55 protein-coding genes (2 of these 55 running past the window's edge) are annotated in these 56773 nt (G+C 67.0%); 20 read left to right on the plus strand and 35 right to left on the minus strand.

The genetic code is table 11. From position 1 onward, the window contains the following. The 9 genes in view from AC4ELH_RS16235 to AC4ELH_RS16275 are tightly spaced (at most 22 nt apart) and all read left to right on the plus strand, a layout consistent with a single transcriptional unit that may run on beyond the window. Window positions 1-1250, plus strand: the 3' portion of a protein-coding gene (locus AC4ELH_RS16235) for an MlaD family protein (protein WP_498885399.1). It extends 97 nt beyond the left edge of the window; the window shows 1250 of its 1347 coding nt (coding positions 98-1347); the start codon falls outside the window, past its left edge; it ends in the stop codon at window positions 1248-1250. After that, a complete protein-coding gene (locus tag AC4ELH_RS16240; RefSeq protein WP_448445823.1) occupies window positions 1247-2305 on the plus strand; it encodes an MlaD family protein in 1059 nt (352 codons plus the stop codon). Before AC4ELH_RS16235 ends, AC4ELH_RS16240 begins: the two co-directional genes overlap by 4 nt. 8 nt (window positions 2306-2313) lie before the next feature. After that, window positions 2314-3435 carry an MCE family protein gene (locus tag AC4ELH_RS16245; RefSeq protein WP_448445825.1) on the plus strand — a complete coding sequence of 374 codons (1122 nt, stop codon included), beginning with the start codon at window positions 2314-2316 and terminating at the stop codon, window positions 3433-3435. A 13-nt stretch (window positions 3436-3448) separates the two neighbouring features. After that, window positions 3449-4555 (plus strand): MlaD family protein, encoded by a 1107-nt coding sequence (locus AC4ELH_RS16250; protein ID WP_498885402.1) that lies wholly within the window; start codon window positions 3449-3451, stop codon window positions 4553-4555. Next, a complete protein-coding gene (locus AC4ELH_RS16255) occupies window positions 4552-5676 on the plus strand; it encodes an MlaD family protein (protein ID WP_448445829.1) in 1125 nt (374 codons plus the stop codon). Before AC4ELH_RS16250 ends, AC4ELH_RS16255 begins: the two co-directional genes overlap by 4 nt. Continuing rightward, window positions 5673-6962 (plus strand): MlaD family protein, encoded by a 1290-nt coding sequence (locus AC4ELH_RS16260; RefSeq protein WP_448445831.1) that lies wholly within the window; start codon window positions 5673-5675, stop codon window positions 6960-6962. Before AC4ELH_RS16255 ends, AC4ELH_RS16260 begins: the two co-directional genes overlap by 4 nt. 14 nt (window positions 6963-6976) lie before the next feature. Further along, window positions 6977-7567 carry an Rv1363c family protein gene (locus AC4ELH_RS16265; protein WP_491837937.1) on the plus strand — a complete coding sequence of 197 codons (591 nt, stop codon included), beginning with the start codon at window positions 6977-6979 and terminating at the stop codon, window positions 7565-7567. Further along, entirely contained in the window at window positions 7564-8268 is a 705-nt protein-coding gene (locus AC4ELH_RS16270; protein WP_498885405.1) for a hypothetical protein, read from the plus strand. The genes AC4ELH_RS16265 and AC4ELH_RS16270 overlap by 4 nt, the downstream gene beginning before the upstream one ends. A gap of 22 nt (window positions 8269-8290) precedes the next feature. Continuing rightward, window positions 8291-9748 carry a carotenoid oxygenase family protein gene (locus AC4ELH_RS16275; protein ID WP_448445837.1) on the plus strand — a complete coding sequence of 486 codons (1458 nt, stop codon included), beginning with the start codon at window positions 8291-8293 and terminating at the stop codon, window positions 9746-9748. Here the strand turns inward: AC4ELH_RS16275 and AC4ELH_RS16280 are convergent. After that, window positions 9738-10457 carry a DUF3298 domain-containing protein gene (locus AC4ELH_RS16280; RefSeq protein WP_448445839.1) on the minus strand — a complete coding sequence of 240 codons (720 nt, stop codon included), beginning with the start codon at window positions 10455-10457 and terminating at the stop codon, window positions 9738-9740. The genes AC4ELH_RS16275 and AC4ELH_RS16280 overlap by 11 nt on opposite strands. A 153-nt stretch (window positions 10458-10610) precedes the next feature. Between AC4ELH_RS16280 and AC4ELH_RS16285 the strand changes: the two genes are divergently transcribed. Then, window positions 10611-11651, plus strand: coding sequence for an LLM class F420-dependent oxidoreductase (locus AC4ELH_RS16285; protein WP_448445841.1), 1041 nt, complete (start codon window positions 10611-10613; stop codon window positions 11649-11651). Between the two features lie 84 nt (window positions 11652-11735). On the opposite strand, the gene AC4ELH_RS16290 is transcribed toward AC4ELH_RS16285, so the two are convergent. From AC4ELH_RS16290 to AC4ELH_RS16365, 16 genes are all read right to left on the minus strand, one after another. Beyond that, a complete protein-coding gene (locus AC4ELH_RS16290) occupies window positions 11736-12875 on the minus strand; it encodes a 3-ketosteroid-9-alpha-monooxygenase, oxygenase component (protein ID WP_498885407.1) in 1140 nt (379 codons plus the stop codon). Between the two features lie 122 nt (window positions 12876-12997). After that, window positions 12998-14422: a hypothetical protein gene (locus AC4ELH_RS16295; RefSeq protein WP_498885409.1), complete on the minus strand. Its 1425-nt coding sequence runs from the start codon at window positions 14420-14422 to the stop codon at window positions 12998-13000. A 3-nt stretch (window positions 14423-14425) separates the two neighbouring features. Beyond that, window positions 14426-14731 carry a type VII secretion target gene (locus tag AC4ELH_RS16300; RefSeq protein ID WP_064888038.1) on the minus strand — a complete coding sequence of 102 codons (306 nt, stop codon included), beginning with the start codon at window positions 14729-14731 and terminating at the stop codon, window positions 14426-14428. 68 nt (window positions 14732-14799) lie between these two features. Next, entirely contained in the window at window positions 14800-16140 is a 1341-nt protein-coding gene (gene glmM, locus AC4ELH_RS16305; protein ID WP_064888036.1) for a phosphoglucosamine mutase, read from the minus strand. 156 nt (window positions 16141-16296) lie between these two features. Next, window positions 16297-16725, minus strand: a complete 429-nt coding sequence (locus AC4ELH_RS16310; protein ID WP_131811732.1) for a hypothetical protein — start codon at window positions 16723-16725, stop codon at window positions 16297-16299. Window positions 16726-17068: 343 nt separating this feature from the next. Beyond that, window positions 17069-17506, minus strand: a complete 438-nt coding sequence (rpsI, locus tag AC4ELH_RS16315) for a 30S ribosomal protein S9 (RefSeq protein ID WP_498886184.1) — start codon at window positions 17504-17506, stop codon at window positions 17069-17071. A 32-nt stretch (window positions 17507-17538) separates the two neighbouring features. Continuing rightward, entirely contained in the window at window positions 17539-17982 is a 444-nt protein-coding gene (gene rplM / locus AC4ELH_RS16320; protein WP_055109823.1) for a 50S ribosomal protein L13, read from the minus strand. A gap of 242 nt (window positions 17983-18224) precedes the next feature. Continuing rightward, window positions 18225-19511, minus strand: a complete 1287-nt coding sequence (locus tag AC4ELH_RS16325; RefSeq protein ID WP_498885412.1) for an HAD family hydrolase — start codon at window positions 19509-19511, stop codon at window positions 18225-18227. Between the two features lie 13 nt (window positions 19512-19524). Continuing rightward, window positions 19525-20298 (minus strand): ethanolamine ammonia-lyase subunit EutC, encoded by a 774-nt coding sequence (eutC, locus tag AC4ELH_RS16330; protein WP_498885414.1) that lies wholly within the window; start codon window positions 20296-20298, stop codon window positions 19525-19527. After that, window positions 20295-21710, minus strand: coding sequence for an ethanolamine ammonia-lyase subunit EutB (locus tag AC4ELH_RS16335; protein ID WP_064960053.1), 1416 nt, complete (start codon window positions 21708-21710; stop codon window positions 20295-20297). The genes eutC and AC4ELH_RS16335 overlap by 4 nt, the downstream gene beginning before the upstream one ends. Beyond that, complete coding sequence (eat, locus tag AC4ELH_RS16340) at window positions 21707-23122, minus strand: ethanolamine permease (RefSeq protein WP_064888085.1); 1416 nt, start codon at window positions 23120-23122, stop codon at window positions 21707-21709. Before eat ends, AC4ELH_RS16335 begins: the two co-directional genes overlap by 4 nt. Before the next feature lie 221 nt (window positions 23123-23343). After that, window positions 23344-23664 (minus strand): glycerol dehydratase reactivase beta/small subunit family protein, encoded by a 321-nt coding sequence (locus AC4ELH_RS16345; protein ID WP_498885415.1) that lies wholly within the window; start codon window positions 23662-23664, stop codon window positions 23344-23346. 28 nt (window positions 23665-23692) lie between these two features. Beyond that, window positions 23693-25552: a diol dehydratase reactivase subunit alpha gene (locus tag AC4ELH_RS16350; protein WP_448445861.1), complete on the minus strand. Its 1860-nt coding sequence runs from the start codon at window positions 25550-25552 to the stop codon at window positions 23693-23695. Beyond that, the gene (locus AC4ELH_RS16355; protein ID WP_064888020.1) at window positions 25552-26148 is read right to left on the minus strand and encodes a propanediol/glycerol family dehydratase medium subunit; all 597 of its coding nucleotides are present in this window, start codon (window positions 26146-26148) and stop codon (window positions 25552-25554) included. Before AC4ELH_RS16355 ends, AC4ELH_RS16350 begins: the two co-directional genes overlap by 1 nt. A 1-nt stretch (window position 26149) precedes the next feature. Beyond that, the gene (locus AC4ELH_RS16360) at window positions 26150-27868 is read right to left on the minus strand and encodes a propanediol/glycerol family dehydratase large subunit (protein WP_498885418.1); all 1719 of its coding nucleotides are present in this window, start codon (window positions 27866-27868) and stop codon (window positions 26150-26152) included. Window positions 27869-27878: 10 nt separating this feature from the next. Then, entirely contained in the window at window positions 27879-28307 is a 429-nt protein-coding gene (locus tag AC4ELH_RS16365; RefSeq protein ID WP_064888016.1) for a diol dehydratase small subunit, read from the minus strand. A 125-nt stretch (window positions 28308-28432) separates the two neighbouring features. On the opposite strand from AC4ELH_RS16365, the gene AC4ELH_RS16370 reads away from it, so the two are divergent. Beyond that, the gene (locus AC4ELH_RS16370; protein WP_498885420.1) at window positions 28433-29143 is read left to right on the plus strand and encodes a (2Fe-2S)-binding protein; all 711 of its coding nucleotides are present in this window, start codon (window positions 28433-28435) and stop codon (window positions 29141-29143) included. A gap of 30 nt (window positions 29144-29173) precedes the next feature. Here AC4ELH_RS16370 and AC4ELH_RS16375 read toward each other — a convergent pair whose 3' ends face one another. The 3 genes from AC4ELH_RS16375 to AC4ELH_RS16385 all read right to left on the minus strand — a co-directional run bounded on the left by AC4ELH_RS16375 (window position 29174) and on the right by AC4ELH_RS16385 (window position 32582). Beyond that, window positions 29174-29572 (minus strand): GlcG/HbpS family heme-binding protein, encoded by a 399-nt coding sequence (locus AC4ELH_RS16375; RefSeq protein WP_064960046.1) that lies wholly within the window; start codon window positions 29570-29572, stop codon window positions 29174-29176. 87 nt (window positions 29573-29659) lie between these two features. Continuing rightward, window positions 29660-31183: an aldehyde dehydrogenase gene (adh, locus tag AC4ELH_RS16380; RefSeq protein ID WP_055111459.1), complete on the minus strand. Its 1524-nt coding sequence runs from the start codon at window positions 31181-31183 to the stop codon at window positions 29660-29662. 133 nt (window positions 31184-31316) lie between these two features. Next, window positions 31317-32582 carry a GAF domain-containing protein gene (locus tag AC4ELH_RS16385; RefSeq protein WP_498885423.1) on the minus strand — a complete coding sequence of 422 codons (1266 nt, stop codon included), beginning with the start codon at window positions 32580-32582 and terminating at the stop codon, window positions 31317-31319. Window positions 32583-32901: 319 nt separating this feature from the next. Here AC4ELH_RS16385 and AC4ELH_RS16390 point away from each other — a divergent pair, with 319 nt between their 5' ends. Then, window positions 32902-34299, plus strand: a complete 1398-nt coding sequence (locus AC4ELH_RS16390; RefSeq protein WP_448445876.1) for a DEAD/DEAH box helicase — start codon at window positions 32902-32904, stop codon at window positions 34297-34299. 82 nt (window positions 34300-34381) lie between these two features. Here the strand turns inward: AC4ELH_RS16390 and AC4ELH_RS16395 are convergent, their stop codons facing one another. The 4 genes from AC4ELH_RS16395 to eccCb form a co-directional block, all read right to left on the minus strand. Next, on the minus strand, window positions 34382-34678 hold the full coding sequence (locus AC4ELH_RS16395; RefSeq protein WP_064883162.1) for a WXG100 family type VII secretion target: 297 nt from the start codon (window positions 34676-34678) through the stop codon (window positions 34382-34384). Window positions 34679-34690: 12 nt separating this feature from the next. Beyond that, the gene (locus tag AC4ELH_RS16400) at window positions 34691-35014 is read right to left on the minus strand and encodes a WXG100 family type VII secretion target (protein WP_448445878.1); all 324 of its coding nucleotides are present in this window, start codon (window positions 35012-35014) and stop codon (window positions 34691-34693) included. A 77-nt stretch (window positions 35015-35091) separates the two neighbouring features. Beyond that, window positions 35092-36240, minus strand: coding sequence for a type VII secretion-associated protein (locus AC4ELH_RS16405; RefSeq protein WP_448445880.1), 1149 nt, complete (start codon window positions 36238-36240; stop codon window positions 35092-35094). After that, window positions 36237-39995, minus strand: a complete 3759-nt coding sequence (gene eccCb / locus AC4ELH_RS16410; protein WP_498886186.1) for a type VII secretion protein EccCb — start codon at window positions 39993-39995, stop codon at window positions 36237-36239. Before eccCb ends, AC4ELH_RS16405 begins: the two co-directional genes overlap by 4 nt. Window positions 39996-40116: 121 nt before the next feature. Here eccCb and eccD point away from each other — a divergent pair, with 121 nt between their 5' ends. Further along, on the plus strand, window positions 40117-41457 hold the full coding sequence (gene eccD / locus AC4ELH_RS16415; protein ID WP_498885426.1) for a type VII secretion integral membrane protein EccD: 1341 nt from the start codon (window positions 40117-40119) through the stop codon (window positions 41455-41457). Continuing rightward, on the plus strand, window positions 41454-42782 hold the full coding sequence (mycP, locus tag AC4ELH_RS16420) for a type VII secretion-associated serine protease mycosin (RefSeq protein WP_448445884.1): 1329 nt from the start codon (window positions 41454-41456) through the stop codon (window positions 42780-42782). The genes eccD and mycP overlap by 4 nt, the downstream gene beginning before the upstream one ends. Here the strand turns inward: mycP and eccB are convergent. From eccB to AC4ELH_RS16440, 4 genes are all read right to left on the minus strand, one after another. After that, on the minus strand, window positions 42735-44138 hold the full coding sequence (gene eccB / locus AC4ELH_RS16425; RefSeq protein WP_498885428.1) for a type VII secretion protein EccB: 1404 nt from the start codon (window positions 44136-44138) through the stop codon (window positions 42735-42737). The genes mycP and eccB overlap by 48 nt on opposite strands. 87 nt (window positions 44139-44225) lie before the next feature. Beyond that, window positions 44226-45326 (minus strand): saccharopine dehydrogenase NADP-binding domain-containing protein, encoded by a 1101-nt coding sequence (locus AC4ELH_RS16430; protein ID WP_448445888.1) that lies wholly within the window; start codon window positions 45324-45326, stop codon window positions 44226-44228. 9 nt (window positions 45327-45335) lie between these two features. After that, window positions 45336-46298 carry an enoyl-CoA hydratase/isomerase family protein gene (locus AC4ELH_RS16435; protein ID WP_448445890.1) on the minus strand — a complete coding sequence of 321 codons (963 nt, stop codon included), beginning with the start codon at window positions 46296-46298 and terminating at the stop codon, window positions 45336-45338. Further along, window positions 46295-47476 (minus strand): M28 family metallopeptidase, encoded by a 1182-nt coding sequence (locus AC4ELH_RS16440; RefSeq protein WP_448445892.1) that lies wholly within the window; start codon window positions 47474-47476, stop codon window positions 46295-46297. The genes AC4ELH_RS16435 and AC4ELH_RS16440 overlap by 4 nt, the downstream gene beginning before the upstream one ends. Before the next feature lie 73 nt (window positions 47477-47549). On the opposite strand from AC4ELH_RS16440, the gene AC4ELH_RS16445 reads away from it, so the two are divergent. Continuing rightward, window positions 47550-48164, plus strand: coding sequence for a TetR/AcrR family transcriptional regulator (locus AC4ELH_RS16445; RefSeq protein WP_064960035.1), 615 nt, complete (start codon window positions 47550-47552; stop codon window positions 48162-48164). 19 nt (window positions 48165-48183) lie between these two features. Here AC4ELH_RS16445 and AC4ELH_RS16450 read toward each other — a convergent pair whose 3' ends face one another. After that, window positions 48184-48735, minus strand: coding sequence for a CGNR zinc finger domain-containing protein (locus tag AC4ELH_RS16450; RefSeq protein ID WP_064960034.1), 552 nt, complete (start codon window positions 48733-48735; stop codon window positions 48184-48186). 91 nt (window positions 48736-48826) lie between these two features. Between AC4ELH_RS16450 and AC4ELH_RS16455 the strand changes: the two genes are divergently transcribed. The 5 genes from AC4ELH_RS16455 (at window position 48827) to AC4ELH_RS16475 (ending at window position 52723) form a co-directional block, all read left to right on the plus strand. Beyond that, window positions 48827-49864: an EamA family transporter gene (locus AC4ELH_RS16455; protein WP_448445895.1), complete on the plus strand. Its 1038-nt coding sequence runs from the start codon at window positions 48827-48829 to the stop codon at window positions 49862-49864. Window positions 49865-49889: 25 nt separating this feature from the next. Next, the gene (locus AC4ELH_RS16460; protein WP_174554289.1) at window positions 49890-50552 is read left to right on the plus strand and encodes a cutinase family protein; all 663 of its coding nucleotides are present in this window, start codon (window positions 49890-49892) and stop codon (window positions 50550-50552) included. A 24-nt stretch (window positions 50553-50576) separates the two neighbouring features. After that, window positions 50577-51257, plus strand: coding sequence for a cutinase family protein (locus AC4ELH_RS16465; protein WP_498885431.1), 681 nt, complete (start codon window positions 50577-50579; stop codon window positions 51255-51257). A 75-nt stretch (window positions 51258-51332) separates the two neighbouring features. Next, window positions 51333-51986: a cutinase family protein gene (locus AC4ELH_RS16470; protein WP_448446060.1), complete on the plus strand. Its 654-nt coding sequence runs from the start codon at window positions 51333-51335 to the stop codon at window positions 51984-51986. A 65-nt stretch (window positions 51987-52051) separates the two neighbouring features. Continuing rightward, on the plus strand, window positions 52052-52723 hold the full coding sequence (locus tag AC4ELH_RS16475) for a cutinase family protein (RefSeq protein ID WP_413784920.1): 672 nt from the start codon (window positions 52052-52054) through the stop codon (window positions 52721-52723). A gap of 15 nt (window positions 52724-52738) precedes the next feature. Here AC4ELH_RS16475 and truA read toward each other — a convergent pair whose 3' ends face one another. The 6 genes from truA to rpsM all read right to left on the minus strand — a co-directional run. After that, window positions 52739-53608: a tRNA pseudouridine(38-40) synthase TruA gene (truA, locus tag AC4ELH_RS16480; RefSeq protein WP_064960031.1), complete on the minus strand. Its 870-nt coding sequence runs from the start codon at window positions 53606-53608 to the stop codon at window positions 52739-52741. 16 nt (window positions 53609-53624) lie between these two features. Then, window positions 53625-54179: a 50S ribosomal protein L17 gene (rplQ, locus tag AC4ELH_RS16485; protein WP_064960030.1), complete on the minus strand. Its 555-nt coding sequence runs from the start codon at window positions 54177-54179 to the stop codon at window positions 53625-53627. 60 nt (window positions 54180-54239) lie between these two features. Continuing rightward, window positions 54240-55295, minus strand: coding sequence for a DNA-directed RNA polymerase subunit alpha (locus tag AC4ELH_RS16490; protein ID WP_019347690.1), 1056 nt, complete (start codon window positions 55293-55295; stop codon window positions 54240-54242). A gap of 74 nt (window positions 55296-55369) precedes the next feature. Continuing rightward, window positions 55370-55975, minus strand: a complete 606-nt coding sequence (gene rpsD / locus AC4ELH_RS16495) for a 30S ribosomal protein S4 (protein ID WP_055109864.1) — start codon at window positions 55973-55975, stop codon at window positions 55370-55372. 31 nt (window positions 55976-56006) lie between these two features. After that, a complete protein-coding gene (rpsK, locus tag AC4ELH_RS16500; RefSeq protein WP_448445900.1) occupies window positions 56007-56423 on the minus strand; it encodes a 30S ribosomal protein S11 in 417 nt (138 codons plus the stop codon). Between the two features lie 6 nt (window positions 56424-56429). Further along, on the minus strand, window positions 56430-56773 hold the 3' portion of the coding sequence (gene rpsM, locus AC4ELH_RS16505) for a 30S ribosomal protein S13 (protein WP_044519236.1). It continues 31 nt past the right edge of the window; only the last 344 of its 375 coding nucleotides appear in the window; its start codon lies off the right edge, out of view; its stop codon occupies window positions 56430-56432.

Here is a 56773-nt window from a genome sequence, read left to right on the forward strand (position 1 = left end):
CCCTGATGTTCGCCAAATCCACCGGATCACTGGATCGCCATGTCGAGATCATTGCGCGCCTGCCCAGCGTCGGTGACGGGCTGCCGCCCAAGTCCGACGTCAAGTACCGCGGTGTTCTCGTCGGCGCGGTGCGGTCTGTCACGCCCGCGCTGGGCGGCGGCGACAACATCGTCAACATCGACCTGCGCCCCGATCACGTTGCCAACATCGCCAATACCGTGACCGCCCGTATCGTTCCCGGCAATGCCTTCGCGGTGTCCACAGTCCAACTCGTGGACCAGGGCACCGGTGGCCGGCCGATCCGGGCCGGGGACATCATCGGGCAAGACACCACCCTCCCGACCCAGCTGTTCCAGACGACGCTGGCCAAGGTACGTGAGTTGGTCGACGCCGTCGGCCGCCCCGGCACCGACCACACGCTGGGCGTGATGCGTGCGATCGCAGATGCCACCGCGGGTAAGGGCCCTGAATTAACCTCGGCTGCACAGGGTCTCAACCGGATCGTGACCGAGATGAACGAGCTGCGCGCCGACGATACCGGGCCGCCGACCTTACAGACCTGGAACTCCGCACTGAGCGCCCTCGGGGACACCGCACCCGATCTGCTGGACTCACTGCAGCACGCGGTCAAGCCGATGCGGACCGTCGCCGAACAACGCGCAGCCCTGACCGATCTGCTCACCGGCGCCGGCCACACCGTCGGAACCGTACGCACCGCCATGGACAACCACGCCGACGAACTGGCGGGAATCACCACCAACCTCACCCCGGTGATCGGGGTGCTCGCCGACCGCTCGGGGAAGTTCCCCGCCGTCGCCGTCGGCCTGCACAACGTGGTCAACGGCTTCTTCGACGAAATGTGGACGCGCACCAATCAGAAGGTGACGTTCACGTTCAAACTCGTCGTCGCGCTCGCACCGCTGCGGCTCTACAGCCGTGCGGACTGTCCCGTGTACGGAGAGCTGCGGGGCCCGAGCTGCCAAACCGCACCCGAGGGCATCCCGATCGTCGACACCCACGGCCTGCCCGATCCGCGCGCCTATGTCCCGCCGCCCGGGATCATCTTGCCCGACCCGGCCAACTCCGCCGCCGAGGTGCTTCAGAGCCCACTGCAAATGCCTCCTGCCCCAGAGGAATTCGTACCAGCTAGGGCGGACCCCGCTGCCCAGGACCCCGCTGCCCAGGACCCCGCTCCCAAGAGCACAGCCACGCCTCCGCTTCCTGCCGAGCAGCCCACGGGAACACCATGAACGCACGCGCCCGCATGTTGATCTGGCTCGCCCTCTTCATGACGGTCTGCCTGGCGCTCACCTGGACCATCCTGGTGACGCTGCGTCGGGGTGTCCAAGGCGAAACATTCACCTATACCGCGCAATTCACTGATGTCACCGGGCTCCGGGCAGGGTCGGACGTGCGGGTGGCAGGCGTGCGGGTCGGCCGCGTCGACTCGATCGCGCTCGAGGATCCCGGCTCGGGCGAGGGCACACTGGCCACCGTCCGGTTCCGGGTGCAGCGCGACCAGCCGCTGTACGGAAACACCAAGGCCTCGGTGGTCTACCAGAACATCATCGGCCAGCGCTATATCGGCCTGACCCTGGCCGACTTCGGTCGGCCCGAGCAGCTGACCGACGGCGCCACGATCCCCGTCGAGCACACCGAGCCGTCGTTCGACGTCACCAATCTCCTCAACGGATTCGAGCCCATGTTCACCCTCCTCGATCCGACGAACCGCGGAAATCTCTCCAACGCGTTGATCAACGCGCTCCAGGGTGATTCCGACTCGGTCGTGGTACTGGTGGCGCAGACCTCGCAGTTGGCGCAATCGATGGCCGGTCCGGACCAGGTCCTCGGCCGGGTAATCGACAGCCTCAACGCCGTCACCGAGAACCTTGCCTCCCGTGGCACCCAACTGCAGACCACTCTTATCCAGATGCGCTCGGTGATCGCCGGACTCAACGCGCACCGCGACGAACTGGTCAACTCGACCGGCTCGATCGCGACGGTGGTATCGCGGCTCTCGGCGATCACGACCGCGGCGCAACCCGACCTACACGATCTGCTGAGCCGCGAACCCGGGATGCTGTCGACGATGTTGGCCAACCGTGACGGCTGGGCCACACTGGGCTCGAATCTTCCTGCGGTGTTGAAGGGATTGTCGCGGATCACCGGCGACTCCACCGCGATGAGCGCGATGCCGTGCGACTTCAACTTCACCCTGTTCAACTTCCTCAAGCCGATCGTGCCGAGCATCGTCAACGCGGCCACGCCAGGTGGGCAACGCAAGTACACAGCGAAGTGCAGGTGATGAGTCAGATGAGCGGACCCACCCAGAACCGGTCCTGGTGGCGACGAAACGTCAAGTGGCCCAGTACCTCTCTCGACAGTCCGGCCGAGCAGACCGCCCGTCGGCGGCCCCGCACACTGGAAGACCGCAACACGGCGGTGATCGGCACTTTCGCGCTGTTGGCCCTGACCGTGGTGATCGTGGCAAGCACGGCCCTGAGCTCGATGCACCTGGGCAAACGTACCTACACCGCGGATTTCCTGCAGGCGGCCAGCCTGCGCGCCGGCGACCAGGTCAACATCGCCGGTGTCCCCGTGGGCGTGGTCGCGACCACCAAGCTGGCCGTCAACCGTGTCGTCGTAACCATGAAGCTGGACAAGAACATCCGCCTGGGCTCCGACAGCAAGGCCTCGATCAAGCTCACCACGGTGCTGGGTTCGCGCTACGTCGAGTTGCAGCCCAAGGGCGGCGGCACATTGGTCGACGATCGAATTCCCTTGAAGAACACCACGGTCCCCTACGACCTGCAAAAGTTGCTGTCTGATTCGACCACGACATTCGAGGACGTCGACGCCGTCAAGTTCGCCACGTCGATGCAGACGCTGTCGCAACAGCTCACCGGGGTGCCCGCGGTACTCCCGGAAGCGTTGGCCAACGTCGAGAACCTCTCAGCGATCATCTCCGAGCGACGCGGCCAGATCGCCGATCTGCTGCGGAACACCGCCACCGTCGCCGACGTCCTCGGTGGACAACAGGACGATCTGGCCGCACTGGTCGTCCAGGGCCGCGAGCTCACCGGCGAGATCATCCGTCGCCGAGCGAGCGTCGAGCGACTGCTGCAAGCCGCCACCACCCTGATCACCACCGCCGACGACATCGTCGGAACCGACAGCGCGCACATCGACAAGATGCTGGCCGATCTGCGGCAGTTCACGTCGATGCTGGGTGACCATGACGCCTTGCTGCGCAACCTGTTCCAGATCATGCCGGTGGCCATGCGCAACGCCGCCAACGCCACCGGATCGGGGCCGTTCCTGGATTTCATGTTGCCCGGCGGGCTGATGGTGGATTCCTGGATGTGTGCCATCAGTGGCCGCGCCGAGCAGTGGAAATGGCCGGAGCGTTACCAATACTTCAAAGACTGCGAGTGAGGCCCGGATTGCCATGACACGCAAGACCGCAATCGTGACGGTACTGATCACCGTGGTGGCGCTCGCCGTCACCGGCGCCTACCTGCTACGTCCGGGCCCCACCGCACCGCTGCGCTTCACCGCCCAGTTCGACAACGCCATCGGCCTCTACGTCGGGAACGACGTGTCGGTGCTGGGCATGCCCGTCGGGCGGGTGACCTCGATCGACAACCGGGGAAACCACGTCGACATCGGCATCGAGGTCGATCCCGGCACCAGCATCCCGGTGGACGTGTCGGCCGTCACCGTCGGAACCTCGATCCTCACCGACCGGCACATCGAACTCACACCCGCCTACTCCGGCGGCCAGCTCCTGGCCGAAGAAGCTGTTCTGGGACCGCAATCGACCAGAACTCCAGTCGAATTCGACCGGGTCCTGAAGATGGTGGACAAGCTCGGTGGTGCGATGGGTGGCGACGGCAAGGGCGGCGGGCCGTTGACCGACCTGATGTCGGCCACCTCCGCGATCACCTCCACCAGCGGACCCGAGATCAAGAACGCCCTCGCCGGGATGTCGGATGCACTGCGCACCGGCGCCGACGGCGGCGCCGCGACCAAGCAGAACCTCGAAGCCATCGTCACCAACCTCAGCAAGCTCACCGACTCCGCGGCACGCAACGAGGGACAGGTCCGTGAATTCGGCACGTACGTCCGCCAACTCACCGACCTGCTGGCGGCCGAGAACGTCGGTCGCGGCGACACCGGCCGACGACTCAACGGTCTGCTCAACGAGCTGAACGAACTCCTGGGCAACAACGGCGACAACCTGAGGAACAGCATCGCCAGCAGCGCCAGGCTCAGTCGGGCCCTCGTGGACTACCGCCGAGAACTCGCCGAGGTGTTCGACGTGGCACCGTTGGCGATCGACAACGCGGCCGCTGCCATCGACATGCAGAACGGAATGCTGCGCGTCGGTGCCCATTTCGACAACGTGTTCTTCGACAGCTCGATGACCAAGGAAGTCTGCAACATCCTGGGTCTCCGCCAACTGGGCTGCCGCACCGGATCCATCAAGGATCTGGGCCCCGACTTCGGGATGACCACCATGCTCGAAGCGATGACCAAGCTGGAGGATCGATGAAGCCTGCCCTCCAGATCGGCCTCGCCACCACCCTGGTGGCCGCTGCGACGGTCGGATGTTCCGCCGGAGTGGAGCAACTGCCTCTCCCCGCCCCCGGCCTCAGCGGCCCGACCTATCAGATCGACGCGGAATTCTCCAACGCGCTCAATCTCCCCGATCGCGCGAAGGTACGTGTCGGTGGCGCCGACGTCGGCGAGGTGGTCGGCATGAGCGCCAAGGACTACACCGCCGTGGTCCAGATGCGCATTCTGGACGGAATACATCTTCCCAAGGGAACCACGGCCGAATTGCGTTCGGCCACACCACTGGGCGACGTGTTCGTCGCTCTCACGCCGCCCGCACCAGAGTCAACCGTCACGGCGCTCCTGACGGACGGGGACCGGATCGGCCAGCAGTCCACCACCGCCGCCGCGACCGTCGAACAGGTGCTGGCCACCACGTCGCTGATAGTGAACGGCGGCGTGATCCGGAACCTGACGCGAGTGCTCAACGGTGTCGGCGGGGCGCTCGGTAAGGACGGCGAGGGGCTCACCAGCCTGATCCACGAGTCCCGTGCACTGGTCTCAACGATGGCAGACCGCTCCGAGGAGATCCGGAGCATGCTGGATCAGACCGCCAAGCTGGCCGACGAACTCAACGCCCGTCGCGACACCATCAACGAGGTCCTGGACACTGCCACGCCGGCACTGTTGACCCTGGCGGACAACACCTCCGCGATCGTGGACCTGGCCAACGAGATCGGTGCGGTGACCGCGCAGTTGCAGAAGTTCCCGGCCATCCAGGGCACCGACGCCCGCAGCTGGATCCACGACCTGAACACCCTGTCGGCCGCCTTCAACGATGCCTCCACCGACCCCCGGGTGACGATGGCCAACTTCCTACGGTTTCTTCCTGCCGCGCTGAAGTTGTTCGGCAGCAACGCGGCCGCCGCCGATGTCGACCTTCAGCAGATCGCGATCGGCCACATGCCGGACATGAACCACTACGCCGACCCGGGATTCACCGGCCCCAAGATGGCCAACTGGGACAACATGGTCGGCTCGATCCGCTTCGTCTTGACCCAGCTCGGCGACCGGGTGTGGGGCCCCGGCCGCGGACAGATCTGGGGGCCGCCGAAATGAGCCTGCGCACCGCACTGAACCCCCTGTCGGCCTTGGCCATTCGCTGCGTTCAGTTCATCTCCGCGCGAAAGCTGGTGCTGTCGGTCGTCGGTCAGCTGCTCCTCGTGGTGGTAGGGGTCGCGTACCTGACATTCGGCGCCCTGCGGGTGAACCCGTTCGATCGCCAGATCACCGTCAAGGTGGACCTGGCCGAATCCGGCGGACTGCTCGCCGGCCAGGATGTCACCGTCCGGGGGATCCCGATCGGCCGGGTCAAGTCGGTGGACGTGACGGGCAACGGGGTGGTCGCCACAGCGACGATCGACCACAGTGCCCGTATTCCTGTGCTCGACACCGGTGTCCGGGTTTCGGGGCTATCCCCCGCCGGAGAGCAGTATCTGGACTTCGCCCCGCAACGCACCGATGGCCCGTTCCTGTCCGACGGAACGGTGATCGACCGCAGCCAGACCGAGACCCCGGTCCCGCTGTGGCGTCTGCTGACCAATGTCGACGGCGTCCTCGCCCAGGCCGACGCCGATCAGATCCGATCGGTCATCGACGAACTCGGCGTCAGCGAACAGGGGCCGGAGAAACTGCGTGAACTGTTCAACGGTGCCCAGGTGTTGCTCAACACCCTCGACGGTGTGCTTCCGCAGACCATGACGTTGCTACGCAGCAGCCGCACGGTGTTCACGATCATCGACGATTCCTCGGGCGGCCTGGATGCCATCTCGCACAACCTGGCCGGAACCTTCGACGGCATCGGCGAGAAAGACGCAGGCATAAGGACGTTGCTCGACAGGACCCCGGACCTGCTGAAGACCGTGGATTCCGTGATCGAGAACAACTCCCCCACCATGGTGCAGTTACTCGGCGACCTGACAACGGTGGCGCAGTTGTCCCAGGTTCGGGTTCCCGCGCTGGACCGGATGTTCAACGACGAGCGACCACCGCTGCTCGACGGCATCCGCTCACTGATGCACGACGGGGCGATCTGGGCGATCGCCGATATCTATCCCCGGCCGGTATGCGACTACCCGCACCCGCGGGACGTGCCGTTCATCCCGAACTATCCCGAACCGTACCTGTACACCTACTGCCAGAACCAGGACCCCAATCTCCTGGTCCGTGGCGCCCGCAACGCCCCACGCCCGCCCGGCGACGACACCGCCACCCCTCCGCCCGGCCTGGACCCACTGCGCCGCGCCGACCCGACACCGATAACCGAACACAGCATCCAATTGCCCTATGGCGGACCGGCTCTCCCCCCGGAGTCTCAGCCACATCGCCAGGGTGGGCAGTGGTAGGAGAGAGGAGCATCATGAGCACGGAACTGGCTGAACGCGTCGACAGCGAGGACACCGACGAGCCCGATGACACCGAGACGCCGGGCTCTGCCGCGGAGGAGCCGGAGCCCGTCGTCAACCACAGCACGTGGCGACGACGTCTGATTGCCGCCGCGATCGCTGTGCTGGTGCTGGCGCTCGGCGGTGTCGGCGGATTCTTCGGCTGGCAATACGTCGGCGAGCGACAGATCGCGAATGCCGGTGCCGCAGCGTTGAATACCGCGAACTCCTACGCGGTGACGCTGACTTCGGTGGATACCGGCAATCTGGATGCGAACTTCGCGGCGGTACTCGACGGGTCCACCGGCGAATTCCACGACATGTACGCCAAATCCAGCAGCGAACTGCGCACGTTGCTGATTGACCACAAAGCGACCGGCCATGGTGTGGTCGTGAACTCTGCGGTCAAGTCGGCCACCGCCGACGAGGTGGTGGTGCTGCTGTTCGTCGACCAGACGGTGACCAACACCGAGGTTCCGGACCCGCGGGTTGATCGCAGCCGCATGGTCATGACCATGCAGAACATCGACGGCCGCTGGAAGGCCGCCAAGGTGGAACTCCCATGACCGCGCCCCAGGAGGCAACCGTGACCACTGCCGGCATCAAACCCGGTCCGATCGCCGCACTGCGCGACGAGTGGCTGATCCATTCCATGATCAAGCGCGTCGGCGACCTGCCCGAGACGGTGTTCCTGCCGATGTTGCGGATCGTCGCCGACAACCGACCGGCGGTCGAAAGCAGTTGGGCCACAATGGTGGAGCGGCGTAAACGTCGACGTGGACTGTTCGAGAGCCCTCAGCACTCCTGGCGGCGCCAGTACGGCCAGTTCGTCGCTGAGCTCGAGTGGGTGACCGCCGAGCTGCTACGAGACCTGCCGTTCGAAGCAGTGGAGGAGCTGGTCTCCGACGCCGTCGCGCGCAGGCTGCGGCATTGGCTTCGGTTCCTGCTGCCGATGTTCCACGCAGTCAAGGTCGTACCGAAAGCCTGGTACGCACCGGTGATGGACATGGGCGTCGGCCTGTCCACCTTCCTGGTGGGGCCGATCCACCGCACCGGCGAGGAACCGGACGGGACGCTGGTCTACGAGATCCCGGAATGCGCAATGCATGTCGTTGTCGGGACCAACACCGCTCAGCAGAACTCCTGCCAGATGGGCTGTAAGGCCGCCTGCGAAAAGGTCTTTCATCCCGGTGGGCCCATGCCGCTCGAATTCGATCCCCATCTCCCGGGCCTGGGCTGCACCCTGCGCGTCCGCACTGCCCACTGACCCGACACGAAGGAATCCCGACATGACCAGCGTCGACAACGACCCCATCCAGACCTATGCCCCGCTGTACGAGGAGTACGACTACACGATCGACGACGTCACAGGCGAGTTGCCCGCCGCCCTCCGAGGGACGTTGTATCGCAACGGTCCCGGCAAGATGGAGGCCGGCGGAGCGCCGCTCGGCCACATCTTCGACGGCGACGGAATGCTGACCATGTATTCGATGTCCGACGGTGTGGTCCACTTCCGCAACCGGTTCATCCAGACCAAGCACTATCAACGTTCGATCATTTCCGACGGAGCGCCGTTTCGCGCCTTGGGCACCATGCGCGACGGTGGCCTGCTTGCCAACGCTCTGCGGTTTCCCGCCAATGTCGCCAACACCGCCGTCGTCATGAACGCCGGAAAACTCCTCGCCCTGTGGGAAGGTGGCCGGCCCACCGAACTCGATCCCGACACCCTGCGGACCAAAGGTGAGTACGACTACGACGGTGAGCTCAAGTGGCTGGGCGCGTTCTCGGCACATCCCAAGTGGGACTGGGATACCGGCGAGATGTACAACTTCGGGATGGCCATGGCGCCGGTCCCGAAGCTGATCTGCTACCGGGTCGACCGCAGCGGCAAGATGCGCAAACTCGGTCACGTCCGCCTGCCCGGACCCATGTTCAATCACGACATGGGCCTGACCAAGCGGTACCTGGTCTTCGTGATCCCGCCGCTCGTATTCCCGCTCAAGAAGTTCTTCGGCGCGGCTTTCGGTTTGCTCAACTACATCGACGCCATCGAATACGACGCCTCACTGGGCACCACGATCGCCTTGGTGCCCCGCGACGGCGGCAAGCCGCGGATCTTCCACACCGACCCGATGCTGCATCTGCATTTCGCCAACGCCTACGACGACGACAACGGCGACGTCGTGGTGGACGTGCTGAATTACCACGCCACGTGGGAACAACTCAATGGCCAGCTCGCCGGCGTCGAGACCCTGATGGAAACCTCCACGATGCCCTTCGGTGGCCTACCCACCCGGGTCCGAATCCCCCGATCGGGACACGTCACGATCGACGAGTTCTCCGGAGTCCACGGTGAATTCCCGATGATCAACGTGCTCAACATGGCCAAGCCGAATCGCTACTTTTATATGTCGGCGGCCACCGACGGCAACTTGTTCCCGAACGCACTGTCCAAGATCGACAACAAAACCGGCAAGGAGACCATCTTCAAGTTCCCCGACGGCCACCTGCCGCACGAGGCGATCTTCGCCGCCAGGCCCGACGCGATCGAGGAGGACGACGGCTGGCTGATCGAACCGGTGCTGGACGGAATCAACAACACTGCCAACCTGTCGGTGTTCGACGCCAAGGACATCGAAGCGGGACCCGTATACGTCGGCCGGTTGCGACACCATCTGCCGCTGAGCTTCCACGGCTGCTACACCCCACGAATCGCCCAGCCGCATTCACCGTCGGTTACTCGGTGATCACCTGGAACTCCGGGGCGATCAGGTCCCGGAGTTCCGCCCACCCGACGGTGATCACCGGCAACCCGCGGCCGAACTGCCAGTCCGGGAAATGCAGTTCGATGCCCGCGTCGGTGGGGATCCAATACCGGAAGTTGTCGTCGACCGGGGCCACCTCGCTGCCGAACTGCCACACACCCGGGCGACTGGGCGGCGCGTAGACCGTCGGGAGGATCCGCTTCGTCTGGTCGGACAGCCGCGAAAGGCCCGCCTTTTTATCCGTGAAAAGATTGTCCCAATCGATCATAATTCCGCTACGACAGTCGAAAACTCGAGTCGCCACGGCATGGAACGGCATATTAGGCTGATCGGTATTGTATTCGCCCGTGAAGAGCGCAGAAATTGTCACCGGCCGTTTGACGACATGCCCATCGATATTCAGTGTCCACGAATTCGTCTTCGTCGCGCTCGGCTCGTAAGTCGCCACCTGACCACGCGCCTCGGCATCGATCACCCGATTGATCTCGTCGGCGATCGCACCATCGCCACCACCGATCCGCTCGTAACGAACACTCCAGCCGCCCAACCGATCTGGACTCTCTCCGGCAATGGTGTCGACGACAGGTACGTACGGAGCGCATGGAGATTCCGACGCGGCCCTACCGACACCCGCTCCGGTTGCCACCATGCCCACGCCGACTGTGACGACGCAAAGAATTCTCGCCAGCATTTCAACCCCCGCGCGCGCATCGGTTTTTCCATTTCCGGTTGCCGCCGATTATGCCACGCCATAATTGACCTGCCGGAGCGAATTGTTGGCGTTCCACATAATTCCCGAGATCCCGGATTTTACCCAACCAACTGGTTGGTGTAGTCTCTCGCCATGCGGACAGGAATCTTTCTGAGTTACGCCGGCGGCTTCAAGGAAGCCGCCGACCAGGTCGTCGAACTGGAGAAGGTGGGCGTCGACATCGCCCTGGTCGCCGAGGCGTACTCCTACGACGCGATCAGCCAGCTCGGGTACCTGGCCGCCAAGACCTCCACCATGGAGCTCGGCACCGGCGTGGTGCCGATCTACACCCGCACGCCGGCTCTGATGGCCATGACCGCGGCCGGTGTCGACTATGTATCCGACGGCCGGTTCCGCCTGGGTATCGGCACCTCCGGGCCGCAGGTGATGGAAGGTTTCCACGGCGTACCGTTCGACGCGCCGCTCGGCCGAACCCGCGAGGTGGTCGAGATCTGCCGCAAGGTGTGGCGGCGCGAAAACCTCGACTACGACGGCAAGTACTACCAGCTGCCGCTGCCCGCCGACCGTGGCACCGGGCTGGGTAAGTCGCTGCACCTGATCAATCACCCTGTGCGTGAGCGCATTCCGATCACCATCGCGGCGCTGGGACCCAAGAACGTCGAGCTGACCGCCGAGATCGCCGAGGGCTGGCAGCCGGTGTTCTACCTGCCCGAGAAGGCCGACGACGTGTGGGGCGACGCGCTGCGGGCCGGGACCGCCAAGCGCGATCCAGAGCTGGGACCGCTGGACGTCATGGTCAGCGCCAGCCTGGCCATCGGCGATGATGTCGACGACCGGCTGGCCTGGGCGAAACCCCAACTGGCGCTGTACATCGGCGGCATGGGCGCACGCGGACAGAACTTCTACCACAAGCTGGCCACCCGGTACGGCTACGGCGAGGTCGCCGACACCATCCAGGACCTGTTCCTGGCCGGCAAGAAAGCCGAGGCCATCGCTGCCGTCCCCGACGACCTGGTGCGCAACGTGTCACTGGTCGGGCCGAAGGGATTCGTCAAAGAGCGCCTCGCCGCCTACGCCGAAGCCGGGGTGACCACGATGCTGGTGCATCCGATGGCCACCGACACCGCAGAGACCATGAAGTTCTGCGAGGAGCTCGTCTCCCTCACCGGCTAGGCCGCCAATACAACCGCTCCGCGACTTCGGCACGACATGGGCATCATCGGCCGTTCCTCGAGACGAGGTCGAGGCAGCTGCCGGTCATGGGGCGGACTGCGCAGTGGCGCGGGCAGCGATGTTGTCCTCGATCTCCTGTGCCCACGCATGCTGGGCGCTCGTGGTGTCGATCTCGTACTCGAACCGGTCGACCATGTCGGCCGCGACATCGTCGGCGTCGACGTAGAACTGTTCGTACCAACGGCGCAGCTGATACACCGGCCCGTCCTCCTCGCACAACAACGGGTTGTCGATGCGGGCCTTGGTTTTCCAGATCGCCACATCCTGCTCGAAGCCGATCTTCACCCAGTCACCCAGTGCGATGGCGTTCTGCATCGCCAGCTCCCCGGACAGGCCCTCGACCTTCTTGACGATGATGCCGTATTGCAGGACAAACGAATTCGCGTCGATCGGATAGTGGCAGTTGATCAGCACGCTGTAATGGTCGGTGTCGGGATAGTGGTAGGTCAGGTCATCGATCATGAAGGCCGGCCCGTAGTACGACGCCACCGAGGTGGTGCCGAGCATGGTCGAGCCGCCGACATCGTCGCGGTCGGCGCGGGTGTCGGCGTTCATGTACTGGGTCCCGATGTGGCCGTCGAAGATGTTCTTGAAGTACGTGGGCATCGATCCGTGCACGTAAAAGAAGTGCGCCATGTCCACCACGTTGTCCACCAACTCTCGGCAGTTGGCGTTGACGACCGTTGTGTACCAGTGCCAGTCGGTCCACTCGTCGCTGGTGGCACCTTCGATGCGGGGAATCGTCACATCGGTGGGCGGGGGCTTGCCCTCGGGATCGTTCCAGACGAACAGCATCCCGTCCTGCTCAAGGGTCGTCCAGGTGGCGGTCCGGGCCAGGCGTGGGGCGCGCTTGCCGTACGGCACGGTCTTGCAGCGTCCGTCGCCACCCCAGCGCCAGTCATGGAAGGGGCAGGCGATCTCATTTCCCTTGACCTGGCCTTGGGACAGATCACCGCCCATATGTCGGCAGTACCCGTCCAGGACGTTGATCTTGCCGTCCCCGCTGCGGAATACGACAAGCTTCTGGCCGAAGACGTTGATCGCGTGCGGTTCCCCGTCACCGAGGTCGCGAGTCAACCCAAGGCAGTGCCAGCCACGAGCAAAACGCGGCGGTGGCGGGTCGGCTGCGATCTCCCGTACCTCGCACTCGGATTCCATTTCCATCAAAGACCCCTCCGAAGGCTCGCGACGACTGTGGTTCACATCACATCCAGGTCTAACACTCAGGCGCCGCTCCTGTGCCCGAAGTCCCACTGGCAGGGATCGAAATCCGGTTCAGCGCGAAGCTAGCCGCCGACCTGCGGAAGCTCATCCGCGGCGATCTCACACGGCGTCCCACCCATGGGTGCAGCAAGCGGTGCGGCAGCGGGCTCCGCCGGCGGCGGGATGAGGGCCTCGGGCACCTCCGTCGCCTCGGGCGGTGGATCCGGCTGCGATTCGGTCACTTCCACAGGCGCATCCTCCAGCCCGACAGGTTCGCGGTCGGCGGCCTCGTGGGTCCCATCCTCGTCGGCCGCCGCCTCGTCCTCGTCGGTGCCGCCCTCGTCGGTGCCGTTCTCGGCCTCATCGTGTTCGTCATCGTCTGGCACTGGATCGACGTCCTCGTCCGACAGGTCACCGATATCCCCGGGCAGATCATCGGCCGACGACCCGATCAGCCCGCCCAGCAGATCGGCCAGTTGCGGCCCGGTACCGGCCAAGCCGGAACCGATGTCAGGTAAGCCGCCCAGACCGGGCAGGCCACCGCCACCGAGGCCCTGGCCCGGTCCTGCCGGTGCGGCCAAGGCGGGCGCCGCCGGCTCAACGGGTGCTGCCGCCGGGAGGATTGGCTCAGGACCCGCCGCCGCTCCGGACGCAGTCCCGGCGGGCAGCACAGTCGCGGGAACCGGGAACGATGGCACGCTCGCCGGAGCCGCGGTGGATCCCCCGATCGCACCGGCTGCCGAGGACCGGTCAGCTGCACCAGCGGCGAAGGCCGGGGCGGGGCCCGGGGATGCGCCGGTGGGAAGCCAGACCGGCCCCAGCTCCCCGGGGATGCCGAATGCCGGGTGGGCCTCGGCTCGCAGCGCAGCGACGGCCTGTGCATACGCGTCGGCCACCGCTCGCGTCGTGCTGCGCATCGCCGTCAACCAGTCCCCGCCGATATCGTTGGCCACAAAGGGTTTTACCTGGGTGTCGATGAGCTCGCTGGCCGCCGAGCGGTCCCCCACACCGCTGCTCACGGTTCGCGCAGCCGCGAGCCAGATGCCCCGCTGACCGCCCCGACGCTGCTCGATCTGCAGCGCGGCGGAGACCTTGGCGTCGACCGCCTCCCGCAGATTGTCACGCAACCGGGCCAATGTGGCTGCAGCTCCGCGGATCCCGGCGGCGACTTGCGCCGCGGACGTCGCATGCCGGCCCAGGAAATCCGTCGACGCCCGACCCCCGGTGCCGTGCCAGGCCTGCGTCAGATTCTGAAACTGATTGTCCTGCAGCTGTAATACCTGCTCGGCCGCGGTCGCAGCGGCCGCCAGCGCGGTGCATTCGGTATCCAGCGCCCGCAGGTCCAGGCCGTCCTCGGCGGCATACCAGTCGCGTACCTGATAGCGATATCGCGTCAGATCGGGGTGATCGAAGCCCAGCAGGTGGCAGGCCCAGACGTACTCGGCGACGGTGTCGACAGCGGCCTGCCCCTCATCCAGCCGGGACGCGACGTCCAGGCTTGCCACCACGGCTCAACCCACCCGGGCCGCGGCACGCGCGTCGGCAACCGCGTACCGATCGATCGAGCCGCGCAGCACGGCCGCGATCTCGGCACTGGCCCGTGACCATTGCCGCAACCCATCCGTCACCTCGTCCACGGCAGTCCGCACGGCGTCGCCGTCGGCCGCGTGGGCGTGCCCGGCGGCGGCTCCGTCGAAAACCGGGCCACGCAACCGGTCGCGCACCAGCGAATCGAGATCGGCGGCAACGGCGTCGTATCCGGCCGCTACCGCGGACAGGCCCGCCCTGTCGAGACGGACGGCTGTTACATCTCCCATTCCCGGTTAGACGCAGCCGGGCACCATCCGGTTCCGTCAGGGCTGAATGTTCCTCGCGCGAGCGCTCGTCAGGCCGACTGGCCGCTGACCGAATCGGCCACCCGAACCGCGACCATCCGGGCCGTGTTCTCGTCGGCGGCCTCGACCATCACCCGAACCACCTGTTCGGTACCCGAGGGCCGCAACAGGATTCGGCCGGTGTCACCCAGCTCGGCCTCGGCCTGGGCCACGGCGGACTGCACCGACGGCGCCTTGGCCACCGCGGCCTTGTCGTCAACCGCCACGTTGATCAGAACCTGCGGCAAGGTCCGCATCGGCGCGGCCAACGCGGCCAACGTGGCGCGGGTCTGGGCCATCCGAGACATCAGCCGCAGCCCGGTGACGATGCCGTCTCCGGTCGTGCCGAAGCCGGGCAACACGATGTGACCGGACTGCTCGCCACCGAGCGAGAACTCACCGGCCCGCAGTTCCTCCAGGACGTAGCGGTCTCCGACGCCGGTGGTACGGACCTCGATACCGGCGGCCCGCATGGCCAGATGCAAGCCCAGATTGCTCATCACCGTGGCCACCAGCGTGTCCGAGGACAGCTCGCCGGCCTCCTGCATGGCCAGCGCCAGCACCACCATGATCGCGTCACCGTCGATGACGGCGCCCGTGGCGTCCACCGCCAGGCACCGGTCGGCATCCCCGTCGTGGGCCAGACCCAGATCGGCGCCGTGCTCGAGGACTGCGGCCTGCAGCACCTCCATGTGGGTGGATCCGCAGCCGTCGTTGATGTTGAGACCGTTGGGTTCGGCGTTGATCGCGATGACGTTGGCCCCCGCGGCCCGGTAGGCCCGGGGAGCGGCCGCCCACGCCGCGCCGTGCGCGCAATCGACTACGACGGTCAGCCCGTCAAGCCGCGTCGTCATGGCCTTGCCCGCATGCCGCAGATAGCGGTCCAGCGCGTCCTCGGCTTCGAGGACGCGGCCGATACCGGCACCCGTCGGGCGCAGCCCCGGGCCCGCCTGCACGAGGTCCTCGATGCGGTCCTCGGCGGCGTCGTCAAGCTTGTGCCCGCCGGGACCGAAGATCTTGATGCCGTTGTCCGGCATCGGATTGTGCGATGCGGAGATCATCACGCCGAAATCCGCGTCGTAGGCACTGGTCAGGTACGCCACCGCAGGCGTCGGCAAGACGCCGACCCGCAAGGCGTCGACACCCTCGCTGGTGATGCCGGCGATCACAGCGGCTTCAAGCATCTCGCCGCTGGCCCGCGGATCTCGGCCCACGACGGCCACCCGACGACCGGGACCTGTGGAATTGCCGAGACGCCGCGCAGCCGCCGAACCGAGCGCAACTGCCAGTTCGGCAGTCAGATCGCGATTGGCGACCCCGCGCACCCCATCGGTGCCGAACAGTCGACCCATGCCCTTAAACTTCTCATAATTGGCTGCCGTAAACACAACCGACGAGGTCAGCGACCATGTCGGAGCCGAATTGAAACCCCGTCGTGATGGCCGGTGACGCTCACCGGATCACCGCCCGCGGGTCGGGTGCGCGCCGTGATCGTCGGCGGCAAGCAGTTAGCTGGAGCCGGTGTCAGACGACGAATGGCTGCCACCCGGCGCCATCGGAGGTGCCGTCGTCGGCGCAACGCTGTGCGGCGCCGTGCCCTCGGCCATCCCACCCGGGCGCTCAGTGGTCCCGTTCTGGCTGAACGAGATGGTGCCGAGGTTGTTGGTGCAGACCACGTGGTCGGTGCTGTTCGCGTCAACCCCCTGAACGGCAGTGGTCAACGATGCCGTGTCGGTGTTCTCGCACACGCCTGCCGCGATCTGGGCGGCCGCGGCGTCGTCGACGTTCTCCAGGACCGAGATGTTGCCGAGGGTCAGGTTGACCTTGCCGTCTCCGGCAGTCTCGGGCGCCGCCTGCGCGATACCCAGACCCACGGTGAACAGCAACGACCCGCCGAGCATCGCGCCCGCAGTAGCTGTCTTCACGAAGTTCCCCACAATTACTCCTTCCGATGGGACAGCGGCACCCGGTCCCCCGACGTCAGAACGACGTCCACCGGCGGCAGGAAGGTCCTGCGGGCACAACCCTGCTGACACAAAGCAGCCCCCTGCTCTCCACACCGTGGGCTTCCACGCAGGATCCACCTTCAAACCCGAATCCCGGAAAAAGTTGAGAGGCGGGGCCGCGCAGATTTCGACGCCAGGGTCGTAACCGGGCGGCCAACCACAGCCCTGAGGTAGAACCCGGCGAGGTTCGGGCCCAGCTCAGCAGGCAAAAACAAACCCGCCGGGTGTGTACAGGACACACCCGGCGGGTTCGTTCGGCCGCAATGGCGACAGATCAGCGCTTGCTGTACTGAGGCGCCTTGCGGGCCTTCTTGAGGCCGTACTTCTTGCGCTCGATGGCACGCGGGTCACGGGTCAGGAAGCCCGCCTTCTTCAGTGCGGGCCGGTCCTCCGGCTGCACCAGAATCAGCGCACGGGCGATCGCCAGACGCAGAGCGCCGGCCTGACCCGAGGGGCCACCACCATCGAGGTGGGCGAAGATGTCGAACTGCTCGAGGCGGTCGACGGTCACCAGCGGGGCCTTGATCAGCTGCTGGTGCACCTTGTTCGGGAAGTAGTTCTCCAGGGTGCGGCCGTCCAGGTTGAACTGACCGGTGCCGGGCACCAGGCGCACCCGCACCACGGCCTCCTTGCGGCGGCCGACGGTCTGGATCGGACGGTCGATGATGACCGGCTCGCGGTGCTCCTGCTCCACCTCGACGGCCTCGGTCACGACCTCGGTCTCAGTCACTTCAGTCGCTTCGGTCACTGGGCCACCTGCTTGATCTCGTACGGAACCGGCTGCTGCGCGGCGTGCGGATGATCCGGGCCGGCATAGACCTTGAGCTTCTTCTGGATCTGCCGACCGAGCTTGGTGTGCGGCAGCATGCCGATGATCGCGTTCTCGACGACGCGGGTCGGGTGCTTCTGCAGCAGGTCACCGATGGTGCGCTTGCGCAGACCGCCCGGGTAACCCGAGTGGCTGTAAGCGAACTTGTTGGTGAGCTTGTTGCCGCTGACGGCAATCTTCTCGGCGTTGATGACGATGACGAAGTCGCCACCATCGACATTCGGCGTGAATGTCGGCTTGTGCTTGCCGCGGAGCAGCTTGGCTGCTTCGACGGCGAGCCGGCCGAGCACCACGTCTTGGGCGTCGATGACATACCACTGACGCGTGGTGTCACCCGCCTTCGGCGTGTACGTAGGCACAGCGCTTACCTCTTCTTCTCGGGTTGGACCCCGGATAATCCGGGTGCCGGTCGCGGCGTGTGTACTCGGCTTTCCCGGCGACCGACAGTGACCCGGGACCCGCTTGCCCATCAGGGCAGCACACACCAACGGAGCAGCTTACCGGTGGGTGTCCGCGCAGGTCAAAACGCAGCTTCCCAGCTCGAGCGTGGGCTCGTGTGCGAGTTCTCTGCAAAATCTCGCACCCAAGCCAACGCTCGGGCCTAGGAGACCGAGTCCTGCTGGTCGGGCACCACGCTGCCATCCGGGCGGTGCAGCGGGGCGTCCTTGCCGCTGGGCTCGATGTAGCCCTCCGTCGTGCACTCGTACGGGTCGGCCTGCTTCTTCTTCGGATCGATGAACATCGGATTGACCACCCACCGACCGTCGGAGTTGTCGTAGGCGGTGCACATCAACTCGGTCTTGTTGCGGTTGAGCACCAGGCGCAACGCCGTAGCGTCGGTGAGGAACGTGACGTCGGTGTCGGAGTCCCCGGCGCCGAAGGCCGCGCGTTTGTCCTCTGGCTGCTGCTCGAACGCGGCGGGCCCCTTGATGCCGAAGACGTCCTCGTTGACCCGGCACCGCTTGCCCTCGATGTACGGGATGGCCGTCTCGCCGCCACACGGCACCAGCCTCGACGTCAGGACATCACCATCGCGCTCGGTCCGCACCCCCATCACCTTGTCCGGGGTGAAACCGAGATCGGCCGCCCACACCCGCACCACCGGCTCCGCCGACGCGGAGATGATGCGGACGTCGAAACCGTTGGCGCGCAAGGTTTCCACCAGATCGCGCATCTGCGGGTAGTAGCGAACCCAACCGGTCTCGTCACCGCTGCCGACCTTCTGCTCCGTGCCCTCGGGCGCGTCGAGGTTCTCCTTGCGTGCCGCCTCGGCGAAACCGGTCAGCTCGGATTCGGGCCAGCCGGCCAGCATCTGCGCGGCCCAGGCATACGAGGGCTCGAACCGGCGGGCGTTGAACCCGGCGAACGCCGGCTCGTCGGCACGTGTCTCACCGTCGGTGTAGACCGACAGCAGTTCGTCGGCGCAGCCCAGATCGGTGTTCGTCGGCATCGGTTGGCCCGGAGTTGTTGCGGCGCAGGCCTTGCCGAGCGCAGCCGTGGCCTGCGGGGTGAGGTACGGGCTCGTCGTCGACCAGTCGCCGCCTGCGGGTGCCCGCAGCTTGCCGTTGCGCACCATCCAGAAGAACGTCGCATCCCCGATGTCGTTCTTGACCACAGTGTTGTCCCAGTCGAACAACGCCAGCGGAGCGCCGTCGGCCACCGAGCCGTCCGCCCCGCACCTGCCGCGTTCGGCGAGCATCGCGTCAATCCGGTCCCGGTTGTCGCCGTACCAACCCGGGTTGTCCGCCAGGGTGCGGCAGTTGGCGGCCGGTGTCTCGGTGCCAGTTTGCGTACCGGCCGACGGCTCCGCCGAATCGTTGCTTGCACCGCAGCCCGCGACAGCAACGGTCGTCGCGGCGAGCAGGGACAGGACGGCACGCACGGTCATTGAGACTCCTGATTCAGTTGAGCTGGGTCATGCTGGACGGGTCGAGCGTGGAGGTTCGCGAGGTGTCCTTCAGGTCGACGCCGGAGCGGCCCAGCGCCAACGCGCCGTCGACCAGGCCTGCCGCCACCCGCGCGGCCTCGGTGTATCCCAGGCCATCGGGCGGGTGGATGTTGGAGATGCAGTTGCGGTCGGCGTCGGTGCGGCCGGGCATCGGCAGGTGGGTCAGGTAGATGCCGAGGCTGTCGGCGACACTCAAGCCCGGCCGTTCTCCGACGATGACGAGCACGGTCCGCATGCGGGCCTGAGCTGCGATGTGGTCGCCGAGTGCGACGCGGGCCTGCGTCGCGATCACCGGCGGGGCCAGGGTGTAGCGGTCCTTCAATTGAGCCACCAGAGCTGCCAGTAGCTCAGCGCCATGACGATCCAGTGCCGTCGGCGACAAACCGTCGGCCAGCACGAAGCCGATGTCGGCCGGGGTTTCGGGCACCGGCATGCCGGTTGCGGGGGCCCGGCCCAGATCGGGACGGCGAAGGTACTCGTCGCGCGAGGTGGCTTGACTGGTCACCACGGTCGGCTCACCGATACCCACCTCGAGGACAGCTTGCCTGAGCCGATCCAAGTCCAGCGGCACGTGCACGGCGTCGCGCGCCGCGGCGTGGGCAGCGGCCAGTTCGAGCACCCGGCGCGTCGGCAACGCGTTGCCGGCCCGGCCCAGCCCGATCCTGGCCTGCGTGGTTTTGCGCAGCTCATCCCAGAACTCTTGAACTGCAACCTCGTTCGGGCTCATCGCACCTCCCCCGAAGTCAACGACCGCAGCGCCGAGCGCTCCAGGTCGAACGGGGTCAGCTTCCCGGAGTCGTCGACCATGCCGACGCTGCGCAGCCACGCCTCGAACTCCGGAGCCGGTCTCAGTCCCAGGGTGCGCCGAGTGGTCAGCACGTCGTGGAACGACAAGCTCTGATACCCCAGCATGACGTCGTCGGCGCCCGGCACGGTGATGACGAACGCCACTCCCGCGGCAGCCAGCAACGTCAGCAGGGTGTCCATGTCGTTCTGGTCGGCCTCGGCGTGGTTGGTGTAGCAGACGTCCACCCCCATCGGCAGGCCGAGCAGCTTGCCGCAGAAGTGGTCTTCCAGGCCGGCCCGGATGATCTGCTTGCCGTCGTACAGGTACTCCGGCCCGATGAAGCCGACGACCGTGTTGACCAGCAGCGGCTGCAGGTCGCGAGCCACCGCGTAGGCGCGGGCCTCCAGGGTCTGCTGGTCGACGGGCTTGCCGCCGACGCCCAGGTGCGTGCCCGAGCTCAGTACCGAGCCCTGCCCGGTCTCCAGGTACATGACGTTGTCGCCGACGGTGCCCCGGTGCAGGCTGCGCGCCGCTTCGTTGCCTTCCCGCAACAGCTGCAGGTTCACCCCGAACGCGGAGTTGGCGCCCTCGGTGCCGGCGATCGACTGGAACATCAGGTCCACCGGCGCACCGGCCTCGATCAGGCCGATCGTGGTGGTGACATGCGAGAGCACACAGGACTGGGCCGGAATGTCGTAGCGCGTGCGGATCGAGTCGAGCAGATACAGAAGATCCGCGGTGGCCTGTGGCGAGTCGGTCGCCGGATTGATCCCGATCACCGCGTCGCCGCAGCCCAGCAGCAGCCCGTCGAGCACCGCCGCGGCGATGCCACGGGGGTCGTCGGTCGGATGGTTGGGCTGCAGCCGGGTGGCCAGGGTGCCGCGGCCGCCGACGGTGGTGCGGAACGCGGCGGTCACCTCGGCGGCGGCCGACACCGCGATCAGATCCTGGTTGCGCATGATCTTGCTGACCGCGGCCACCATCTCCGGGGTGAGCCCCGGGGCGACGGCAGCCAGCCGCTCGGCGCTGTGGTCATGGGCCGTGACGTCCATCAGCCAGTCCCGCAGCCCGCCCACGGTCAGGTGTGAGATCTCCGAAAAGGCCTGGCGGTCATGGCTGTCCATGATCAGCCGGGTCACCTCGTCGGTGTCGTACGGCACCAGCTCCTCGTTGAGGAAGATGTCCAGCGGCAGGTCCGCGAGCACCCAGGCGGCCGCGGCGCGTTCACCGTCGTGCTCGGCCGCGCAACCGGCGAGTTGATCGCCGGAGCGCAGCGGGGTGGCCTTGGCCATCACCTCGACCAGACCGTCGAAGCTGTAGGTCACCCCCGAAACCTGCTGGTGGTACTTCATTTCAGGGCACTCTCCGCTTCCGCGAGCATCGCGAACTCCTCGTCAGGCGAGTTGGCGACCAGACGGTGGCGGCTGTAGAGCGCGAAGTAGAGCATGAACGCGCAGAACACAGCCAGGCACAGACCCGCGGCCACGGGGCTGACCACGAAGGTCGCGATGAGCGCCACGACCGCGATGACCAGGGCGAAGCCCGTGGTGACGATGCCGCCCGGGGTGCGGTACGGCCGCTTCATCTCCGGCTCACGCACCCGCAGCACGATGTGGCTGATCATCATCAGCACGTAGCTCAGCGCCGCGCCGAACACCGCCATGTTCAGGATCAGATCACCGTGACCGGTCAGCGACAACAGGAAGCCGACGATGCCGGGGACGATCAGCGCGAGGGTCGGGGCCTTGCGCTTGTTGGTCACCGACAGCCTCGTGGGGAGGTAGCCGGCCCGCGACAGCGCGAAGGTCTGCCGCGAGTAGGCGTAGATGATCGAGAAGAAGCTCGCGATCAGCCCGAACAGGCCGATGTAGTTGACCGCCTTGGCGGCGAACCCGGTGCCACCGAGGGCCTGCACCAGCGGATCGTCCACCGTCGACATCGCGTCGGCACCGCCGGCGCCGGCCGTCAGGAACAGCACGGTGACGCAGGTGATGATGAGCACCGTCATCGCGGCGATGATGCCGCGCGGCACGTTGCGCTCGGGGTTGGCGGTCTCCTCGGCGGCCAGCGGGACGCCCTCTACGGCGAGGAAGAACCAGATGGCGAACGGGATGGCCGCCCAGATGCCGAGGTAACCGTGCGGCAGGAAGCTCGACGCACCTGCCGCGGCGGCGTCGGGGGCGATGTCGGTCAGGTTGGCGACGTCGAAGTGGCCGATGGCGCTCACGGCGAAGATGACCAGACCCAGCAGCGCGATCGCGGTGATGACGAACATCAACCGCAGGGCCTCACCGACACCCGCGAGGTGGATGCCGATGAAGATGACGAAGGCCGCCAGGTACACCCACCAGCCCTTGTGAATACCGAACAGGCCGAGCGATTCGACGTAGCCGCCGATGAAGGTGGCGATCGCCGCGGGGGCGATCGAGTACTCGATCAGGATCGCGGTGCCGGTGGCGAAGCCGCCCCACGGCCCGAGCGCACGACGGGCGAAGGTGTAGCCGCCGCCGGCCGCGGGCAGTGCCGAGGACAGCTCGGCCAGGCCGAGCACCATGCAGAAGTACATCGCGGCGATGACCACCACGGCGATCAGCAGACCACCGAAGCCCCCCTGCTCGAGGCCGAAGTTCCAGCCCGAGAAGTCGCCGGACACCACATAACTGACGCCCAGGCCGGCCAACAGCAGCCAGCCCGCGCTTCCGGATTTGAGCTGACGTTTCTGTAGATAGTCAGCGCTCTCCAGGTGTTCTTCCACACCCGCCATGTCAAACTCCTTCATTTACAACGTTTTCGTATGTCTCGTATGTGATGCCGTCAGCTGATGACGGTCTTCGCAGGCGGTGGCCCACCTCTACCCCGGCAACACCGCCGGTCCGACGCCGGATCTCCGGCGAGTTCACCTTCCAAAGGTATGAAAATCAACCTTTAATGGAAGATTATTACCCCACCCAGCGGCGGTGTCTACCCCAACGGCCAGTTTCGTTGTCAATCGTCGGGTTTGAGCGGAACACCAACCACGATCCGGGCCGCGTTGTGCCCTAGTACCCGGACAACGGAAGTGCTCGGGACTGCACCAGACATCAACTCGGGCAACGGATCTGACAGCTTGGCATGTTGCACGCACACTTCACCTCCGGGGCCGACACCCACCCCGACATGCAGCGGCGACCTGAGCGCCGCGCGGCGCGCAAGTTCCGTCGCAGGCACCCCGGCGTCGCCCGGAACCAACAGGTACGGAACACCTTCTTCCTCGATGCCCGCGAGCACGTCGCGTTCGACATCCCCGCTGCCCGAACTCAACACCACGATCGCCGGACGATCAGGTTGACCACCGCTATGCACTGAGACCCGCTCCGACCAACCGAGCGTGCGACGCCACCAGACCGGTGGCCACGGCGTTCCGCGGGCCTTCCGACCCACGCACGTTTCCTGTGCCGCAGACGATTCCGAACGGAGCAAGGGCATCCGCGATGAGTTCGGGGATCTCGAAGTCGAGGGCGCATCCACCGAGCAGCACCACAAACCCGATCTGACGCAGGTCACCGCCGGGCGCGACAGCCCGCAGTGCGCGCAACGCATTGACCACGAAGACCCGTTCCTTGGCCGCGCGGCGCACCAGCCTGACCCGGTCCATGGAATGCCTGGTGGGGATCGCATTCATGCCGTATTCAGCCAGCGTGACCACTCGCGCGAACGATGCAGCGGGCAGCGGCTTCTCGAAGAACATCACGGTGCCGTTCTCCAGCCGGACATGAAAGAAGCTCTCCGCCTTGCCCAACGGTGATCGTTTGATGTCCTCGGCCAGTTCCAGGTTGTCGAGACCGAGCTCGGCGTCGATCAGCTTGGTGACCAGATCGCCTGCACCGGCCAGGTGCACGGTACCGATCCCGCCGTCCACCGCCAGCGATGCGGCATCGGTCGAGCCGCCACCTAGATCGAGCACCACGAGCGGCTTGTCGGTGCCCGGCGTGGTCAGCGCACCCAGCGCCGCCATCTCGGCCTCGACACCACCGACCATCACCTCGACACGGTCAGCCCCGGCGGCCCGCAACCGGGCCCGAACCTCGTCGGCGACCGCTCGCATTCCGCTTTCACGCGTCCGGACCATGGCCGCCAGCGCAACCGCGTTCTCCAGGGCGACCTCACCGGCCACCCCGCCACGAACCTCCTGCGGCACAAAGGTATCCACCGCGAGCAGATCCTGGATGCATACGTCGGCCAGCACATGTCCGGACAGCTCGGCCATGCTGTGCCGCACATTGGCGATCATGCCGCCGGTGTTGGTGCCGGCCTCCCCCGCCACATCCGCCAGCGGAGCGACCCGCTCGACCGCGCTCATAATCTCCGGTGCACCGCGGGACACATCGACGGTGACCCGCTTGTGTACACCGGACAGCTCCAGCGATCCAGCCGGGATACTGCGATCGGCGACATCGCCTGCGGGAGTGCGCACCACCACCGCCGAGCGGTTGCCGGTCAACGCCCGGGCCACCGGCGAGATCACCTTGGTGGCAGCCGCGTCCAGGTCGAAGATCGTCGCCAGCCCGTAGGCGTTGGACAGGGTACGGATCGAGTTACCGGGTGCGGCCACCTCGACTGCGGCCAGCATGCCCAGCGGCACCGCATCGATGCGCGATACCTCGTCGATCACCGGGACCACGGAGTCGAGCCGGTTGGCCACCAGCACCGCATCGTCGTTGCCCAGGATCACCCCGCACACCGTCAGCCCTTGTGCCGCTGCCGCATTGATCCCACGTGCCGCGTCCTCGAAGTCCACGTCCCTGGGCACCACCACGATCACTTCGGTGCCGGACGGCGTTTGGGCGAGGGCGTCGAACGCCACGGTGACACCGACACCGAGGCCGCGTCCGCCCGGGGTGCGCGGGTCATGGCCGATCATGGTCGACTCGGTGATGATGGTTTCGGTGATGGTTTCCATCGCCATGCCACTGATCACCGGCGTGGCCTCGTTCAGCAGGACGAGGTCCAGGTCGGCCAGCCGCACCGCGCTCGCCTCCAGCGCTCGAACCACCGCCTGGGCCACGCCGTCCACATTTCGAGGCGTGCCCTTGACGCCCGTCGTCGCGGTCAGGGCCGCGCCACGGAACCTGGTCGAGCCGTCAGTCGCGACGACCGCGGCACTGGCCTCGGTCGTCGAGTTGCCGATGTCGACACCGACAACAGTCAACGCCATCAGGTACCCAGTGCCTCGGGGGTCAGCTCGCCGAACTCCGGCGTCACTTCTACCGGGCGATCCTGCTTGCGGATCTGCTCGGTCTCCTTCAGGTGCAGCAGCGCCGCCTTCGCCTGCCAACGCGGCCGCGCCATCTGATCATTGAGCGTCGGAACCGGTTCGGGTGACTCACCTTTGGCGTACTGGGCGGCGTTCGACCCGATGCGGCGGTAGGTCTCCAACGTCATCAGCGGACTCTGGGGGAACAGTTCGAGGCTGGACAACCTGGGCAGGTCACGCTGATGGATCATCGATGTGCCGCGAGACAGGATGCCGATACCGATGCCCGACCCGCTGAGCCTGGCCGCCGCGTGTGCGACCACGGCGAGGTCACTGCTGTGCCGGATCCGGATACACCGGGCGGTCACCTCCTGCTCCTCGATACCGGCCAGGATCTGGCGGATCACGTCGGCATGGGACAGCCCGACGATGGTCTGGCTGAAGAAGTCGGCGAACGCCGGCGAAATCGCCAACACCACTTCATCAGAGCGCTTCCCGGGTTCTGCCGGCCGCTCGCCGGTGAAGCTCAGTGTCCGCTGCCCGGTCACTGCCGACATGTCACTCGACCTCCAGTTCAGGGTTCTCGGCGCTGGTCACGTGACGTAGCCGCTTCATCTCCTCCCAGCGTGCGCCCGTGGGGCGGTAGCCGGTGCCCGGGCCTGCATAGTCGTTGCGGTCGTTGACCGCAGACAACGGCTGGAGCTCACGCGTCATGATCGCCGACGTCTGCAGCAGATCACCCGAGACCCGTTGTCGCAGAACGGCCAACAGGTTCTCGGCGACATCGGAGAAACCGGTCGATTCCAGCGCCTTCACCAGGTCCAGCCCCGTGATGTTGCGGTCCATCACCTGCTGAGCGCCCTTGAGGTCTTCCAGGACATCACGCGGGATCAACTCGCGGCTGCCGTGCGCATACACGGCCGTCTCGACCTCGCCGTCGGAGATGGCGGGCAGATCGAGGTATGCGAACACCGCCTGCAGAGCCTTGGCCGCACGATGCCGGACAGCGAGAATCTCGGCCTCGTTGACGTGGCGCAACCCGCCGTCGATCTGCAGGTCCCGCTGGATGGTGTTGAAGTCGTCGTAATCCTCGGCGTCGAGGTTGGATCCGGCGAACATGTCGTCGTAGTTGGGTGGCGCCGAGTAACCCGAGCAGATGAAATCGGTGCCCGGCATCAGCTGCGGCAACAACCGCGCCACCCGGCGCATCGGCGAGTGGGAGAACGACTGGTCGTTGCCCGAAGCGCATTCCAGGTCCACCGCCGAGGCAATCAGATTCTCCGCCGCCACCGCCCGGATCCCCGCCGGTACCGCACCCGGCACGCCGATGCAGGAAATCGAACCGTTCTGCAAGCCCTGCACGCCTGCGCCTTTCGCGACCAGGATGCACCGGATCTCCAGGTACAGCATGGAGCGGCCCTCGGCGTTGCCCATCTGCACCTCGGAACCGGTGCCCGAGGTGAATCGCATCTTGATGCCCCGCGAGGCATAAGCCGCGGCCAGGAAGGCCTTCGACCACGGGGTGTCATCACCGTCGACGAACACCGACTCGGTGCCGTAGACCGAGATGGTCTCGGCATAGGCGGTGATGCCGCGCATGCCCAGTTCGAGCTCGGTGGCCTCCTCGAGGGCGCACTGGGTCAGGCGTCCACCACAGCCAACCTGGCTGCCGATCTGCTGCGCCATCGCCACCAGCGGCGCGTAGCGCACCACACCCAAAGTGGTTTCCACTTCCGAGAATCCGCGCAGCGAGGCCTCGGCGGCTTCACACGCGACCTGGAGCGGGTTGTCCCGAGCGCTGGTGCAGTGCGCCTGGTTCGCCGGGGTGCGACGGGCCCGCATCTTCTGCATCCCCATCATGATCTCGACGATGTTCAGCGTCTTTGCCACTTCGAGCAGCTTGGCCGGGGTGAGTGCCGTGGTCACCGCGATCACCTCGTCGCGGGACACATGCGGGTCGACAAGCATCCGGGCGATGTCGGCCGCCGGGATCGCCATCGCCTGCTCGGTGGTCGCGGTGTCGATGGCGTGATCGGCGATGAACTGGTCGATGAAATCGAAATCGGCGCGGTCCCGGCCGTCCATCTCGACGATCACCCCGTCGACGACGCGCACGCTCGGCGCAGGATCGAATGCGCTGTCCAGCGCGACCATGCCCACCTCGGGCCATTCCTCGACGAAGCCGTCGAGGTTGACCGGCCGGTCCTCAAGGACCTTGGTGCGCTCGGACTGCCTGCGCCGGCCGGCCGTGGAATGTTGTGGCGATACTGCCGTCACCGGTGTTCTCCTATTCGCTGGTGGCCAGGATGTCGCGGCGCTCGTACACGTCGGCGGCCTCACGGACGAGCCCCGCCAGCAACGCCGCCCCGTATTTGGTGTCCAGCTCGTCGGCGATGGCGTCGAGTTCGGCCTTGGTGGAGGCGTTGGGTCGCAGCGCGTTGTAGATCTGCAACACCCGCTCGTCGCTGATCGCGGTCATCTCCGCGGCGCGGCGCAGGTTCGAGCCGAGCTGGCGGCGTCCCACCTTTTCCGCGATCTGGGCCTGCAGTCGCAGGGTCTGCGGGGTGATGCGCAGATCGGAGGCGGCGATCTCACCTGACATCACCGCGTCCATGGTGATACCGCCGATCGGCGTGCCGTTGGGGGTGAACAGCAGATCCTCGCGATGGATGCTCAGCGGGTAATCGGCCGAAGGGTCGAGAATCGGTTCCGTCATTCACTACTCCAACTGACTCGGGGCGGATCTCCCACCGACGTGCGACACAACGCGAGCCAATTGTGCGCTGCATCACGTTGCATCAGGGTTGCGCCGCAGGTCAGTGCGGCTAACCTGACCCGACGATGGACGCCGGAAAATCTGACCCGATCGCCGCGCTGGGCGAGTTCTTTGCCCTCCCGGCGGCCGATCCCGCCGACTGGAGGCCGATCGCGTCCCTGTGTGGCGATCCGGCCGTCCTGCACGAGTACACGATGCGCACCCGGGCGGCGACGGCCGCCGGCTTCGGGATCGACGAAGCCGACGTGCCGGTGAAGGCCGCGGCCTCCTCGGTGCACCTGTCGATCGCCGCACGCCTGTTGTCCCCCGCGATCGGCGCCGCGGTGTGCTTTGGCAGCGTCCTACTACTCACGATGGATTCGCTGTTCTGGCAACAGGATTCATCCCACCGACCAGCCCTCGGAAAAGCGGGTGTCGAATGGGTGACCGAAACCGACCTGCGGCGGGTCGCCGTCACCATCGCCGAATCGCTGATCGAAACCGTGTTGCGCCTGCTAAACGGCACCATGGGGCCGGCGGAATCTCTTTCGCCACAGGTGATGTGGGGCAACATCGCATCGGCGGCCAACGGCGCGGTCACCGTACTGGCCATGTCCCGCCCCGACGCGGAGCGCCGCGGCCGTGCGCTGGCCGCCGAACTGATCGCGATCGAACCGCTGCGCGGCACCGCAGACGTTGTGGGAGAACAGTTCCGGCGGCGCAACTGCTGCCTGTTCTACCAGGTGCCCGGGGGCGGCTACTGCGGTGACTGTGTTCTGACCAGCGGGCCGGGCTAGATCCCTAGAGGGCCGCTGCCGCAGCGGTGGCTACATTGCCGCTGCCGCAGCGGTCGCCACTGCGACATCCTGCTCGACACTGCCCGCACTCACACCGACCGCGCCGATCACCACTCCGTCGGCTTCCAACAGAACCCCGCCGCCGAACACGACCAGCCCGCCGGCGGTCTGCTCCAGGCCGTACAACTCACCGCCGGGCTGGCAGATGTCCATCAGCGCGCTGGTGGGCAGGTTCATCATGACCGCGGTGCGGGCCTTGCGGATCGAGATGTCGATGCTGGCCTTGATCGCACCGTCCATCCGCACGAAAGCCACCAGATGACCTCCGTCGTCGACCACGGCGATGTTCATCGGCTGGCCGATCTCTTCCGCCTTCACGACGGCGGCGTCGATCACCTTCTGCGCGGTCGGCAGCGGCAGCGATGTCATGTGTGTCCCATCAGGTAGACCGCGAACGTGAGCTTGTGTGCGAGATTTGCGGGTTTCTTCGCACACAAGCTCACGTTCGGCGGTGGATCAGAAGAAGCCCTGGGCCTTGGTGCCGTAACTCACCAACAGGTTCTTGGTCTGCTGGTAGTGGTCGAGCATCATCTTGTGGTTCTCCCTGCCGATGCCGGACTGCTTGTAGCCGCCGAACGCCGCGTGGGCGGGATAGGCGTGGTAGCAGTTGGTCCACACCCGGCCGGCCTTGATGTCCCGGCCGGCGCGGTAGGCGGTGTTGCCGTTACGGCTCCACACGCCCGCGCCCAGACCGTAGAGGGTGTCGTTGGCGATCGAGATCGCGTCGTCGTAATCGGTGAACGACGTGACCGCCACGACCGGACCGAAGATCTCCTCCTGGAACAGCCGCATCTTGTTGTTGCCGGTGAAGATCGTGGGCGCCACGTAGAACCCGCCGTTGAGGTCGCCACCCAAATCGGCCCGCTCACCACCGGTGATCAGTTGGGCCCCTTCGGATTTCCCGATCTCGATGTAGGACAGGATCTTCTCCAGCTGATCGTTGGAGGCCTGCGCACCGATCATGGTCTCGGTGTCCAGCGGGTCGCCCTGGCGTACCGCCTTGGTGCGAATGGCAGCCAACTCGAGGAACTCGTCGTAGATGTCGGCCTGGATCAGCGACCGCGACGGGCAGGTGCACACCTCGCCCTGGTTCAGCGCGAACATGGTGAACCCTTCCAGGGCCTTGTCCTGGAAGTCGTCGGCGGCAGCCAGCACATCGGAGAAGAAGATGTTCGGGCTCTTGCCACCCAGCTCGAGGGTCACCGGGATCAGGTTCTGGCTGGCATACTGCATGATCAGCCGACCGGTGGTGGTCTCGCCGGTGAACGCGATCTTGGCGATCCGGTTGCTCGAGGCCAGCGGCTTGCCGGCCTCCACACCGAACCCGTTCACCACGTTGACCACACCGGCAGGCAGCAGGTCACCGATCAGCGACATCAGGAACAGCACCGAAACCGGGGTCTGCTCAGCAGGTTTGAGCACCACGGCGTTGCCCGCGGCCAGCGCCGGGGCCAGCTTCCAGACCGCCATCAGGATCGGGAAGTTCCACGGGATGATCTGGCCGACCACGCCGAGCGGCTCGTGGAAGTGGTAGGCGACGGTGTCCTCGTCGATCTGCGAGAGCGAGCCCTCCTGGGCGCGAAGCACACCGGCGAAGTACCGGAAATGATCGATCGCCAGCGGGATGTCGGCATTCAGCGTCTCGCGGATCGGCTTGCCGTTGTCCCACGACTCGGCCAACGCGACGGCCTCGAGGTTCTCCTCGATGCGGTCGGCGATCTTGTTGAGGATCACGGCGCGCTCGGCGGGCGAGGTCTTGCCCCATGCCGGCGCGGCCGCGTGCGCGGCATCGAGGGCCTTTTCGACGTCGGCCTCGGTGGAGCGGGCCACCTCGCAGAACACCTGGCCCGTGACCGGCGTCGGATTCTCGAAGTAGCGGCCCTCGGCCGGCGCGACCCACTGTCCGCCGATGAAGTTGTCGTAGCGGGATTCGAACGACATCACGGCGCCGTCGGCACCCGGACGTGCATAAACAGTCATGGCAATCTCCTGCATTCGGACACCGAAATGTGTCGGTAGTCACTAAAGGTAGTCAGCAGTAGGTTGCAGCACAGTTGCACACGTTGCAGGGCGTTCGAGGGCCGGGGGTTAGCACGTCGGCGAGCCGACCAAACTAGCCCAGGTCGGAGTCGATACCGGCCAGGTGACCGCGGGCCTGCGCCCTGGCCAAGGGGTCGGCGTCGGCATGGTCGTGCAACACCCGCCAGCCCTGTCGATCGTCACGGCCGTCGGGCAGTGCCAACCACCGCCGCAGCAGGCCCAGATCGCTCCCGGTCAGCACCGCTTCGCGCAGGCCGGCGCTCAGCTCGGTGCGCAGCCGCGCGATCGCCGGTGAGACCGACTGCGGCAGCAACGCGCCCGAGTACGCATCCAGGGCGGCCGAGACGTTCCCGGCCTGCAACGCGTCGTACACGTCACCCATGTCGCTGGCCACCGGCGCCAACAGCCGGTACGGCCGCGACTCGATGTAGCTGCTGCCGATGACCCGCCGCAGCCGCGACACCTCGGCGCGGACCGTGACCACGTCGAGGTCCTTGTCGTCGAGCAGCATGGCCAGATGATCGGCACTCAACCCCTCGGGGTGCCGGATCAGCAGGACCAGGATGTCGGCATGGCGGCCGGTGAGAACGCTGGACTGGGGCCGGCCCTCGGCGTCTGCCATCCGCCAGCGCGGGCGGTCGGCGCCCAGCACCGTCAGCCGCGCCGTCTCGGTTTCGGCCGGCTCGGCCGGTCCGGTGAGCCGCAGCAGGGCCAGCTGGTTCTCGACCGCCACAGCAGTGGCCCTGACCAGGGCCAATGTCTGAGGTGTGGCGACCGCGGACCCGCCGGTCAGGTCGATGGCGCCCAGCAGCACCCCGGTGGCCGGGTCGTGCACGGGCACGGCGGTGCAACTCCACGAGTGCACGGTTCGGGAGAAGTGCTCGGAGCCCAGGATCTGCAGTTCCCGGTCCAGCGCCAGAGCGGTGCCGGGCGCGTTGGTGCCCGCCGCCCGCTCACTCCAGTCCGACCCCGGGACGAAGTTCATCCCTTCGGCCTTGCGGCGTGCGCCGTGGTCTCCCTCGACCCACAGCAGCGTGCCGTCGGCCGCGGTGATCGCCACCAACACGCCGGCGCCGACGGCGTCGTCGACCAGCAACCGACGGATCAGCGGCAGGGTGGGCGCGAGCGGGTGCGTGTTGCGCAACTCGGTCAGCGAAGCGGCCGCGGCAGCCGCCCGGGCGCCCATGTCGGGGTCCACCCCGGTGGCCAGACTGCGTTGCCAGCTCTCCACGATGACGCGACGAACCGGGGTGGTGTCCAGAGAATCGGCGTCCACCCGGCCCGCGATGAAAAGGTCATGGATCGCACGCACCTTCGCGGGAAGTGCCCGGGGCGACATCCGGCCTCCCACGCTTCTCGATGCGGCCACCGCTATCACGCTCCCGGCGTCGGGCCATTGACATGGCATTCACGCGTGTCCGCCAGGATAGTTGACCTGCCCGGGCTGTGATGGATCCCACCCGCTGGTCAGGCGCCCGGAAATCGGGAAATCCGTCGATGACCGGTATAGTTGGGCCACGGCGGCTTGTCTGTTCTGCCTTTGCCGCCTTCTCGATCGTCAACCGAGCGCCGCGAGATGTCACTCGCGCCGGGCAGGACGACCGCCCTCTATTTTCGGAGCTTTCATTTTGTCTGTCCAAGAAACCCCTGGCACCGCCGTGCCTACTTTCGCCGAGCTCGGCCTGCCCGCCGAGATCGTCGCCACCCTCGCCGGTAACGGCGTGGAGTCTCCCTTCCCGATCCAGGCCGCGACGCTGCCTGATTCGCTCAAGGGCCGCGATGTCCTCGGCCGTGGCCGGACCGGGTCCGGCAAGACCTACGCGTTCCTGTTGCCCCTGGTGGCGCGCTTGGCGACCAGCGGCACCCGCCGGGCGCCGAACCGGCCCCGCGCGCTGATCCTTGCGCCGACCCGTGAACTCGTCACCCAGATCGAGGCCTCGCTGGCGCCGCTGGCCAAGACGACCGGCCTGCGGTCGGTCAACATTTTCGGTGGCGTGGGCCCCAACCCGCAGATCTCCGCCCTCAGAGGGGGGGTGGACATCGTGATCGCCTGCCCGGGCCGGCTCGAAGACCACATGCGGTCGGGTCACGCCGACCTGTCCGCGGTCGAGGTCACCGTGCTCGACGAAGCCGACCACATGGCCGACCTCGGCTTCCTGCCCGGCGTGAAGCGCCTGCTGGACCGCACGCCGAAAGACTGCCAGCGCCTGCTGTTCTCGGCCACGCTCGATGCCGGGGTCGACGTGCTGGTCAAGCGCTACCTGCACGACCCGGTGGTGCACAGTGTCGATTCGGCGCAGTCCCCGGTGACCGCGATGGTGCACCACGTGCTGCACGTGGACAACGCCTCCCGGGTCAACGTGGTTGCCGATCTGGCCGCCGCCCCCGGGCGCACCATCGTGTTCGCCCGCACCAAGCACGGTGCGAAAAACCTGACCCGTCAGCTCAATTCGCGTGGCGTCTCGGCAGTTGAGCTGCACGGCAACCTGTCCCAGAATGCCCGCACCCGCAACCTGACGGCGTTCTCCGACGGATCGGCCGGAGTGCTGGTGGCCACCGACATCGCCGCCCGCGGTATCCACGTCGACGACGTCAGCCTCGTCGTGCACGCCGACCCGCCCGTCGAGCACAAGGCCTACCTGCACCGGTCCGGCCGTACGGCACGCGCAGGCAACGAGGGCACCGTCGTGACGCTCATGCATGACGCACAGGTCTCCGATGTGCGCACCCTGACCAAGAAGGCCGGGGTCAAGCCCACGATCACCCGGGTGAACGGCATCGACCATCCGGTGCTTCGTGAGATCGCCCCCGGCGACCGGGTTTTCGGTGACCCGATTCGTCCCGAGCCGGCCACCCAGGCCGCTCCGGCACCGCGGCGCCAGGGCAACCGGTCCGGGCAGCCGGGCAAGTCGGGCCAGCAGCAGGGCCGCAACCGCCCGAACGGCTCCTCCCGCAACGGCGGCGGACCGTCGGCCCGCTCCGGGGCCGGTACAGGCGGACAACAGCGCGGTGGCGGACACCGCCGTCCCCGCCGCGACTCCGGCTCTGCTCGCTAGCCCGAACCAGACGAAAGTGTGCGGTCCCGCCCGGTCCTCTCCACCGGACGGGACCGCACATGTCTTTCTGGGCTGAGCGGCCTCAGGCTCCCCACGCGTTGGCCGCACTGCGGTCGGTTGCGGCCACCTCGTCGGCGCCGTCGCGCACCGCATTGCCCAGGGAGAACAGGATCTCGTTGAGGGCCGCCGCGGCCTGGTTCCAGCGGGCCTGTTCGACGGCATAGGCCTGCGCGGCCTCACGGGTCCAGACCTGCTGCAAAGGCGCGATCTGCGAACGCAATTCATCGAGAGCAGCGTTGAACCGGCTCGACGTCGTGTGGATCTCCTGGCGAACCGAGTACTCGATCTCGCCGAAGTCGTAGGACAGCACATGATCCATGGCCGGCGCCGATCAGATGCCGTCGCCGACGGCGCCGAGCCGCTGCGCGTGAGTGTCGGTAGCAGCGCGCAGCGTGCGCTCGTTGGTCCGGATGGTCTCCGCGATACGGCCCAACGTGGTGTGCAGTGTCAGCGATTCAGTGTTCCAGCGGTCCACCACGTCACGGAACCGCGCTGCCGCCACGCCGCCCCAAACTGACGGTGGCACGCTGCTCATCTTTCCGATGAAGCTCTGCAGCATGGCCCGGACGTCGTCGTTCAGCACGTCGATCCGGCCCGCCACACTCGTCATTACCTCGAAGTCGGTGCCCAACGGCCCCGTCGGCGCTCGTGACATGTCCTCTGGTCCTCCGGTCTTGTGTTGCGGGATATAACAATTCGACGCAGCGCGGCGCTGTTTGGTTCCACCCGATTTCAGAACACCGCGTGTGCGGACCGGGTGGCCGCCTCACACGCCCAGCGCACGGCCTCACCGTGTCCCGGTGCGCTCTGGCATCCGACCGCGATCCGCACCACACCGTCGACGAACACCGCCCAACGGATCTCCCGCCCGGCCCGGACTTCCCGGTAGCTGACCACCTGTCGGGCTGCCACGACCGCAGACGGATCGAAGTCGACGAACACCCCCGCGGGTTGCTCCCGCAGGGCGGCCTGCAGAGTGTCAGCCACTGAGCCGTCACCGACACCGGACTGGGTCAGATGAATCATCAGCTCTGGGTCGCTCGGCGAAACCACCTCGACCCGAGCCGATCCCGGCCCCTCGGTGATTCTTCGTACCGTCCAACCCGCCGGAATCTGCACACCCACCCGGCCCTCGACCAGGACCGTCATCGACGGGTGGTCGGTGGGCGGACCGTGAGCGGCGAAGGCGATCCCACCGAGTACCGCAGCCAAAGCCGCTGCAGCGCACATCGCGAACTTCCCGGTCCGACTCCGCCTGCCAAGTTGCTCATCGACCTCGGTATCCGGTGCCACGAGCGTGTTCCGCCAGGTCCGGGCGTCGGCCACGCTTGCCACCAGGTCACGACGGCGCAGTCCTTCCACCACCTCGTTACCCAATGTCACAGCTCCGGACACCTCGACCGGAGCGTCGACAACCACCTCTGCCGATCTGCCGGCGATCGCCAGCACTGCGCGCACGACCGCTTCGGCATCCGGATCGTCCAGAGCATGGCGCGCCAGTGCGATGCCACTCGCATGGACGCCGGACACCATGACGACCTCGTCGGCGATCTCGACCACCACCGAGGACCCCGCGGACAGCGACGCACTCAGGGCCTGAACCCGCTGCATCACAACCACTTCAGAGCCCATCGCGCCATCCCGCACACGGTCGCACCGGTCGGCTGTCCACCACGTGGGACACACCAGGGTGAGCATCCCCGCCCCGGCACCGGCCGCACCGAGTACCTCGACCCACAGATCTGACACTGCGACCGGCTCGTCCTCGATCAGCGCGATCTCGTCGTCGATGCCGGCCACCGCGACTGCGGCGAGGTCCGCCGCAACGGGGCCTGGTCCGCGCACGGTCACCGGACCCACCTCGATGACGGCTGACGTCACCGCGCCTCGCCTCCTCCAGACAGGGCGATCTGAACCAGCTGATCGGGTGCCGCGCGGGTGATCAGCGTGCCGCGCCCCGGTGGAAGGCGAACCGGCCGTACCGTTCCCAGTAGTACGCCGTCGTCGGGGCCGGCGCTCATCATCAGGCCCATGCAGCCGAGGTCCCTGACCGCAGACAGCACCGGATCGAACATCGCACGCGCCGCACCGCCGGAACGGCGGGCCAGCAGCAGGTGCAGTCCGAGGTCACGGGCATGCGGCAGGTAACTCAACAGCGGTGACAACGGATTCGGTCCGCCTCCGGCCACCAGATCGTAATCGTCGACCACGACGTAGAGTTCGGGTCCGGTCCACCACGTGCGGTCGCGAAGCTCCCGCTGGGTGACCTCGGGACCCGGCAACCGGTCCTTCAGTGTCTCAAGCAATCTCGGAAGTGCCGCGTCCAACGCCGCGACCGAAGTGGCGTATCCGGCCAGATGTCCCGATTCCACCGCGCCCAGCAAGGCGCGGCGGAAATCCACGATGAGCAGTTGCACGCTCGCCGGGTCGTTGCCCGCCGCCAGGTCGCAGCACAGGGCGCGCAGTGCGGTGGACTTGCCGCATCCGGTGTCACCGAAGATCACCAGATCGGGCTGAGCGTTGAAATCGACCAGCACCGGCATGAGTTCGCGTTCACCGAGCCCCAGCAGCACCTCGGTGGCGGGCCGGATCCGAGACACCGGGTGCAGCTCGTGTGCGTGCACACACGGCGGCAGGAGCCGGATCTCCGGCGCGCGAGCCTCGCCGCACTGCACCTGCAGAATCTCCCCGATCCGCTCCAGCGCCGCGCCGATGCCGGCGTCAGACGGTGTGCCATCCAGCCGGGGCAAGGCGATCAACAACTCACGGCCGTCCTGGGTGAGTCCCCGCCCCGGCGCGCACTGGGTCAACTGCCTGGCGCGTTTGCGGTCCATCTCGGACTCGGCCGGATCACCGAGCCGCAACTCGATGCGGGTACCCAGTTGGTCCTTGAACGCGGGACGGAACTCTGCCCACCGCGACGCGGTCGCGACCACATGGATGCCGAGCGAAAGCCCCTGCACGGCAAGCGCGGTGACCGTCGGCTCAAGCGCGTCGAATTCGGCTCGGAACGTCGACCAGCCGTCGATGACAAGGAACACGTCACCTGAGGGATCAGCGATCTCCCCGGCATCACGACGGGTCCGGTATTCGGCCATGGAGCCGATGCCGAGCGCGGTGAACCGCGCCTCACGGGCGCTGACCAGGGCCTGCATCTCGGCGACGGTGCGCCGGACGAGGTCAGCGTCGGCGCGTCCGGCCACGGCGCCGACGTGCGGCAGGGCTTGCAGTGCACTCAGCGTTCCGCCACCGAAGTCCAGGCAGTAGATCGTCACGTCCCGGGGATGGTGGGTCGCTGCCAGTGCCACCGCCAGAGTCTTGGCCGCCGTGGATTTTCCGGATTGCGGACCGCCGACGATCGCCACGTTGCCCCGGCCGCCGCCCAGCGACAGCATCAGTCGGTCCCGGCGCTGTTCGAAAGGTCGGTCGACCAACCCGATCGCGACGTCGAGCGGATCGGGATCCGACAGCAGGACGTCGCTGAGCGGCACGGCACCCGGCAGCGGCGGCAACCAGACCTGGTGTGCCGGTGTGCCGTACCCGGCCAACCGGTCGACGACCTGCTGCAGCACGGTCGTGGCGGCGCCGGAGGCCCCGCGGCCGGCCGACATCCACGGTGCGGTGAACCGGCTGGGGCCTGGAGCCTCGAGCGGCCGCTGGTCGGGCACCGAACCGGCAGCGGAGACGAACGCGGTCTGAAATCTGACGATCTCCCCGGCCGGTGTCTTCAGGTAGGCCGCTCCGGGCGTGTTCGGCAGCTCGTACGCATCGGCGATACCGAGCACTGATCGGGACTCGTTGGGCGAGAATGTCTTCAGGCATATCCGGTACGACAGGTGGCTCTCCAGCCCACGCAGCCGGCCCTCGTCGAGGCGCTGGCTGGCCAACAGCAGGTGTATGCCCAGCGAGCGCCCGAGTCGGCCGATCGCCACGAACAACTCAGCGAAATCGGGATGTTGCTGCAGCAGTTCGGAGAACTCGTCGACCACGATCAGCAGCGCCGGTAAGGCGGGCAGCTCGGTGCGGCGCCGGTATTCCGCGATATTGGCCAGGTTGCCGGCTGCCCGAAGCAGTTCCTGACGCCGGGTCAACTCTCCGGCCAGCGCATCGGCCATCCGGTCCACGAGCTGCGCCTCCTGCGCCAGGTTGGTGATCAACGCGCTGACATGACGCGCCCGGTGCAGGCCGAGAAATGTTGCCCCGCCTTTGAAATCGATGAGGACAAGGTTGAGGGACTGGGGGGAATGTGTGGTGATCAACCCCAGTACCAGTGTGCGCAGGAACTCCGATTTCCCCGAGCCGGTCGCACCGACACAGAGCCCGTGCGGGCCCATGCCGTCGTGCGCGGCCTCCTTGAGGTCGAGGTGAACCGGGGTGCCGTCGGCACGCCGCCCGACGGGAACCCGGAGGAACCGCCTCGGATCCGATGTCGTCCATACGCTCGGCGGATCGATGCCGGCCGGGTCGTCGATCCTGATCAGCTCCGGCCAGCCGGCAGCCACGGGCATCGGAGCACGACGCCATCGCGCCAGCCACCGGGCACAGGTCACGGCCTGCTCGCGGGTCATCCGGTCCGGGCGCGCCGAGACCGCGCCGAGTCGCACCAGGTCAGCCTCGAGGTCCAGATGCAGGTCCGCCGTGGCGTTTCCGGCACGAGCCGCGACGGTCAGTACGGTGACGCCCGCACCGGGGCGCGACACCACAGGCCCGGTTGTGGCGGAATCGACGATGACGACGGTGTGTGCCGGCGGATCTGTGGCGGGCAGGTCGGTCAGTGTGCGCAGCCGCAGCGCGACCGGTCCACGGTGATCATCATCGGGATACCAGTGGTGGCCAAGCCATTTCAACCATTCCCATTCGTCTGCTGTCGCTACGTCGCCGACCACGGCGATGCGCATGTACCGCGGACTGTGTGCCGTGGCCAGTTGGCAGATCACCGCGCGCAGCAAGGCCCGGGCCGCGTCGATCGGTCCCTCCACCGACACGTGCCCGAGGCCGCGCAGCTTCACCGTCACCGGGACTCCTGCCACCGTCGATCGATGCCGGATCAGTTGGGCGAGAGCCGATACCGTCACCGGGTCGGCTTCACGCCCGGGGTCATCGCCACCGGCGACCAGCCTGGTGGACGACGGCGTGTCCCCCACGCCCACGCGCACCTCACAGAAGCCAGGGTCATCGGGGACGCGTCGCCACATCTGTTCGCCACCGGCCAGCGTCCACAAGCACCCCGGATCGGGATGTGCGGCATGCAGGCCCAACCACTGCGCGCGGGCGGATTCACCGGCCACTGTGTCGATCCCGTCCAGGTAACGCAGGTACTCCCCGCGGTCCCGGTGGAGCTGCGATGCGCGGCCGCCGTTCTTCATGCTGTAGGCGGCCGTGCCGATCGCCGACATGGCCATCATGATCGGGAACATCATGGCGGCCGGACCACGTGTCGCGGGCGCGCCAGAGGTGACGTACACCGCGACCATGCCGCCCATCGCGACGACGACCAGCAGCGGCAGCAACCTGGTGAGCGGGCTGATCGGGTTGTGGCGCGGCAGCGCAGGCGGTGCATCGATCACAAGCTCCGTCACCTGCGACTCCGGTACGGGGAGCTCGCGGGCGGCGTGCGGTGCGCGGATCGGTTCCATCGACATTTGGACGCACGCGGGGCCCGCCGGGTTCCCGCTGCGCACCGGAAAAATTGGTGTACGACGAGGTTCCTCGAGTCGGTTAGCGTGGCAGATGTCGGCGTCAACCGGGGGTGATGCGATGCCGGATTCCTTGTGTCACGTATCGATTCACTTTGGCGCTGCTGACGCGGCCGGGCACGGCGCCACGGTCGACCTGTCCTTGCCGGGCGCGATGACAGTAGGCGAACTCCTGCCGTGGATCGTCGACGCGCTCGGCGCCGCCGACGGCACCGCGCTGCGCTGGCGGTTGGCACACCTGGGCGGAAACGATCTGAACGAGTCGGCGACCCTGTCGCAGAACGATGTTCGCGACGGCGATCTGCTGGTGCTTGCCGGAGCCCGCGAAGAGCCCACGCCAGAACGGTCGCTGACTGCCGTGTTGACCGGCGACTCCACGGAGGACGCCGTGTCCGACGGACTGCGGGTGGCCGCCTGCTTGTGGGCCTGCGCGCTTGGCGTCGTGGCGCTGGCGTGGACCGGGCTCGCCGGCAGCGGATTGGACCGCATTGCCGTGGCCGCGGTGGCGGCAGTGGCTGTCTCTGCCGTGGCGCTGGCTGCCCGGCGTTTCGATCTGAGTTCGGCAAAGGTCGCGGCGCTCGACGTCGCAGCGCTCGCGCACGCGGCAGTCCTCGGTTTCCTCGTCGTTCCGGCCGGGCCGGCTCCGGCGAACTTCTTTCTGGCTGCGATCGCTGCGGGATCACTGGGCGCGATACTGATGCGGGTATCCGGTGGCGGCTCGGAGACTCTGCTCGCGGTCGTCACGGTCACCGGGGTGGTCGCCGCAGCGACCGGTTTCGTCTCGTGGTGGCCCTCGGCCACCCCGATACTGGGTTCGTTGGTGAGCGCACTCGGGGTGGGCCTGCTGCCGCTGACACCGCGGTTGTCCATTGCGTTGGCCGGCCTGACGCCGCCGGTACCCGGGTATGCCGGCGACGAGACGCCAGAGCCGGACGGATTCGACGTCGATGCACGAGCTCTCGTCGGGCACCGGTACCTGGCGAGCCTGGTGGCCGGTTGTTCGACCGCTGCCGCGCTGGGGACGGCAATCCTCACATTCGCCGGTCCGCAGCGGGTCACAGCCGTCGAGGTCACGTTCGCCGCGGCCGTCGGCGTGGCGCTACTGCTGCGCTCACGCAGCTACGTGTCGGGCCGTTGCCGCACCGTCGCCGGCGTCTGCGGATTCCTCTCGCTCACTGCAGCTTTCGTTCTTGTAGTGGCCTGGAATCCAGTACATGGCAGTTGGACCGGAGTGCTCGCCGTCGGCACTGGGATCGCCCTGATCTGGCCGGTCACGATCCACAGTCCGGCCGCAGCTCGGTTCGCAGATGCCCTGGAGTACGCCGCGCTGGCCGCGGTGGTGCCGCTGACATGCTGGCTGGCCGGCGCTTTCGACATCGTTCGCGACCTGGCACTGAGGTGAACAGGCCGGTCCGGTTGGCTGCGGCGCTGATCGTCGGGTTTCCACTGCTGCCCATTGCGCCGGCAGCAGCCGTCGTACCACCCGCAGTCGATGCGACTTTGCTCCCTCGGCCTGCGCCACCGGGACCCGTCGAGCGCACCGAACAACGCCAACCCTGCTATCAGTCTCCGGCCGACGCCACCGCCGCTGTGGCGGGGTCTCCACTGGGACTGGAGTCGGTGTGGCCGCTCACACGCGGTGCGGGGCAGAAGATCGCGGTGATCGACACCGGGGTCGCCCGGCACCGTCTGTTGCCGCACCTTGTCGGCGGTGGTGACTATGTGTCACACGGCGACGGTACCGCCGATTGCGACGGCCACGGCACGATCGTTGCCGGAATCGCCGGTGCTGCACCTAGTCCCGGATTCAGCGGGGTCGCACCCGACTCCGTCATCCTGGCCATCCGTCAGTCGAGCAACAAGTTCAGCGCGGACGGCGGACCTACCGGTGTCGGCGACGTCACCACCCTCGCCATGGCGGTGCGTACCGCAGCCGACCTCGGCGCCACCGTCATCAACATCTCGTCGCCCGCGTGCGTAGCCGCCACCGCAGCACCCGACGACCGAGCCCTCGGCGCCGCACTGAGCTACGCCGTCGACGTCCGTAACGTCGTGGTGGTGGCCGCAGCCGGCAACGTCGGCGCGGGCTGTACGCAGCAGGAAGGTCCCACCGGTCCGGCCGGCGTACCCGACTGGGACAGTCTCCGCACGGTATCCAGCCCGGGCTGGTACGACGACCTGGTGTTGTGCGTGGGTTCGGTCGGATCCGACGGCACGGCATCGGTTTTCAGTCTGGCCGGTCCCTGGGTCGATGTGGCCGCGCCCGGCGAGAATCGCGTCTCGCTTCACCCCGACGGCGAACGGTTGATCGACACGATCGGACGGGAAGCCCCGATTTCGGGAACCAACTATGCCGCGCCCGTCGTGGCCGGGGTGGCTGCGCTGGTGCGCGCCCGGTTCCCGCAACTCAGCGCGCGAGAGGTGATGCGCCGCATCGAGGACACCGCACGTACTCCGGCCGACGGCTGGAATCCGTTGGTCGGGCACGGTGTGGTCGACGCCCTGGCCGCCGTCAGCGGCGGCACTCCGTCGTCTGTGTCCGCGCCGGCCGTCCCGGCCCTGGTAGTGCCGGGTGCCCCGGCCTCGATCGACGCCCGGCCCCAGCGCATCGCCTTCGGCGGCGCCGCCGTGTGCGTCGGCGCGACGCTCCTGATCGCACTGATGATGGCAGCCAAGCGGTTACGCCGGCACCGCCCGGGCGCCGGTCGTCACGTCCCGGCTGACTGAGGCGGCTTCGCGGTTCAGTTCGGGCCCCCGTGGCAGCATCGCGAGCATCGGCCACGGCGCGGGAACAGGGTCGGTACCCAGACCGAGCATTTCTGCGGTGGCCCCGTCGCGGATCCCGAACAGCACGCCCCGATCGTTCAACAGGTACAGCGGCCCACCGTCGATGCCGTCGCGGGTCACACCCGCGGCCTGCAGCAGCACGCTGCGGCCACCCGGAATCACCACCCGATCGACATTCGGGCCCATACCGTCTGCCTGCGCCAGTTGCACACTGTGATCGGGCAGCGAATCTGCCATGACCACACTGGTATTCGTTGCCGATCCGCGCTGCCGCGGATCCCAGTTGGCGCACACCACCGCAGGTGCCCGCGGCACTACCCGCTCCGGGAACCGGGCCACGGCGAGGTTGTCGGCCACCGGCACGTCGGCCACGACGTCGGCCGGAACGACGGGCGGTTCGTCGTGCGACTGAGCCACGCTGAATCGGATGACGTCGGCCGCCACCCGGCCGACGCGTTGGAGGCCGTCGGTCAGCACCACATAGAACTCGGCGGGGCCGGCGCGTACCACGCGCACCACGGTGCCCACCGCGAGTCCGCCCAGCGCGGCCGGTCCAGGGTTGCCCACGCCCGCGATCGGCGGTGCCCGTAACGCCGGCGCCTCGGGCACCGAGTCCAGCAGGGCTTGCGAAACCGCTTGTACCGGCAAACCTTCCAGATGCAGTGCTCGTACCACGGCGATGTCGCGGAGATCGACCCGCGCCCGCCACCCGTCGGCTAGCAGGTACGTCGCCCCTCCCATCGTGCGCGCCGACACGAGCAACGCCTGACCGCTACCCAACGCCACCATCCTGCGGTCGCCCCGCCCCGCCAGCAGCACTGTCTCGGCCGGCTCTGTGCCGTCGCAGACAGCCCAGTCCGATTCGTCGAGGCTCAGCGGTTGACCGAGCTCGGCCGGGGCGCCCGGGATGCCCACCAGTGGGCCGCGCCGGAACTTGGCGATGGCAGCGGCGTCGACCACCAGCGGATTCACCGGTGTACCGACGATGAGCCGGGCCGAAGCCAGATCAGACACCGGGTGCACGGTGTCGTCGACGCGGACGTACAGGGCTCCGGTATCGCGCGCCAGCAGGATCGCCGCATCACCTGGCACCGATCCTGGACGGACCAGCGCCAGCACCGCACACACCGCGATCGCTGCAGCCGTCAGGGCGCAGCCCGCGCCGTAGGCGACCGCCTGCGCGCGCAGCGGATCATCGAGCATCCGCGCGTCACCGCGAACCAACGCGTGTGTCATGCGCCGCAACAGGAATCGATGCCCGCTGAGCTGTAGCCGAGTGGCAGTTCGCCGTGCCATATGTCCCCCGGCGATCACCCTAACCCGGTCGGAGGCACGCCCCACGCAGTGATTCCGGCCTGCACCTGCTCACGACACCCGGCACCGTCAGCTCAACGTGTAGGTGAGCCCGTGTCCGGCCAGGCCATCGAGAAAGACACGCGGCTCGACGATCTGTGCCGGGCTCACGGCCCCGGTGGCGGCGAATACGTCGTCGAGGGTCGTCCCCACGATCGAGGCCGCGATGGGAGCCGTCAGATCGAAGATGCCCTCGGCGTTCAGGGTAGCTGTCCTTTCGCCGGATTCTCCTGCCGCCCTGACCGATATCCAGAAGCGCGTGGGGTCGTCGTCGATCCGGGTGTGAGTGGACCGGGTCGTCGCACCGAAGAGCGATTCGGCCAGCGAATGGAACGGGCTCCGCAGCGCCGCGCCTACCGCGCGGGTCATCAGCGGAACGAAGCGGTCCGGCACCGGGCTTCCGAATGTGCTGGCAGACATCCACGTTCGGACGGCGCCGACATCGAGATGTCGCGGAACGGTGACGGCATCCGGTGCCGGGTAGGTGAACACGGTCTGGGTGCCGACCGGATCCGGGAACGCCGCCGTCTGGAGCAGGGGCGTCCTGACCTCGACGTACCTCCGATCGAACTGGACTATGGGCTGCCCCATTCCACGCAGGAAGTTGGCGTACGCGGCGCCGCTCGGCGTCCAGTCGGTGATGTGATAGGCGATGTCGACGATGTCGATGCGCCCCGTCTCGGCCGCGATCAAGGTGACCAACGCATCGGCGAGCGCCGCGTAGAACCCCGCGGATGGAATCAGGGCGACACCGGCACTCGCGGCGGCAGCGCTCAGTTCGTCGAACACGTACTGGATCGAGCGTTGCTCACCGCTGATGTCGACATAGTGGGTCCGGGTGGCGATCGCGGCACGGGCGACCGGTTCGCAGGTTTCGACGAACGACCCGGCCGCGTTGACGACAGTTCGTACGTCCGAGCAGATCTCCTCGACTCGTGACCGGTCACTCAGGGCACCGGACTCCACGCGGACGGCCTGACCGATATCGGCCGCCAGCTTGTGCAATTTGTCGAGGTCGCGGCCCACGCACACTACCGAGCGGCCGGCTGCGAGAAGTTCACGCACGATCTGCTTTCCGGTGTATCCGGTGGCTCCGAAGACCGCGACGTCGGTTGATCGGTTGTCAGGCACTGATTCTCCCTATCGGGCTGAAGGACTGGAGGGCGAAATGGTGTGGCGCGAAATCCCGACGCGTTCCCACCCACGCAGGATCACCTCATCGGTCAATGGTGCGTTGGTAGCGAGATAGTCACGGTAGGCGGCCATCGACCGCTTTGTTTCGCGATCGGTGAGCGTCCGGACCAACCCCGCGGCTTCGCGCCGCATCGAGGCAACTCCCGGCCTGGTGCTCGAGTCATAGACCGCGCGTTTGATCTCCCGAGTGACCGCCGGCGGTCTGGCCGCCAGGCGATCCGCGAGCTCTACCGTGCTTGCGCGCAGTCGTTCTCGTGGGCAAACCTGGTGCACGATGCCGAGTCGGGCCGCGTCGCCAGCCGTGAGCCAGCTCCCGTCGAGCAGCAGTTGGACGGAGGCCGCCGCCCCCACGATCCGGGTCAGACGTTGGGTTCCCCCGGCCCCGGCGAGCAGGCCGATTCCTGACTCGACCAAGCCGATCTTGGTGTCATCCGCCATGATTCGGATGTCGCAGGCCAGCGCGAAGATCGCTCCCATCCCGAGGGCGAGACCGTTGATCTCGGTGATCACCACCTGATCCAGCCGGGACAGCCGGTCCAGGGACCGGTAGGTCCGGGCCAGGAACAAAGTGTTCCGCAGAGCGGTTCGACGCAGTACGGCGTCCACACTCCGGTTGGCGACGGCCACCCGCGCACCCGCGATGACGGCCCGGGCCGGGCCGTAGCCGACGCTGACCGGCACCGATTCGGCTCCGCGGAGCAGTGACGGTACGTCGAAATGAGTGAGATAGGTGTCATCGCTGCCCCTGAACACCACCGCCCGTATTGTCGAATCGCGGCGCAATTCCCTGGTGAGCCGGTCCAATTCGATGCTCATCGGCTCATCGAAGAAGTGTCGGGGCGGGTTGTTGAAGGTCACCGTGAGCACACGATCGGATTGATCGGTGACCAGTCGCGGCGAGGTACTCATGCCGCGACGACATCCCGTACGTCCCGCACCCAGGTTCGGGCGATCTGCCCGGCCAGGCGGACAGCGTTGCTCACCGTGGTCCAGTCGACGTTGTCCACGGTGTCGGACGGGCGGTGCAGGTGGCTCACCCAACCGTCCTCGACGGACAGTAGCGAGACCGCAGGCAGGCCGACGTGGGTCATGATCGCCGCGTCCGTGGCATTGGGGAAGCTGACCTGCTCGAGGTCCAAACCGAGTTCGGCGGCAGCGCGATGGGCCCGCTCGACCGCATCTGCCGCCAGCGTGTTCGTCAACGCCTCTCGCGCAGACACGACCATCGGCCCACGACTGCCGACCGAGTCGAGATTGATCACCAGGGTGTGGTCGGGGTCCAGTTGCCTCCGATGACGGCGGAGCCAATCCTTGATTCCGGTGTTTCCGGCCTCTTCGCCACCCGGAAACACCACCAGCACAGTGGTTTCCGGCAGAGGTGAGGCTACGAACTGGCCGGCGAGCGCGAGCACAGCGGCAACGCCCGAGGCATTGTCGTTGGCCCCCGGGGCGGTCCGACTTCCCATCGACTGCACCATGAGCGCTGCACTCGCCGCCAAGGCGGCGCCGGCAGCAAACCTGATCCGGCGGGACGGGATCGCGGCCGCCGCCAGTGCCGTCAACGGGATGGCGTGACTGGGCACCGCGTGGCCGGTGGCCGCGGCCAGGCGGCGGCTCGCCGCGACGGCATACGGATGCCACACTGCGCCCATGTGCGCAGCATCGTGATGGGCACAGAGCACCACCGTGCGACGCGAATGACCTGCCGCCGGAATCCGCGCCCACACCGATACGCCGCGTCGCGCCGGCAAGAGCCGACGCGCCCACTGCAGCCGTCCCGAGACTTCCAGCTCATAAGACACCGCGATCGCCGCACCTCCCCACCGCGCCACCGGATGCCGAAGCGCCGCGAGGCCGGCGCCGATCGCAAGGTGCACGAGATGCGCAGGGGCCCAGGATGTCTGGCTGCGGAATGTAGAGGTCGCGACATCTTTGGCGCCGAGCCCGTGCAAGCGCTCACCGAGGTAACGCGCCGAGGCACGCTCCCCCTCACCCGCAGTTCGGCGATCGAACCTGACCAGTTGCTCCACGTCGCGACGCATCGCGCCGACGTCGGCCGGCCCGTCGAACTCCCCCACCGAATCCATAGCGCCTCCCGCTTTCCGTTTCACAGAGTCGCACTCTGTTACCGATTTATAGTCGGCCACTATGCTCGCCTCTATGAGCTCCGTCAAGCCCCGCCGGCGCGACATCAGCGCGGCGCTCACGCGCACGGCAGTGCTCGACGCCGCACGCCACCTGTTCGTCACCAAGGGGTTCGAGGCGACGTCGATCGACGAGATCGCCCGCGCCTCCGAATCGAGCAACGGCGCCGTCTACCACCACTTTCGGGACAAGCAGGAGATCTTCGCCGAGGTGTTCCGCGGCGCCCAGGCCTCGGTGCTCCAAGCCGCCGTCGCGTCGATGCCGCCCGACACCACCGCGTGGCAACGCGTGGAGGTCGCCACGCGGGCTTTTCTGCGTGGCTATGTCGATGACGATGATGCTCGGATGCTGCTCCGGCAGGCCGTCGGCGTGTTGGGCTGGGACCGGGTCCGCGAACTGGACGAGGAAATGTCGCTGCCCCTGATCCGGGCTACGCTCGCCGACGCCATTGCAACGGGCGAAGCCGTCCCCGTACCGGTGGCGACCGCTGCGGACGTCTTGTTCAGCCTGTTCTGCAATTCGGTACTGATCATCGCGGCCGGAAGCGATCCGGACCAGACCGCCAAGGACGTCGAAGCTGTCCTGTTCACGCTGTTGAGCGGCATGCGCTCAGCGGCAGAAACCGCGTGAAGTACGCGTAGAGGGCGTTTCAGTCCTCGCGCTGACGCTGCCGGTAGGCCGCGACATGCTGGCGGTTACCGCAGTTGCCGGTATCGCAGAAAATGCGGGAGCGGTTCCGCGACAGGTCGGTCAGCACGGCCTCACAGTCCGGGGCGGCGCAGATCTTGAGCCGACGCAGTTCGCCGCCACGAATCAGGTCGGCCAGCGCCATCGCCATCTCGGCGCCCATCCGCTGCGCGAGCGGATCGTCGACCGACGCCAGGTGCAGGTGCCACTCCGGCATCTCCTTGTGCCGCGTCAGCCACGGCGCCGCCTTGGTGTCACTCAGCAGGGCGTTGACCCGACGGACCGCCTCCTCCTCGTCGTCGGCCACCGCCCAGACCTCCCCGATGCGCCCGCGCAGTGCGCGCACCGCGGCCAGCTCGGCGTCGTCTCGGTCGCGTCGTCCGGTCCAGCCGAAGTCATCGAGATAGGCACTCAGGTCGGCCTGGTCAGACAGTTGTTCGCCTTCTACCCGATCGGTGTTCACCAACACCATCGCAGCCCGAAGCGTGAGCTCCGTGTCATAGGTAAAAAGCATTTGACTCATGACCCCCTGTCGCCGTACCGTCAACCCTACTGTCATTACCAAAATCGATTTTACTCATGACACGTCCCAGGGGGGTGTACCGATGACTGCCGAAGCCCAGCTCGACCGCACGACCGCAGACAACCGCTTCCGGCTCGGCCTGCTGTTCGCCGTCAGCTCCGCGCTGGCGTTCGGCTCATCGGGCCCGTTCGCCAAAGCCCTGATGGAGTCCGGCTGGAGCCCCACCGCCGCCGTCACGGCCCGGCTGGCCGGTGGTGCGCTGATGATGGCCGCGTTCGCCGGCGTCGTCCGGCCCGGCTGGATCCGCGAAGTGCTCGGGCACGCCAAGACAGTCATCGGCTACGGCCTGATCCCGATCGCCGGCGCGCAGCTCTGCTACTACAACGCCGTCGCACACCTGTCCGTCGGTGTGGCGCTGCTGCTGGAGTACACCGCCCCGATCCTGGTCGTCGGCTGGGTCTGGGCCACCACCCGGCACCGCCCCAGCGCGCTGACCTTCGGCGGCGTGGCCGTCGCCATCGCCGGCATCGTCCTGGTGCTCGACGTGTTCAGCGGCGCCCAGATCAACCTCGCCGGCGTGAGCTGGGGCCTGGCCGCTGCAGTGTGCGCCGCCTGCTACTTCATGATGTCCAACAAGGCCAGTACCGACGGCGACGGGCTCAGCCCGATCAGCCTGGCTGCCGGTGGTCTGATCATCGGGACCACGGCCGTGGCGCTCCTCGGCGTCGCCGGCGTCATGCCACTGATCTTCACCACCAACCCCGTCACCCTTGCCGGACACACCACTTCGTGGCTGGTGCCGGTGATCGCACTCGGCCTGATCCCCACCGCCCTGGCCTACACGCTCGGCATCGTCGGGATCGCCAAACTCAAGCCACGCTTTGCCTCCCTGGTCGGGCTCTCCGAGGTGCTGTTCGCGGTCCTCATCGCCTGGGTCATGCTCGGCGAGGCGATGTCGGTGAGCCAGGCGATCGGCGGCGCCGTCGTACTGGTCGGTCTCGCAGTGGCCCGCCAGGGTGACCGCGGCGAGCAGGCGGACCCGGAAGCGCCCACCCAGGTCGAGCGGGCGACCTGGCCCGATATGGCCATGCAGGAGACGTCCGACGGGGCAAACGATTAGCCGCGGCTAACCATTTTGTGTGACTATGTTGCCCGTGAGTCTCCTCCGGAAGTCGGCCCGGGTGGCCGCGATCGTCTCAACCCTGGTCAGCGCAGCTTTTCCGCTGGTGTTCGCCGCGCCCGCCACGGCCGAACCATGCTCCGACGTAGAGGTCATCTTCGCCCGCGGGACCAATGACTTGCCCGGACTGGGCCGGCCGGGCCAGGCATTCGCCGACGGGCTGAGCTCCCGACTCGGCGGCCGTACGGTCTCCACCTACGCGGTGAACTACCCGGCCAGCTACGACTTCCTGGCCGCCGCCGACGGCGCCAACGACGCTGCCAACCGTATTGCCACGCTGGCGTCCTCCTGCCCGTCCACCAAGGTCGTACTCGGCGGCTACTCGCAGGGCGCCGCGGTCGTGGACATGCTGGCCGGCATCCCCCCGCTCGGCAACAGGGTCGGAGAGATCGGATCCGCACCGCCGCTCGCAGGCGATCTTGTGCCCCAGGTCGCTGCCGTTGCCGTATTCGGCAACCCGTCGGCGAAATTCGGCATTCCGATCACCTCGTCGGTGTTCGGAGGCAAGGCGATCGACATCTGCAAGGACGGGGATCCCATCTGTTCGCGCGGCCGGAACCCGTTCGCGCACAGCGACTACGTCGGCATGGCAGATCAGGCCGTCAACTTCGTCGCAGGAATCGTCTAGTCAAAACAGACGTTAGGATTTGGTGTGGCCATTGATCTTGTTCGTCGCTGCGCCGTGTTTGCGGCAGCAGCGCTCACCGCTGCTGCTGCCGTCGTCGCACCGGTTCTGGTGCCGTCCTCCACACCCGGGCTCGGCGTAGGTCTGCCTTCGGCCAAAGCCGCGGACTGCCCTGACATCGAGGTGGTATTTGCCCGCGGCACCAACGACACCCCGGGTCTCGGGCGGATCGGCAACGCGTTCGTCAGTGCGCTGCGCAACAAGGTCGGCGGCCGTTCGGTCGGCGCCTACGCGGTGAGTTATCCGGCCAGCTTCGACTTCCTGGCCGCAGCCGGCGGCGCCAACGATGCCTCCGGCCACATCCAGTGGATGGTGGACAACTGCCCCAATACCCGGCTGGTGCTGGGGGGCTACTCCCAGGGCGCCGCGGTGATCGACGTGATCGCTGCCGTTCCGTTCCCGGCCGTCGGCTTCAACGCACCGCTGCCGCCGAACGTCCCGGAGCACGTCGCCGCGGTCGCCGTCTTCGGTAACCCGTCGGCGAAACTCGGTCTGCCGCTGACCTCCAGCCCGGTGTACGGGGGCCGCGCCATCGACCTGTGCAACCCCGGCGATCCGATCTGCGGTGACGGCGACAGCGTTCAGGCACACCGGGCGTATGAAGGCCCGGCCAACGATGCCGCCAACTTCGTCGCCGGACTGTTGTAGGCCGCGTCCGCTACCATCGCTGAGGTGGTCGAACTCCCTGCGACCAGCCACGTAGCCCGACGGCTTCGGCGCTGGATCGGTGTAGCTGTCATTTTCGCGGCGGCCGTTGTCGTCCTGCCCGCCGCCGCGGCTGTCGTGCCTGGCTCCGTCGCCGTGGCCAACGCCGCCCCATGCCCTCCGGTCGAGGTCGTCTTCGCCCGTGGCCGTACCGAACCTGCCGGGGTCGGCACTCTCGGGAACGCGTTCGTGAGTGCCCTGCGGTCCAAGTCGAACAAGAACATCGGCGTCTATGCGGTCAAGTATCCGGCCGACAGCGAGGTCGACATCGGCGCCAACGACATGAGCCAGCACATCCAGTACATGATGAACAACTGCCCGGACACCCGATTGGTGATCGGCGGGTATTCGTTGGGCGCCGCAGTCGCCGACGTGGTGCTGGCCGTTCCGTTCACCGGCTTCGGCTTCAAGACTCCGCTGCCCGCAGGTGCCGACGGGCACATCGCCGCGGTCGCCCTGTTCGGCAACGGCGCCGCGTGGGTCGGTCCCATCACGCGCTTCAGCCCGGTCTATGCCGACCGGACCATCGAGTTGTGCCACGGTGCCGACCCGATCTGTAACCCGGCCGATCCCGACACCTGGAAGAACAACTGGCCCGATCACCTGGCGGGCGCCTACATCGACGGCGGGATGGTCAACCAGGCCGCGGATTTCGTGACCGGTCGCATCTGACCGACGTCGACCGTCGCCGGATCGTTGCCTGACCGGCACCTATTCTCGACGTCGTCGTCAATACCATCGAATGCGTGATTGTCCGCCGGATGTTCACCGCGCTCATCACCACCCTGGCCGCCGTCATGACGCCGATGACGGTAGCTCCCAGCATGATTGGCGTTGCCAACGGTGCCGTGTGTCCACCGGCGGAAGTGGTGTTCGCCCGCGGCCGGATGGAACCCCCGGGCCCCGGTCAGGTCGGCACCGCATTCATCAAGACTCTCCGAGCCCTCCGAGGCCCGAACATCAGCTTCTATCCGGTGAATTACCCGGCGGACACCCAGGTTGACGTGGGCGCCAACGACATGAGCCGGCACGTGCAGTGGATGACGCGCAATTGTCCGAGGACCAAGCTCGTGCTGGGCGGTTACTCGTTGGGCGCCGCCGCCACCGACCTGGTTCTGGCCATGCCGGTTTCGGCGTTCACCTTCAACAGTCCGCTACCGCGTGGCACCGATCGGCACATCGCCGCAGTGGCGCTGTTCGGCAACGGTGCCAACTGGGCAGGCCCGATCACGTTGTTGAACCCCACATATCAGAGTCGGACCATCGACCTGTGCCACAGTGACGACCCGGTGTGCAATCCGAGCAGCCCGTACAACTGGCGGGCCGGCTGGCAGGACCATCTGGCACCCGGCTACATCCGCTCGGGGATGGTGGCGCAGGCGGCCAAGTTTGTCGCCGCCCGACTCTGAGGGCGCCCGAGGTTCTCAGAGCGTACGCAGGTCCCGGGTGACGGTGTTCCGGCCGGCCAGTTCATCATCGGGCGGATAGTCGACCTGAACGAGCGTGAGCCCACGCGCAGGTGCGGCGGCGAAATCGCTGGAGCGGCTCGACTCACCCAGGAGCCCGGCGGTCCAGTCAGCTGAACGCCTGCCCTCCCCCACCGCCAGAATCGCGCCGACCAACGAGCGAACCATGTTCCAGCAGAAGGCATCCGCGGTGACATACGCCGTCACATAGTGCCCGTCACGCACCCACTCCAGCCGCTGCAGGTCACGAATCGTGGTGGCTCCCGGGCGGGGACGGCAGAACGCCGCGAAATCGTTGAGCCCCACCAACTCCTGCGACGCGGCGGCCATCGCGTCGAGATCCAGGGACTTCGACCACGGGGTGACGAACCGCGCCTCGGACGGCTCGACCCCGTAGGGGGCGAGACTCAACCGGTAGGTGTAGTGCCGGCGCAGTGCCGAGAATCTGGCATCGAAACCCGCAGGCGCCCGGACGATGTCGCGGATCCGGACATCGGTCGGCAACAATCGCGCCAATCGACGCACCAGCGGGGTGAATTCGGCGTCACCCGGGCGGGTGGTGCGCGGATAGGCATGCGCGACGGCATCGACGGGGATGTCGACATGGGCGACCTGACCGGTGGCATGCACCCCGGTGTCGGTACGGCCCGCGGTACGCGTCACCACCGGCGCGCGGAACACCGTCGAGAGTGCCTCGTCGATCACCCCGGCCACGGTGCGCTGACCGATCTGCACCGCCCAGCCCGCGAAATCGGTGCCGTCGTATGCGATATCGAGCCGCAGGCGGACAGAAGCGACATGCCCGCCACCGGAATCGATGGCGGGCATGTCGTTCAATGCCTGATTAGGACTTGGCTTCATCCTCAGTGACTGCCTCATCGGCGGACGCCTCGTCGGCCGGAGCCTCCTCAGCGACAGTCTCTTCGGTCGCCTCTTCGGTCGCGGCCTCTTCGACAGCGTCCTCAGCGGGAGCCTCAGCCTCGGCAGCCTTGGCCTGCGCGGCGGCCGCACGACGAGCGCGGTCGGCCTCGGAGGTCACGGTCTTCTCCCGCACCAGCTCGATGACAGCCATGGGGGCGTTGTCGCCCTTGCGGTTCTCGACCTTGATGATGCGCGTGTAGCCACCCTCGCGATCGGCGAAGAAGGGGCCGATCTCGGCGAACAGAACGTGCACGACGTCCTTGTCGCGGATCTTCTTCATCACCTCGCGGCGGTTGTGCAGCTCACCCTTGCGGGCATGGGTGATCAGCTTCTCGGCGTACGGACGCAGCGCCCGGGCCTTCGGTTCGGTCGTCTTGATGCGACCGTGCTCGAACAACGACGTAGCCAGGTTGGCCAGGATCGCCTTCTGGTGTGAGGACGACCCGCCGAGGCGAGCACCCTTGGTGGGCTTGGGCATTGCGACTATCTCCTAAATGGGGCCGGTCCCCGTATCAGGTAGGACCGGGACGGTAATTCTTTAGAGCTGCTCGGTCTCGGCGTAGTCCTGGGTGTCGTCCAGGTCGTAACCGCCGGCATCCGCGGTCCAGGTGCCGGTGGCGGCGTCGTAACCGGCGACCTCGGACGGATCGAACGTAGCCGGGCTGTCCTTGAGCGAGAGACCCAGCTGGTGCAGCTTGATCTTCACCTCGTCGATGGACTTCTGGCCGAAGTTACGGATGTCCAGCAGGTCGGACTCCGTGCGGGCGACGAGCTCGCCCACCGTGTGCACACCCTCGCGCTTGAGGCAGTTGTACGAACGGACGGTCAGGTCCAGATCGTCGATCGGCAGCGCGAAGCTGGCAATGTGGTCTGCCTCGGCCGGCGACGGGCCGATCTCGATGCCCTCGGCCTCGACGTTGAGTTCCCGTGCCAGACCGAACAGCTCGACCAGGGTCTTGCCGGCCGACGCCAGGGCGTCACGCGGGCTGATCGAGTTCTTGGTCTCGACATCGAGAATCAGCTTGTCGAAGTCGGTGCGCTGCTCGACACGCGTGGCCTCCACCTTGTAGGTGACCTTGAGGACCGGCGAGTAGATCGAATCGACCGGGATACGGCCGATCTCAGCGCCCGAGGCCTTGTTCTGCACGGCCGGGACGTAGCCGCGACCGCGCTCGACGACGAGCTCGACCTCCAGCTTGCCCTTGTCGTTGAGGGTGGCGATGTGCATGTCCGGGTTGTGCACCGTCACACCGGCCGGGGGCACGATGTCACCGGCGGTGACGGCACCCGGGCCCTGCTTGCGCAGGTACATGGTGACCGGCTCGTCCTCCTCGGAGGACACGACCAGGCCCTTGAGGTTCAGGATGATGTCGGTGACGTCTTCCTTGACGCCGGGGACGGTGGTGAACTCGTGCAGCACACCGTCGATGCGGATGCTCGTGACCGCTGCGCCCGGAATGGACGACAGCAGCGTGCGCCGCAGCGAGTTACCCAACGTGTAACCGAAACCGGGCTCCAGGGGCTCGATGACGAACTTGGAGCGGTTGTCGGCGAGGGTTTCCTCGGACAGTGTGGGTCGCTGAGAGATCAGCATGGTGTTTCTTCTCCTTCTCGGCACCCGCTATTTGATGCCGTCTGGTACCTACCGGTCGGGTGACCGGTAGGTCATTACTTCGAGTAGAACTCGACGATGAGCTGTTCGGCGAGCGGCACCTGGATCTGCGCGCGCTCGGGCAGCTGGTGGACGAGGATGCGCTGACGCTCCCCGACGACCTGCAGCCACGACGGGATCGGACGCTCACCCGCAGTCTGCCGAGAAAGCTCGAACGGCAGGGTGTTGAGCGACTTCTCCTTGATGTCGATGATGTCGTACTGCGACACCCGGTAGCTCGGGATGTTCACCTTGACACCGTTGACGGTGAAGTGGCCGTGGCTGACCAGCTGACGGGCCATCCGGCGGGTGCGCGCCAGGCCGGCGCGGTACACCACGTTGTCCAGGCGGCTCTCCAGGATCTGGAGCAGGTTCTCGCCGGTCTTACCCGACTGGCGGTTGGCCTCTTCGTAGTACTTGCGGAACTGCTTCTCCAGCACGCCGTAGGTGAAGCGAGCCTTCTGCTTCTCCTGCAGCTGGGTGCGGTATTCGCTCTCCTTGATCCGCGCGCGGCCGTGCTGGCCGGGCGGGTAGGGGCGCTTCTCGAACGACTGGTCTCCACCGATCAGGTCGACGCCGAGACGGCGCGACTTGCGGGTGGCGGGTCCGGTATAACGAGCCATTTTCTTTACCTAATCCTTTTCCCGAGCCGACCTAGACCCTGCGCCGCTTGGGCGGACGGCAGCCGTTGTGCGGCTGCGGAGTGACGTCGGAAATCGCGCCCACCTCGAGGCCGGCGGCCTGCAGCGAGCGGATGGCGGTCTCACGGCCCGAACCCGGACCCTTGACGAACACGTCGACCTTCTTCACGCCGTGCTCCTGCGCCTTGCGGGCAGCGTTCTCGGCGGCCAGCTGTGCGGCGAACGGGGTCGACTTACGCGAACCCTTGAAGCCGACGTGACCCGACGACGCCCAGGCGATGACGTTGCCCTGGGGATCGGTGATCGAGACGATCGTGTTGTTGAACGTGCTCTTGATGTGAGCGGCGCCGTGCGGGACGTTCTTCTTTTCCCGGCGACGGGTGGTCTTACCGCGCTTCGAAGCCTGCCCAGCTTTTTTCGGGGGTGCCATCGGTGCTTACCTAGCCTTCTTCTTGCCGGCGATGGTGCGCTTGGGGCCCTTGCGGGTACGCGCGTTGGTCTTGGTGCGCTGCCCACGCACGGGCAGACCACGGCGGTGCCGCAGGCCCTGGTAGCAGCCGATCTCGATCTTGCGGCGAATGTCGGCCTGCACCTCGCGGCGCAGGTCACCCTCAACCTTGAGGTTGCCTTCGATGTAGTCACGCAGAACGGTCACCTGATCGTCGGTCAGGTCCTTCGTGCGCATGTTCTTGTCAATGCCCGTCGCGGCGAGGATCTCGTTCGAACGGGTACGGCCGATGCCGAAAATGTAGGTCAGCGCGATCTCCATGCGCTTGTCGC

Source organism: Mycobacterium shunyiense (assembly GCF_058270075.1).

Bases quoted from the DNA above. Each gene is read 5' to 3' on its own strand.
- eccB (WP_498885428.1), bottom strand. From the start codon at position 44,138: ATGGCACGGCGAACTGCCACTCGGCTACAGCTCAGCGGGCATCGATTC.
- AC4ELH_RS16270 (WP_498885405.1), top strand. From the start codon at position 7,564: ATGACCGCGCCCCAGGAGGCAACCGTGACCACTGCCGGCATCAAACCC.
- AC4ELH_RS16325 (WP_498885412.1), bottom strand. From the start codon at position 19,511: ATGACCGTGCGTGCCGTCCTGTCCCTGCTCGCCGCGACGACCGTTGCT.
- AC4ELH_RS16240 (WP_448445823.1), top strand. From the start codon at position 1,247: ATGAACGCACGCGCCCGCATGTTGATCTGGCTCGCCCTCTTCATGACG.
- AC4ELH_RS16450 (WP_064960034.1), bottom strand. From the start codon at position 48,735: ATGCTTTTTACCTATGACACGGAGCTCACGCTTCGGGCTGCGATGGTG.
- AC4ELH_RS16250 (WP_498885402.1), top strand. From the start codon at position 3,449: ATGACACGCAAGACCGCAATCGTGACGGTACTGATCACCGTGGTGGCG.
- AC4ELH_RS16400 (WP_448445878.1), bottom strand. From the start codon at position 35,014: ATGTCACGAGCGCCGACGGGGCCGTTGGGCACCGACTTCGAGGTAATG.
- AC4ELH_RS16370 (WP_498885420.1), top strand. From the start codon at position 28,433: ATGGACGCCGGAAAATCTGACCCGATCGCCGCGCTGGGCGAGTTCTTT.
- AC4ELH_RS16375 (WP_064960046.1), bottom strand. From the start codon at position 29,572: ATGACATCGCTGCCGCTGCCGACCGCGCAGAAGGTGATCGACGCCGCC.
- AC4ELH_RS16490 (WP_019347690.1), bottom strand. From the start codon at position 55,295: ATGCTGATCTCTCAGCGACCCACACTGTCCGAGGAAACCCTCGCCGAC.
- eutC (WP_498885414.1), bottom strand. From the start codon at position 20,298: ATGAGCCCGAACGAGGTTGCAGTTCAAGAGTTCTGGGATGAGCTGCGC.
- rpsD (WP_055109864.1), bottom strand. From the start codon at position 55,975: ATGGCTCGTTATACCGGACCCGCCACCCGCAAGTCGCGCCGTCTCGGC.
- AC4ELH_RS16275 (WP_448445837.1), top strand. From the start codon at position 8,291: ATGACCAGCGTCGACAACGACCCCATCCAGACCTATGCCCCGCTGTAC.
- truA (WP_064960031.1), bottom strand. From the start codon at position 53,608: ATGCCCGCCATCGATTCCGGTGGCGGGCATGTCGCTTCTGTCCGCCTG.
- AC4ELH_RS16355 (WP_064888020.1), bottom strand. From the start codon at position 26,148: ATGTCGGCAGTGACCGGGCAGCGGACACTGAGCTTCACCGGCGAGCGG.
- AC4ELH_RS16460 (WP_174554289.1), top strand. From the start codon at position 49,890: ATGTTGCCCGTGAGTCTCCTCCGGAAGTCGGCCCGGGTGGCCGCGATC.
- AC4ELH_RS16255 (WP_448445829.1), top strand. From the start codon at position 4,552: ATGAAGCCTGCCCTCCAGATCGGCCTCGCCACCACCCTGGTGGCCGCT.
- rpsK (WP_448445900.1), bottom strand. From the start codon at position 56,423: ATGGCACCCCCGAAAAAAGCTGGGCAGGCTTCGAAGCGCGGTAAGACC.
- AC4ELH_RS16300 (WP_064888038.1), bottom strand. From the start codon at position 14,731: ATGGGAGATGTAACAGCCGTCCGTCTCGACAGGGCGGGCCTGTCCGCG.
- AC4ELH_RS16445 (WP_064960035.1), top strand. From the start codon at position 47,550: ATGAGCTCCGTCAAGCCCCGCCGGCGCGACATCAGCGCGGCGCTCACG.
- glmM (WP_064888036.1), bottom strand. From the start codon at position 16,140: ATGGGTCGACTGTTCGGCACCGATGGGGTGCGCGGGGTCGCCAATCGC.
- AC4ELH_RS16285 (WP_448445841.1), top strand. From the start codon at position 10,611: ATGCGGACAGGAATCTTTCTGAGTTACGCCGGCGGCTTCAAGGAAGCC.
- eat (WP_064888085.1), bottom strand. From the start codon at position 23,122: ATGGCGGGTGTGGAAGAACACCTGGAGAGCGCTGACTATCTACAGAAA.
- AC4ELH_RS16260 (WP_448445831.1), top strand. From the start codon at position 5,673: ATGAGCCTGCGCACCGCACTGAACCCCCTGTCGGCCTTGGCCATTCGC.
- AC4ELH_RS16265 (WP_491837937.1), top strand. From the start codon at position 6,977: ATGAGCACGGAACTGGCTGAACGCGTCGACAGCGAGGACACCGACGAG.
- eccD (WP_498885426.1), top strand. From the start codon at position 40,117: ATGCCGGATTCCTTGTGTCACGTATCGATTCACTTTGGCGCTGCTGAC.
- eccCb (WP_498886186.1), bottom strand. From the start codon at position 39,995: ATGGAACCGATCCGCGCACCGCACGCCGCCCGCGAGCTCCCCGTACCG.
- adh (WP_055111459.1), bottom strand. From the start codon at position 31,183: ATGACTGTTTATGCACGTCCGGGTGCCGACGGCGCCGTGATGTCGTTC.
- AC4ELH_RS16435 (WP_448445890.1), bottom strand. From the start codon at position 46,298: ATGAGTACCTCGCCGCGACTGGTCACCGATCAATCCGATCGTGTGCTC.
- AC4ELH_RS16455 (WP_448445895.1), top strand. From the start codon at position 48,827: ATGACTGCCGAAGCCCAGCTCGACCGCACGACCGCAGACAACCGCTTC.
- AC4ELH_RS16365 (WP_064888016.1), bottom strand. From the start codon at position 28,307: ATGACGGAACCGATTCTCGACCCTTCGGCCGATTACCCGCTGAGCATC.
- AC4ELH_RS16280 (WP_448445839.1), bottom strand. From the start codon at position 10,457: ATGCTGGCGAGAATTCTTTGCGTCGTCACAGTCGGCGTGGGCATGGTG.
- AC4ELH_RS16290 (WP_498885407.1), bottom strand. From the start codon at position 12,875: ATGGAAATGGAATCCGAGTGCGAGGTACGGGAGATCGCAGCCGACCCG.
- AC4ELH_RS16335 (WP_064960053.1), bottom strand. From the start codon at position 21,710: ATGAAGTACCACCAGCAGGTTTCGGGGGTGACCTACAGCTTCGACGGT.
- rplQ (WP_064960030.1), bottom strand. From the start codon at position 54,179: ATGCCCAAGCCCACCAAGGGTGCTCGCCTCGGCGGGTCGTCCTCACAC.
- AC4ELH_RS16245 (WP_448445825.1), top strand. From the start codon at position 2,314: ATGAGCGGACCCACCCAGAACCGGTCCTGGTGGCGACGAAACGTCAAG.
- AC4ELH_RS16395 (WP_064883162.1), bottom strand. From the start codon at position 34,678: ATGGATCATGTGCTGTCCTACGACTTCGGCGAGATCGAGTACTCGGTT.
- AC4ELH_RS16385 (WP_498885423.1), bottom strand. From the start codon at position 32,582: ATGTCGCCCCGGGCACTTCCCGCGAAGGTGCGTGCGATCCATGACCTT.
- AC4ELH_RS16440 (WP_448445892.1), bottom strand. From the start codon at position 47,476: ATGGATTCGGTGGGGGAGTTCGACGGGCCGGCCGACGTCGGCGCGATG.
- AC4ELH_RS16350 (WP_448445861.1), bottom strand. From the start codon at position 25,552: ATGGCGTTGACTGTTGTCGGTGTCGACATCGGCAACTCGACGACCGAG.